This window comes from Knoellia flava TL1 (assembly GCF_000768675.1).
Classification (GTDB): Bacteria; Actinomycetota; Actinomycetes; order Actinomycetales; family Dermatophilaceae; genus Knoellia; species Knoellia flava.
Genome location: NZ_AVPI01000023.1, coordinates 1 through 56,999, shown reverse-complemented (window position 1 = coordinate 56,999; position 56,999 = coordinate 1). Strand labels below are relative to the sequence as shown.

The following is a 56,999-nucleotide window of genomic DNA, read 5'->3' as shown; positions in this document are numbered from 1 at the left end:
ATGGACTCTCGTGCCGAGGGCGTCGTCATGGAGGGCCTCGCGCGGCTCGAGTACCGGGGCTACGACTCGGCCGGCATCGCCCTCGTCACCGAGGACGGCGTCGAGTCGCAGAAGCGGGCAGGCAAGCTCGAGAACCTGCGCGGCGCGCTCGAGGCACAGCCGCTCGCGACGTCGCGGACGGCGATCGGCCACACGCGCTGGGCGACCCACGGCGGCCCGACCGACGGCAACGCGCACCCGCACCGCGGTGGCGACGACGACAAGCTCGCCCTCATCCACAACGGCATCATCGAGAACTTCCACTCGCTCAAGAAGGAGCTCCTCGCGGAGGGCGTGACCTTCGAGAGCGAGACCGACACCGAGGTCGCGGCCAAGCTCGTCGGCCGCGCCTTCGACGAGACCGGTGACCTCACGGCCGCCATGCGTCAGGTCGTGAGCCGGCTCGAGGGTGCGTTCACCCTGCTCGCGGTCCACGCGGACCAGCCCGGAGTCGTCGTCGGTGCCCGCCGCAACAGCCCGCTCGTCGTCGGGCTCGGCGAGGGCGAGAACTTCCTCGGCTCGGACGTCGCCGCCTTCATCGGCTACACCCGCCAAGCGCTGGAGCTCGGCCAGGACCAGATCGTCACGATCACGCCCGACGGTCACGAGGTCATCAACTTCGACGGCACGCCGGCCGAGGGCAAGGCCTACGAGGTGACGTGGGACGCCGCGGCCGCCGAGAAGGGCGGCTACGCGACCTTCATGGAGAAGGAGATCTTCGACCAGCCGCACGCGGTCGGCGACACCCTGCTCGGGCGCACCGACGACAGCGGTCGACTCGTCCTCGACGAGCTGCGCATCAGCGAGGAGCAGCTCAAGAACGTCGACCGCATCACCGTCGTCGCCTGCGGCACCGCCGCCTACGCCGGCATGGTCGCGAAGTACGCCATCGAGCACTGGACCCGCATCCCCGTCGAGGTCTCGCTCGCCCACGAGTTCCGCTACAGCGACCCGATCGTCAACGAGCGCTCCCTCGTCGTGAGCATCAGCCAGTCCGGCGAGACGATGGACACCCTTATGGCCGTCAAGCACGCCCGTGAGCTCGGCGCCCTGACGATCTCGGTGTGCAACACGCACGGCTCGACGATCCCGCGCGAGTCCGACGCCGTCCTCTACACCCATGCCGGCCCCGAGATCGCCGTCGCCTCGACCAAGGCCTTCCTCGCCCAGATCACCGCGTGCTACGTGCTCGGCCTCTACCTCGCGCAACTGCGCGGCGGCACCTACGCCGACGACGCGCAGGCCGTGATGAAGGAGCTGCACGAGGTCCCGGCCAAGATCGAGGAGCTCCTCGGCACGATGGGGCGGGTCAAGGAGATCGCCCGCTTCATGGCCGACACCCGCTCGGTGCTCTTCCTCGGCCGCAACGTCGGCTTCCCCATCGCGATGGAGGGCGCGCTCAAGCTCAAGGAGCTCGCCTACATCCACGCCGAGGGCTTCGCCGCCGGCGAGCTCAAGCACGGCCCGATCGCGCTCATCGATGCCGGCCAGCCCGTCTTCATCGTCGTCCCCGGGCCCGACACCCCGCACGAGCTCCACAAGAAGGTCGTCTCCAACATCCAGGAGATCCGCGCCCGCGGCGCCCGCACCATCGTCATCGCGCAGGAGGGTGACGAGGACGTCGTGCCCTTCGCCGACGAGGTCATCCGCGTGCCCCAGACCTCGCCGCTGCTCCAGCCGCTGCTCACCGTCGTGCCGCTCCAGGTCTTCGCCCTGCACCTCTCGACCGCCAAGGGCCTCGACGTGGACCAGCCGAGGAACCTCGCCAAGAGCGTCACGGTCGAGTGATCGGGTGCCGGTGACGGGCGGGACGCAGCGATGATCGTCGGCACCGGGATCGACGTCGTCGACATCCCGCGCTTCGCCGAGACGCTCGAGCGCACGCCCGGCCTGCGCACCCGCCTCTTCACCGAGGCCGAGCGCGGCCTGCCGATGCGCTCGCTCGCCGCCCGCTTCGCCGCCAAGGAGGCCCTCGCCAAGGCGCTGGGCGCCCCGGTCGGACTGGCGTGGACCGACGTCACGGTCCAGCGTGGTGAGGACGGGCGCCCGCACATCGTCATGCAGGGCACCGTGCAGGCACGCGCTGACGAGCTCGGCGTCACCTCCATGCACGTCTCCCTCTCCCACGACGCCGGGATCGCCTCGGCCGTCGTCATCGCGGAAGGCTGAGCCGTGATCGAGGCGTGGAGCCCTCAGGACGTGTATGCCGCGGAGGCGGCCCTCGATGAGGAGCTCGCCTCGGGCGAGCTCATGGCCCGTGCGGTCGAGGGGCTCGTCGAGGTCGTCGCGGCGCGCATCTCGCAGCTCGACGCCGAGACCGTCATCGCCCTCGTCGGCCCCGGCAACAACGGCGCGGACGCCCTGTATGCCGTGGCGCACCTCGCCGAGGCCGGCGTCGCCTGCGCCGCCGCGCTCGACCGGGGGAGGGCCCACGAGGGGGCGCTCGAGGCCGCCCGCGCGGCGGGAGTCGTCCTCGTCTCGGGTGCCGAGGCCATCGAGGACATCGCCGAGGCCGACATCGTCCTCGACGGCGTCCTCGGGCTGGGCGGCCGTCCCGGACTTCCCGGTGAGGCGGCGGACTGGGTTCGCGCCATCCCCGACGACGCCCACGTCATCGCTGTCGACCTGCCCTCCGGACAGGCCGCCGACGGCAGTGCGTTCGACCCCGACGGTGTGCTCGCCGACGAGACCGTGACCTTCTCGGTCGCCAAGCCGGTCCACCTCCTGCCGCCCACCGAGCAGGCCTGCGGCACGCTCACCGTCGTCGACATCGGACTCACCTTCGAGACCGAGCCGGCCGTCGTCCGCCTCGGCCACGACGACGTCGCCGACCTCTGGCCGGTGCCCGGACCCGACGACGACAAGTACTCGCGCGGCGTCCTCGGCGTCGTCGCCGGGGGCGAGGACTACTCCGGCGCCGCCGTGCTCGCCGTCACCGCGGCGGTCGAGGCCGGGGCGGGGATGGTCCGCTACGTCGGCACCCCGACACCCGAGGGTCTCGTCCGCGCGGCGGTCCCCGAGGCCGTGCACGGCGAAGGCCGCGTGCAGGCATGGGTCGTCGGACCCGGGCTCGACGTCCGTGCGAGCCGTCGCGAGGCGGTCGCCCAGCTCGCGGTCGCCCGCCGCGCCCTCGCCGGTGAGGAGCCCGTGCTCGTCGACGCCGGCGGTCTCGACCTCGTCGACGACGAGGTCATCGAGGCCCGCCGTGAGCTGCCGACCCTGCTCACCCCGCACGCGGGCGAGCTGGCGCGGCTGCTCACGCGGTTGGGCTCGGGCCCGCGGGCGCGCTCGCGCACCGAGGTCGAGCGCAGCGCCGTCGAGGCCGAGCCCGTTCGCCACGCCCGTGCCCTCGCCGAGCGCACCGGCATGACCGTGCTCCTCAAGGGCTCGACGACGCTCGTCGTGCCCGCCGACCCGGGGTCGCCGGTGCGTTCGCAGGCCGACGCGCCGGCGTGGCTCGCCACCGCCGGTGCCGGTGACGTCCTCTCCGGGCTCGTCGGCACCCTCCTCGCCGCCGGGCTCGACCCGGCCGACGCCGGGGCCCTCGGCGCCCTCGTACACGGGGTCGCCGCCGACCGGGTGGGAGCGGGAGGCCCGGTGCGGGCGCTCGCGGTCGCACACGGCATACCGCATGCCGTGGCGCACCTTCTCGCCCGCCACTGACGGCCCGCGCAACCGCCTGTCGGCACGCGGAGATGGTTGAGGGAGTGACCACATCGGCCGACGCCGGGGGCGCCCACCTAGACTGGGACGTCCCATGACTTCGTCAGCCGCCCCCGTCTCCGCCGTGCCGCCCGAGGGCGTCTCGGCGTGGGTGACGGTCGACCTCGACGCGATCCGCGACAACGTGCGCGAGCTCGCTCGTCGGGCCGCCGGTGCCGAGGTCATGGCGGTGGTCAAGGCCGACGCCTACGGCCACGGGCTGGTGCACAGCGCTCGCGCCGCCGTCGCCGGTGGCGCCACGTGGCTCGGTGTCGCCCAGCTGACCGAAGCGCTTCAGCTGCGCGCCGCCGGGGTGACCACGCGGGCGCTCACGTGGCTCTATGCCCCCGGCGCCGACTTCGGCGCGGCGATCGACGCCGACCTCGACATCTCGGTCTCGGCGCCGTGGGCGCTCGACGCCGTCGTCGCCGCCGCGCGGGAGCGCGGTCGCGCGGCACGCATCCACGTCAAGGTCGACACCGGTCTCGGTCGCAACGGCGCCCTCGGGCAGGGCTGGACCGACCTCGTGGCGGCGCTCGGGTCGGTCGTGGCCGAGGGTGCCGTCGAGGTCGTGGGCGTCTGGTCCCACTTCGCCCTCGCCGACGCCCCGCAGCACCCGACGGTGCTCGCCCAGCGCGACCGCTTCGTCGAGGCGGCCGCTGAGCTGGAGCGGGCCGGCATACGACCGCAGCTGCGGCACCTCGCGAACTCCGCGGCGACGCTCACCAACCCCGACGCGCACTTCGACCTCGTGCGTCCCGGGCTCGCCGTCTACGGCCTGTCGCCGGTGCCCGACCTCGGCGCGCCCGCGGACTTCGGCCTGCGCGAGGCGATGCGGGTCACCGCGCGGCTCGCGCTCGTCAAGCAGGCACCCGCGGGCCAGGGCGTGAGCTACGGCCACGCCTACACGACGACCGAGGACACCGTGCTCGGCCTCGTCCCGCTCGGCTACGCCGACGGGATCCCGCGCCACGCCGGGTCGCTCGGTCCGGTGCAGGTCGACGGGCGCCGCCTCACCGTGGCCGGCCGCGTCTGCATGGACCAGTTCGTCCTCGACCTCGGACCCTCGTATGCCGGTGCCGCCGGTGACGAGGTCGTCATCCTCGGTCGTGGGGCCGACGGCGAGCCGACGGCGCAGGACTGGGCGGCTGCGATCGGCACCATCAACTACGAGATCGTCACGAGGATGAGCAGCCGGCTGCCCCGGGTGCTCGTCGGGGAAGGAGCCTGATGGCGGGCGTCGGCAAGGCGATCGGACTCGGAGCGGCGGCGGCTGCCGCCGCCGGGGCCGCAGCGGCGGGCGTCGCGGCGGACCGCGCTGCCGCGGAGCGTCGCAGGCTCAACGAGCTCGACCCCGCCGACGGGTTCGCCCACGTCGCCGACGAGGAGCTCAAGGTCATCGCGACCGACGGCCTCAACCTCCACGTCGAGATCGACACGCCCCGCGACCTCGACCCGGACCTGCCGACGATCGTCATGTCGCACGGCTTCTGCCTCAGCCTGCGCAGCTGGGTGCTCCAGCGCCGGGCCTTCGTCCAGGCGGGCTACCGCGTCGTGCTCTGGGACCAGCGCAGCCACGGCGAGTCCGAGGTCTCCGACCTCTCGAGCTGCACGATCGAGCAGCTCGCCCACGATCTGCGCGCGGTCATCGACGCGACCTGTCCCGAAGGACCGATCGCGCTCGTCGGGCACTCGATGGGCGGCATGACGACGATGGCGTTCGCCCGCCACAGCCCCGAGCTCGTCCGCGACAGGGTCATGGCGGTGGCGTTCATCTCGACCGCGGCCGGCGGCGAGGGCCTCACCGACCTCGGCATGGGCCCGCTCGTCGGCCGCGCCATCGGTCAGGTCGGTCCGCGGCTGCTCTCGCGGCTCGCACCCCACCAGCGCTGGCTCGCGCCGGTGCGCCGCTTCGGCCGCAACGTCGAGAGCTCGATCGTCGACCGGTTCTCCTACGACTCACCGGTGAGCGAGGGGCTCGTGCGCTTCACCGCCGACCTCATCCTCGCCACGCGGTTCGAGGTCATGGCCGCGTTCATCCCGGCGATCCAGGGCCACGACGAGCTCGACACGCTGACGACGCTCGTCGACAAGGAGGTGCTCGTCGTCAACGGCGAGGGCGACCTGCTCACCCCGCCGGCGCACAGCGAGAAGATCGTCGAGCGCCTCCCCGGCTCCGAGCACGTCGTCGTCCGCGACGCCGGGCACCTCATCATGCTCGAGCACCCCGAGATCATCACGGGGCAAGTCCTCTCGCTGCTGCACCGCGCCGAGGTCGACGCCGCGACCGCGGTTGCCGTCGCCGACAAGCCGCGGGTGCGCCGGACGATCATCGACATCGCCAAGGGCCGTCGGGTCCGCAAGGCGCGCGAGAGCCGTGAGGGTCGGGAGGGCCGTGAGAGTCGGGAGGGCCGCGAGACGGGCCGCACGCGCACGAGGGCGTCGTCGTGAGCCCCCGCGTCCTCGCCACCGCCGACGACACCCGCGAGTTCGGCCGCAGCCTCGCGCAGTCGCTGCGCGCCGGTGACCTCGTCATCCTCACGGGCGGTCTCGGCGCCGGCAAGACGACCCTCACCCAGGGCCTCGCCGAGGGGCTCGGCGTGCGCGGACCGATCACGTCGCCGACGTTCGTCATCGCCCGCGTCCACCCGTCGCTCGTCGACGGCCCGCCGCTCGTCCACGTCGACGCCTACCGGCTCGGTGGGTTCGCCGAGCTCGACGACCTCGACCTCGACGCCGACCTCGAGCAGAGCGTGACCATCGTCGAGTGGGGCCACGGCCTCGCCGAGGATCTCTCCGACGACCGGCTCGAGGTCGTCCTCGAGGCCGACCCCGAGACCGAGCGCCGCACCGTCGCCGTCTCCGGCCACGGCGAGCGCTGGAAGGATGGTGTCCCGTGCTGATCCTCGCCATCGACACCTCGACGTCCGCGATCACCGTCGCGATCCACGACGACGAGCGCGTGCGCGCCCAGGCCTCGCACCTCGACCCGCGTGCCCACACCGAGTGGGTCGCGCCGCTCGTCGAGACGTGCCTCACGTCGGCCGCGGTCACGGCATCAGACCTCACCGGCATCGTCGTCGGCAACGGCCCCGGCCCGTTCACCGGGCTGCGGGTCGGCATCGTCACCGGGCTCACCATGGGCCACGCCCTCGGCATCCCGGTCCACGGCATCTGCAGCCTCGACGTCCTCGCTGCGCAGTCGGCGCCACTCGTCGACGGCGAGCTCCTCGTCGCCTCCGACGCCCGGCGCAAGGAGGTCTACTGGGCCCGGTATGCCGTCCGGTCCGGTGCCGTGGAGACCCTCACCGCTCCGGCGGTGGACCGTCCCGCGGACCTGCCCGACGAGGTCCGCGCCCTGCCGACCGCGGGTCGCGGCCCCGGTCTCTTCCCAGAGCTCTTCGCCAACGCGCTGCCCGTGCTCGACGTCGACGCCACGGTGCTCGCGCGGCTGGCCGTGGAGCGGCTGCGCGACGGCGTGGACATGCCGGTCGAGCCGCTCTACCTGCGCCGGCCCGACGCGCTGACGACCGCCGAGCGGGCGAAGCGGTGACGGCCGTGTCGACGACGGGCGTTGCGGCGGAGACGGTTGGTGGCAGGGTGCGTCCGCTCGCGTGGACCGACATCCCCGACCTCGTCCGGCTCGAGGGCGAGGCCTTCCCCGACGACGCGTGGTCCGAGGCGTCGTGGTGGGGCGAGCTGGCCGGACGCCCGCGCCGCGACTACCTGGCCGTGGAGCGCGACGGCGAGATCACGGCATACGGAGGCATCGACCACGGCGGGCAGGTCGCTGACCTCATGACCATAGCCGTCGCACCCGGACACCGCGGGAGCGGTGTCGGGGGCGAGCTGCTCACCGACCTCGAGGAGCGGGCGGCGGCCGGTGGCGCGGAGGCCCTCATGCTCGAGGTGCGCGCCGACAACGAGGCCGCGCGTTCGCTCTATGACCGTCGCGGCTATGCCGTGCTCACCGTGCGCCGCGGCTACTACCAGCCCGGGAACGTCGACGCCCTCGTCATGCGAAAGATGCTGGGGGAGAGGGGAACTCAGTCATGAGCGCAGAGCAGCCACTGGTCCTCGGGATCGAGACGTCCTGCGACGAGACCGGTGTCGGCATCGTGCGGGGCGAGACCCTGCTCGTCGACGCGGTCGCGAGCAGCGTCGACGACCACGCCCGCTTCGGTGGCGTCGTGCCGGAGGTGGCGAGCCGGGCGCACCTCGAGGAGATGGTGCCGACGATCGAGCGGGCCTGCCGCGAGGCGGGGGTCACGCTGCGCGAGCTCGACGCCATCTCCGTGACGTCGGGACCGGGGCTCGCGGGCTCGCTCATGGTGGGCGTCGCCTCGGCGAAGGCCTTGGCCCTCTCGCTCGGCGTGCCGCTCTACGGCGTCAACCACCTCGCCTCCCACGTCGCCGTCGACATCGTCGAGCACGGCCCGCTGCCGGAGCCGACGATGGCGCTGCTCGTCTCGGGTGGCCACTCGTCGCTGCTGCTCGTGCCCGATGTCACGAGCGACATCCGCAGCCTCGGCTCGACGATCGACGACGCCGCCGGCGAGGCCTTCGACAAGGTGGCGCGCGTGCTCGGGCTGCCCTTCCCGGGTGGGCCGCACATCGACCGCGCCGCCCGCGACGGCGAGATCAGCATCGACTTCCCTCGCGGCCTCACGACCGGGCGTGACATGGAGCGCCACCGCTTCGACTTCTCCTTCTCGGGGCTCAAGACCGCGGTCTCCCGGTGGGTGCAGGCCAAGGAGGCTGCGGGGGAGGCCGTGCCGGTCGCCGACGTCGCCGCCTCGTTCCAGGAGGCCGTCGTCGACGTGCTCACCCGCAAGGCCGTCCTCGCGTGCAAGGAGCAGGGCGCCCAGCACCTCCAGATCGGTGGCGGTGTCGCGGCGAACTCCCGGTTGCGCGCGATGGCGCTGTCCCGCTGCGAGGACGCCGGCATCGAGCTGCGCGTGCCCCGGCCCGGCCTGTGCACCGACAACGGCGCCATGGTCGCCGCTCTCGGTGCACAGATGGTGCTCAAGGGCCGGGAGGCGTCGCGGCTCGACCTGCCGGCCGACTCGTCGATGCCGGTCACCCAGATCTCCGCCTGAGGTTTGCCGGAGCGGTGGCTCGGTGCTGCGGTTCAGCGGAAGGCGGGGACGGCCTGCCGGTCGGGGCTGGTCGGTGACTCTGCGCTGCGAGGCCAGGTCACGGCATACCTCACGATGAGGGCGAGGACGACGAGCTCGAGGACGACGCCGAAGCCGTAGTAGTAGAGGTAGAACCCGCCGGCGACGTTGAACACCGTGGCGGGGACATAGAGGGCGGCGACCACGAGGTTCGTGATGCGGTTGATCCGGGCGGGCAGCGCCATCGACAGGACGATCATGAAGATCGGGACCGATACGAGGGTCAGCGCGCTGATCGAGAAGGTTTGGGAGAGGTCGAACTCGAAGACCCTGCCGTCGAGGATCTCCTCGATCGTGCCGGGAGTGTAGAAGCCGAGGATGTCGACGTAGGCGTAGAGCAGCACGAAACTCGTCCAGGCGGCGGCGAGCTTGGCCTTCACCGGCATTGGCTGGTCGTCGAGGGCTGTGGTGGGGTGACGGGTGCTCATCGCGGGGCTCCTTGGGTCGTGGATGAGGATCGATGCCTCCACGGTCGCCGGGATCGGGTGGTCGGCGCCTCGGCCCGGAGGCTGGGGTTCGGCGGCCGATGGCACGGTTCGCCTCTCGTCCTTTCGGTGGAGACGTCGTCGCGGCGCGATCCCTAGGCTTGGGCCGTGGTCACCGTCCGCCGCTCCCTCTGGCCCGAGCGCTCCCTCTGGCAGGAGCCGCGGCCCGTCGGCGTGCCGCCCGTGGGCCGGCTCGACCGCACGCTCGTGGGGGTGTTCGCGGTGGCGGTGGTGGTCGAGGGCATGGTGCGACCGGACCTGACCTGGCGGCTGCTCGTGGCGGTGCTCGCCCTGGCGCTGGCGCCCGCCCTTCTCTGGCGGCGGGACCGCCCTCTCGTGGCCGCGCTGCTCGGCTTTGGCGTCGTGCTGGTGCTGTCGGTTCTCCAGCTGGTCACCGGGACTCGCGACGCCGGGCTGTTCTGCATGATGGCGGTGCTCGTCCTGCTGTATTCGCTGGTGCGGTGGGGGTCGGGGCGAGAGATGCTCGTCGGGTTGGCGTTCGTGACGGTCGTCGTCGCGCTGGGGATGCTTGTCGGTGCGGCGGGTGTGGCCGACGTCTTCGGCGGGATCGTGTTGCTCCTGCTCGTCGTCGCCCTCGCGGCGGTGTTCCGCTACCGCGCGGACCTCGTGCGTCGTCAACTGTCCGAGATACGTAACGAGGAGCGGGTGGCGCTGGCGCGGGAGCTGCACGACACCGTGGCCCACCACGTCTCGGCGATCGCGGTGCAGGCGCAGGCCGGTGGGGTCGTCGCGAGTGCGCAGCCCGAGAAGGCCGTCGAGGTGCTCGCCGCGATCGAGTCGGAGGCGTCACGCACGCTGGCGGAGATGAGGGCGATGGTGCGGGTGCTGCGCGAGGAGGACGCCGTCGACTACGCACCGCAGCCGGGGGTGGCGGACCTGCCTGCGCTGGCGCGGGCCGACGTTGTGCCAACCGTCGTGGTCTCGCTCGAGGGGTCGTTGTCCCGACTGTCGCGACCCGTGGACGCAGCGCTCTACCGGCTCGCGCAGGAGTCGCTCACCAACGCGGTGCGTCACGCGCGTGGCGCGTCCCTCATCGCGATCGACGTATGCCGTGAAGGCGACGTCGTGAGGCTGCGCGTCACCGACGACGGCCGGACCGAGGTGCACGCTGCGATCGAGCCAGGGTTCGGCCTGCTGGGCATGGCCGAGCGCGCGCAGCTCCTCGGTGGGTCGTTTTCGGCAGGGCCGGGGCCGCAGGGCGGCTGGGTGGTCGAGGCCGTGCTGCCGGTGGAGGCGGGCGCATGAGCGTCCGTGTCGTCGTGGCCGACGACCAGGACCTCGTCCGGACCGGGCTGGTCATGATCCTCGGCGCGCAGCCCGGCATCGAGGTCGTCGGGGAGGCAGCGAACGGACTGGCGGCTGTGGAGGTGGCGCAACGGCTGCGTCCCGACGTCCTCCTCGTCGACATCCGGATGCCCGGGCTCGACGGTGTCGAGGTGACGCGCCGGCTCGCGGGGCCAGACGCGGCGGACCCGATGGCGGTCGTCGTCATCACGACCTTCGACCTCGATGAGTACGTGCTCGGTGCGCTGCGGGCCGGGGCGCGCGGCTTCCTGCTCAAGGACGCCGGGCCGGAGCTGCTCGTGCAGGCCATCCACGCGGCCGCGAACGGGGACGCGTTGATCGCACCCAACGTCACGCGCCGGCTGCTCGCGACGTTCGCCGACAGTGCGCCGGTTGCGCCCGTGCAGCCCATCGAGCCGATTACCGACCGCGAGGAGGAGGTGCTCGCGTTGGTGGCGCGCGGGCGGACCAACGCCGAGATCGCCGCGGAGCTCTATGTCGGGCTGAGCACGGTCAAGACCCACGTCGCTTCGCTCATGACCAAGCTCGGCGCCCGCAACCGCGTCGAGATCGCGATGTGGGCCCATGACACCCGACGCGTGAAGGCCGACCAGTAGCAGGGGGCAACACAGGTCGAGACGGACAGCTCCGGGCGCGAGGGGCGCTCAAGCCTGACGCGTGGGTTGCGAGCAGGTCTCCAGCAGTGTCTCCGGCGCGGCGTAGTTGAAGGGACCCAGGGCGACGATGGCGGCGGTGTCCGCGACCGAGCTGCAGTTCCCGTCCTCGAAGTCGCCGCGTTGGAACGCTGCGACAGCTCCCACGAGGAGCCACAGGACGACCAGCGTCGCCATCACCGTCTTCATCCGCTCTTGCCCTCCGTGCCGCCCGTCGACCTCATCGTCTCTGAGACGTCGAGTTGGTGGCCGTGGTTCCACCCGACCGACGTCTTGACCAATGGTCGCCGGTAGTGCGGACACGAGCCGGTCGGCGTGGTGGGCTTCCCGGCTGCGATGATCGGCCGATGCGCCCGGAGAGCGAGCCCGAAGACCCGGCGGCGGTCCGTCGCCGCGAGGCTCGGGAGAACGCCGAGTACCACGCCGCGGCTGCGGCGCGGGTCGCGGAGGCCGAGGCCCGCAGGGCAGCGGAGATGGTGTCCGCGTTCGCCGGGCAGATGCGGTCGGCGGGTGTCGAACCGACCCGTCTGCGGGCGCGTCCCTACAGCGGGAGCGGGAGCCTGCGCACCGACGTCGTCGGCTGGTACGTGCGCCGGGACCGCAGTGCGGCGGTCGGCACGGACGGCCGCTGGTACGTCCTCGTCGTGCCGCCCAGCCTGCGCGGACGGTTGACCGGCGTCCACCTCGAGCCCACCGACGCCCCGCTCCAAGTCGGAGCCGGCGGCCGGGACGGTGACTCGATCGCTCTCGACATCCTGCTCCAGCTGCGCCTGGACGCCGGTCACGACTTCCCTTCGTGACGAGGAGACCCGAGGGGAGGTGCGTCGCTCTGGGCTGGACTGAGTAGCTTTTCGACTAGCGACCACAACGCGGCTACATGAGCGGATTCTTTGGTGCGGGCCCTCCAGCAGCAAATGACGACGAATGACAGACGCCGCGACGTGGCACGTCCGCAGCGGCGTCAGCTGCAGCGCACGAGACCCATGCGCTCCTTGAGGGCGACGACCCGCAGCACAGACGTCTCGAGCAGCGTCGCGAACTCCTCGTCCGCCCGTGCCTTCGACGACAGGGCCTCGATCATGCCCGGCACCGACTCGGGGTCGCCCGTGAGCAGGATGTCGCCGCCGGCCTCGATGTAGCGAGTGGCCCTCTCCGCAGCCGGGATCGAGCGCACCGCCTTGGCGTTGATGTCGTCGGTGATGACGACGCCCTCGTAGCCGAGTCGCCCCCGCAACAGATCGGTGATGATCGGCCTGCTGAACATCGCCTGCGTCTTCGTCGCGTCGAGCCCGGGGTAGCGCGCCGACGACACCATGACGAGCCCGGCGCCCGCCTTGACCCCTGCCGTGAAGGGCGCGAGGAACGGATCGCTCGGCGTCGCAACGGAATCCGTGATGCCGGTCGTGTTGAAGTCGGTGTTGTTCTCGACGCGACCCAGCCCCGGGAAGTGCTTGACCGTGCCCATGACGCCACCCTCGATCATGCCCTTGAGGAACGCCGTCGACGCCTTCGTCACCGTCGCCGGCTCCGAGCCGTACTGCCGCGCGTACTTGCCGATCGGCTCGTTGGCCCGACCGATGTCCGCAGGCACGGTGTCGGTCACCGGGGCGAGGTTGACGTTGATGCCGACCGCCTTGAGCTCACCGGCCCAGCCCTTCGCGGCGGCGGTGAGCTCGCTCGACGACATCTGCGCCTGCACCTTGGCCGACGGCACCTTCGTGAAGCCCTCACCCCGGAGCTGGCGGACCTCGCCACCCTCCTGGTCCGCAGCGAGAAGCAGCGGTATGCCGCCCGTGGCAGTCTCCGTGGCCTGGTCCTGAAGGTGCCCGCTCGTCTCCTTGACCCGGGCGGCGCCGTCCCAGCCGCCGAGGTAGATGACGTTGCCGACGTGCTGCTCCGCGATGAGGTCGTCGAGCGCCGTGCGCGGCGCCGCGGTGTCGAAGGCCACCATGAGGAGCTGCCCGATGGCCTGCTCCTCGCTGAGGGAGTCCGCCTTCTGCCGCACGCACGCGCTCACGTCGAGTGGCTCGCCGCTCTCCGACGAGGAGGGCGTCGCACTCGAGGACGGCGTGGCCGACCCGGCCGTGGACGACTCGGACCTACCCGTCGGTGAGGCGCTCTCGGACGGCGTCGAGCCGCTTCCGCAGGCCGCCGTGAGTGCGCCCACGAGGGCGAGGGCGGCGGCAGCAGTGAGCCGGCGGCGGGGCAGGGCGGTGGAGCGAGAGGTCACGCCCCGACGCTAACTGACACACGGCATACCCTCTGAATCATGTCCCTGCCCGTGCTCCTCGACGTCGACACCGGTGTCGACGACGCCTGCGCCCTCCTGCTCGCCGCCCTGCACCCCGGGATCGACCTGCGGGCCGTCACCTGCGTGGGTGGCAACGCACCCCTGCCCGACGTCGTGCGCAACACCCTCACCGTGCTCGAGGTGTGCGGGCGCGCGGACGTGCCGGTCGGCGCTGGCGCCTCGCACCCGCTGCTGGAGCGGCCCGTCGACGCCCGCCACGTGCACGGCGACGACGGCATGGCCGACCTCGGCTGGGCGCCCCCGACGAGCAAGCCCGACCAGAGGCACGCCGTCGACCTCCTGCGGCAGACCGTCGACGAGGCCCACGCCCACGGCACCCCGCTGACCGTCGTCCCGCTCGCACCGATGACGAACATCGCCCTGCTCGCCCGCATGTATCCCGAGTCGTTCGCCCGCATCGGACGGATCGTCTTCATGGGCGGAGGCGCGATGGTGAGCAACGCCACGGCGGCGGCCGAGTTCAACGTCTTCCACGACCCGGAGGCCACCGCCGTCGTCCTCGACGCGAGCGCCGACCACGGGGTGCCGGTGACGATGTATGGCCTCGACGTCTTCTACGAGCCCCGCATCACCCTGTCGCAGTGCGACGAGCTCGCTGCCCTCGACGAGCGCGGCCCGGCAGCACTCGCGGCAGGCCTCATGCGCTTCATGAGCCACCGCTTCGAGAGCGACAGCGCGACGATCGGCGACGCCGGCGCGGTCGCGATCCTCCTCGACCCCGACGCCGTGCAGACCCAGCGGCTCCCGGTGCGGGTCGAGCTCTCGGGCACGTGGACGCGGGGCCGGACGATCGTCGACACCCGCGACTGGTCCGGCGACATGGACCACGACCCGCACGGCCTCGCCGAGGCACAGGTCGACGTCGCGCTCGAGATCGACGGCCCGCGCGTCGCCGCGCTGTGGCTCGACACCGTGACGAAGGCGGCAGGCTGATGGGCCGCGTCATGGTGCTCGGCTCGCTCAACGTCGACCTCGTCACCCGCGTCGAACGGCACCCGCGGCCGGGGGAGACCCTGCTCGGCGAGGGGCTCGAGCAGCTCGCCGGCGGCAAGGGCGCCAACCAGGCCATCGCCGCGGCGCGCGCCGGCGCACAGGTCGCCATGGTCGGGTGCGTCGGCGACGACGCCGGTGGCTCGGCCTACGTCGAGCGGCTCCGCGGCCACGGCGTCGACGTCTCGCGCGTCCGTGTCGTCGAGGGCGAGGCGAGCGGCCACGCACTCATCGCCGTCGACGACGGCGGCGAGAACACGATCATCGTCGTCCCCGGCGCCAACGCCCGCCTCGACGACACCGAGGTCGACGCCGTCGACGACCTCGGCCCCGGCGACGTCCTCCTCGTCCAGCTCGAGGTGCCGCTGCCGGTCGTCTGCTCGGCCGTCCGCCGCGCGTCGCACCGTGGTGCCCGGGTCGTCGTCAACACCGCCCCGTATGCCGCCCTCCCGGACGACGTCGTTGCCCTCGCCGACCCGGTGGTCGCCAACGAGCACGAGATGGTCGCGCTCGCGGAGTCGGGTGCCGTGGCGAGCTCGCTGCTCGTCACCTTCGGCGCCAACGGAGCCTCGTGGGACGGCGAGACCGCCCCGGCGCACGCCGTCCACCCCGAGGACGTCGTGGACACCACCGGCGCCGGTGACGCGTTCTGCGGCGCGCTCGCAGCGGCCCTCGCGGCCGGTGCCGACCGGTCGACGGCGCTCGACCGGGCGCTCGCCGCCGGTGCGGCCGCCGTGCGTCACGCCGGAGCGCAGCCCGACCCGCACCTCTGACCCCTCGACGGCCTCAGGCGGGGGAGACGACCAGCGCGACGGGCGACCCGCCGACGCGGGTGAGCACGACCGTCGCCTGCTCACCGTCGCCCGCCTTGGCGCCGATCCTGAGGTCACGCCTCAGCTGCTCGTCGTCGAGCCGGACGCCGCGCTTCTTGATCGTCAGGCCGGTGACGCCGTTCGTGCGAAGCCAGGAGCGCAGGGTCTTGACGGTGAACGGCATCGCCTCGTGGACGGCATACCGGCGGGTGTAGGGGAGCGAGACGTCGCGGGAGGCGAGGACGTAGCCGGTGCCCTCGTCGGACTCCATGCCGCCGGTCGCGCGGGTGACGGCGCCGACGAGCCCGGCCCGGATGACCGCCTTGTCGACGTCGTGCAGCCACGGGCCGACGTCGTCGAGCGAGCCGGCGAGCCGCGGCACGGGCTCGGCCATCGACTCGTCGACGACGACGGGGGCGGTGTCCGGTCCCATGACGCGTGCGGTGCGGCCGCGGCGCATGACGAGCGGACCCCACCAGAGGGCGCACTCGACGACGTCGCCGGCCCACGAGGTCCACTGCGCCTCGGTCCCGGCGGGGATCGCGGCGTGGTCGAAGCCGGGACTGAGCTTGACCCCGGTCGCGGGCACGGCGGCGGCGACCTCCTGGACGAAGGCCCACGACGGCGAAATGTCGTCGAGGCGGAAGGTGCGGCGGGTGCGGCCGTTGACGTCGGCGACGCCACGGGTCCGGCGGGCGGGGTCGAGCCACGCGCCCACGCGGTTGCGTCCCGGGTCGACACCGAAGCGCACGTCCTCCGCGCGCCCGAGGCGGGCGCGGGAGTCCGGCCACGGGCGCAGGTTGGCGTCGGCGACGGCGGCGGTCACGGGGTCCGAGTCGACGCCGCGGACGGTGACGCCGAGCGAGGAGAGGGTCACGGAGTCGGCGCCGATGCCGCAGCCGAGGTCGTGGACGGTGGCGAGGCTGGCCCGGCTGAAGCGGTGGGCGTGCGCGACGGCCACCTCGAGTCGGGTGGCCTGCTCGAGGCCGTCGGGGGTGAAGAGCATGTCGGCGGCGAACTCACCGAACTTCGCGGTCGCGCGGGCGCGGAGGCGCTGCTGGGTGAGGGCGGCGGCGGCGAGCTCGGGCGCGTGCCCGGCGCTGCGCAGCCGGTTCTGCAGGGTGAGAACGGACGAGTCGTCGTAGGGAGGGAGGGACCTCAGCAGCTCCTGCCCCTCGGGGGCTGCCAGTGCCCTCACCACGCTCACGTCCACTGGCCAACCTTCTCATTTCCGGGGCAGTGCTCGTGCCCCTGCCCTGACCGGACCCGCTCCTTGTCGGCAGCGGGCCGCGCTCCCACGAGGGGAGCGCGGCCCGGGTCTGCGGGGGAGGGCCGGCTCAGCTGCCGAACGTCAGGGTGTTCCAGCCCGAGCCGATCGCCAGGCGCGTGGTGAAGGTGCCCGTTCCGGTGCCGCGGTAGGCCCACAGCTTGCCCGTGGAGTCGCGGGTCACGAGGTCGACCGCACCGTCGCCGTCGACGTCACCCATGCCGGTGAACCCGGAGAACGAGCCGAATCCGGCGCCGATGGCCTTGTTGCCGAGGTAGGCGCCGGTGGCCGAGAAGCGCAGCAGGTAGAGAGTGCCGGCGGAGTTCTTGGCCATGAGGTCGGTGCCGCCGTCGCCGTCGAAGTCACCGACGGCCTCGAGCTCCTGCAGGCTGCCCCAGCCCGCTCCCTTGCTCACGCGGGCCTTCCACGAACCCGCTCCGTTGCCCGGGTAGAGCCACATCACCCCGGCAGCGTCGCGGCCGAGGATGTCGACCGCTCCGTCCCCGTCGAGGTCACCCGGTGCGACGACCGCGGTGAAGCTGTGCCACCCGGAGCCGACCTGGCTCGCCGACGCGATCGTGCCGGTGGCCGTGCCGCGGTGCAGCGTGAGCGCTCCGGTCGACGTCGACCGGGTCATGAGGTCGGGTATGCCGTCACCCGAGAAGTCTCCCGGCGCCAGGATCTCGGGGGCTGCGGGGAAGGCCGCCGCCGCTTCGGTGCGGCCGAGCCAGCTGCCGCGCCCGTCGCCGCGGTAGGACCACAGCCGCCCGGTGGCGTCGCGGGCGACGAGGTCGGAGAAGGCGTTGCCGGAGAAGTCGCTGCCGACGGACGAGCCGACGGGGATGAACCAGGTCGAGCGCAGGTTGAGGCGGCTCCGGAACGTCTCCGGAGCGACCCCGACCGAACCAGCCGAGCCGTAGAGGGTGATCCACGTGACCCGGCCCCCGAACCACGCTCCCTTGTTGTCCCGCGTGAGCTCCGCGGACCTGAAGGTGCCGATGGCGGGCCAGGCGTTCTCGATCGCCGTGACGGGCATCGTGAGGTAGGCCCACGTGTCGGGGGCATCGGCGTAGATGCCGTCGTAGGGGTCCGCCTTGGCGACCTGGTATGCCAGGTTGCTGCCGACGGTGAACCCGCCGTTCGTCGAGCTGAACTCCGTGAGCGCGACGGACGAGCCGTACTTCCTCACGTGGCCCGACGTGGCGGTGATGGCCGCGTCGGAGTTCGGGTGCTCGGGGTTGCTGCTCGTGAGCCCGGGATAGACCTGGCAGGCGGTCGTGTCGCACACGTCCCAGCCGTCGGGGCTGCCGAGCCGGGCGGCGGCGTAGGAGCGCGCGGCCACGGCCTGTGCCTTGACGGCCTCGAGGGCCCAGGAGGCCGGCATCTCGGCCGGGACCACCGAGCGCAGGTAGGTGTTCATCGGCAGCACGTTGACCAACGAGTGGAAGCTCGACTGGCCCCCCGTGTAGCGGGTGGTGACTCGGGCGTAGCGCAGTGCGCCGCGGTACTCACGCTGGGTGCTGCCGTTGAGGGTCTTGAGCACCGAGCTCTCGACGGAGCCGTCGCCGACGAAGGTGAGGCTCGTCGCGGTCGAGAAGCCTGGGCAGGTCGAGGGGTACTGGTACCAGCTCTCGAACCCGGTGGACGACGTGAAGTAGCCCTCCACCTTGTAGCCACCGGTGGTCGGACTGACGCGCCACCACTTGGCGTTGTCGGCGGTGAGCTCGGCCGTGCACGTCCCGTCCGTGAGGGTGAGTCCGGGCTCCGCGGCGACGACCGGAATCCGACTGTCGAAGGCGGTGAGCCGGACCCGCACCTCCGGGTTGCCGATGTCGGTCTTGACCGTGTTCGGGTAGTAGAAGGCGAGGATCTGGTCGGCCGTGAGCCCCTGGCTCGCCGCACCGCGGGCGCCCCACTGCGACATCCCCCGCCCGTGGCCGAAGCCGCGACCACGCAGCCCCACCACGGTCGCCGACCCGGCGACGCCGACCTTCGCGTCGGCTCCTGCCTCGGGCTCGCCGGGGGTTTGCGTGGCGAGGGTGTCCGCCGCCGGTGTCGCGCGTCGGGTCGCGTCCTCGACGGCCGGGGCCGTCGTCGGGGCGGAGGCGGCGAGGGTCGAGGCTGGCGCGGGCACGGCAGACGCAACGGTGGCCGCGCACAGTGCCGGTGCGGCGAGCGTCACGGCGGCAGCGAGAAGAGGGAACTTTTTCACGCGCACAGCATGCCCGGTCCCGGTGGCGAACGCGCCGAAGCGGCAAAACGAGATCAGGTTGTGTCCTGCGGGTCGCGTCAGGCCTCTCTGCTCCAGACCCACGGCGTCGTCGTCGTGACCTTGAGCAGCCCCGAGCGCTCGAGGATCGGCCGGGAGAACTCTGTCGAGTCGCTGTTGATCCACCGCTTGCCGTGGGCGATGGCCGAGCGCGCCCGGGCGGCAGTGAGGGCGCGGTAGATGCCGCGCCCCCGGTGCTCCGGTCGGGTCGCACCACCCCAGATGCCCGCGAAGTCGGTGCCGTCGACCGGCTCGAGGCGCCCGGCGCTCACGACCTCCCCGTCGACCTCGGCGACCCACATCTCCATGTCGTCGCGTGTCGCGAGCCGGTGCAGCACCTGCGCGTCGTGGGCCGCCGCCTCGTCGGGGTCGTCGCCGAAGACCTCGGCCTGCATGGCGAGCATCGCCCGCACGTCCGCCTCGTCGGTGACCTGCCGGACCCGCACGCCCTCGGGGAGGTCGATGTCGACCGCGAGCATCCGGGCGTCGCCGATCATGACCGACTCGGTCTCGTCGGGCTCGAATCGCGCGGCCTCCAGCGCCTCGTGGAGGCCCGGCGCGTGGTCGTGGCCGCGGCTCTTCCACTCGACCTTGCGGATCTCCGGCAGTTCCCGGAAGTGGGCCACCGCCGCGGTCACGAGCGCCCGCACGGAGTCCTCCGTCGCGGGCCCCTCCTCGGTGTCCAGGCTGCGGTAGGTGATGAACCCCCGGCCGCCGAGGTAGGTGGCGAGGAGCAGCGGTCCGCACGGCGTGACGGTGAGCGCCGACGGGAGCTCGGCCTCCCGGCGCAGCTGGGCGTCGTAGGCGGCGAGGAGGGTGGCGGGGTCGGGTGCGTCCATGCCCGAACCCTCGCGCTCACCCTCGCGCCGCCGCAACCGCCTTTGGCCGCGCCGTCCGCGGCCCGCGTCTGCCCTCGGCGAACACGGTCCTCGAGTTCTGGCACTCGAGTTGACCGAGTGCCAGCGCAGACCTAGATTTGGCTCATTGGCACTCGCCCCCGGTGAGTGCCAGCGCACGGCGGACCGACTCGACCCCCGCGACGGCGAAGCGGACCACCAAGCCGGCAGCGCACGAACTGCATTTGTCCACCTTCGACTCATCCCAAAGGGGAGGTCACACAGTGTCGGTTTCCATCAAGCCGCTCGAGGACCGCATCGTCATCAAGTCGCTCGAGGCCGAGCAGACCACGGCGTCCGGTCTCGTCATCCCGGACACCGCGAAGGAGAAGCCCCAGGAGGGCGAGGTCCTCGCGGTCGGCCCCGGTCGCATCGACGACAACGGCAACCGCGTCCCGCTCGACGTCACCGTCGGCGACCGCGTCATCTACAGCAAGTACGGCGGCACCGAGGTCAAGCACGGCGGCCAGGAGTACCTCATCCTGAGCGCCCGCGACATCCTCGCCATCGTTGGCTGAGTGAGCCCACGGCTCACCACCTGAACCACCACGTATGCCGTGGGCTCACCTCCCACGGTGCGCCCACGGCATACGCGCATCACCACCACGGCACCGCGGCGGCACGCCTGCTGCCCTGACGGTCCACTGACTAGCGAAGGACATCCATGGCCAAGGAACTGGAGTTCAACGACTCCGCCCGCAAGGCGCTCGAGCGGGGCGTCGACGCCCTCGCCAACGCCGTCAAGGTGACGCTCGGCCCCAAGGGCCGCAACGTCGTCATCGACAAGAAGTGGGGCGCCCCCACCATCACGAACGACGGCGTCACCATCGCCCGCGAGGTCGAGCTCGAGGACGCCTACGAGAACCTCGGCGCCCAGCTCGCCAAGGAGGTCGCCACCAAGACCAACGACGTCGCCGGTGACGGCACGACGACCGCGACCGTCCTCGCCCAGGCGATGGTCCGCGAGGGTCTGCGCAACGTCACCGCGGGTGCCGCCCCGGCCGGCCTCAAGCGCGGCATGGACAAGGCCGTGGAGGCCGTCTCCGAGCGTCTCCTCGAGACCGCCCGCGACGTCGACGGCAAGGACGAGATCGCCTCCGTCGCCTCGCTGTCCGCCCAGGACCAGGAGATCGGCGCGACGATCGCCGACGCGTTCGACAAGGTCGGCAAGGACGGCGTCATCACCGTCGAGGAGTCCTCGACCGCCGCCACCGAGCTCGAGTTCACCGAGGGCATGCAGTTCGACAAGGGCTACATCTCCCCGTACTTCATCAGCGACGCCGAGCGCATGGAGGCCGTCCTCGAGGACGCCTACGTCCTCATCAACCAGGGCAAGATCTCGGCCATCGCCGACGTCCTCCCGGTCCTCGAGAAGGTCGTCCAGGCCGGCAAGCCGCTCGTCATCATCGCCGAGGACGTCGACGGCGAGGCCCTCTCGACACTCGTCGTCAACAAGATCCGCGGCACCTTCAACGTCGTCGCCGTCAAGGCGCCCGGCTTCGGCGACCGCCGCAAGGCGATGCTGCAGGACATGGCCGTCCTCACCGGTGGTCAGGTCATCGCCGAGGAGGTCGGGCTCAAGCTCGACCAGGCCGACCTCACCGTGCTCGGCCAGGCCCGCCGCGTCGTCGTCACCAAGGACAACACGACGATCATCGACGGTGCCGGCGACGCCTCCGAGGTCGAGGGCCGGGTCAACCAGATCAAGGCCGAGATCGAGCGCACCGACTCCGACTGGGACCGCGAGAAGCTCCAGGAGCGCCTCGCCAAGCTCGCCGGTGGCGTCTGCGTCATCAAGGTCGGCGCCCACACCGAGGTCGAGCTCAAGGAGAAGAAGCACCGCATCGAGGACGCCATCTCGGCGACCCGCGCGGCCATCGAGGAGGGCATCGTCGCCGGTGGCGGCTCGGCCCTCATCCAGGCCGTCAAGGTCATCGACACGCTCGGCCTCGAGGGTGACGAGAAGGTCGGTGCCGCCATCGTGCAGAAGGCCGCCGCCGAGCCGCTGCGCTGGATCGCCGAGAACGCCGGCCTCCAGGGCTACGTCGCCGTCGCCAAGGTCTCCGAGCTCGAGCCGGGCATGGGCCTCAACGCCGCCACGGGCGACTACGAGGACCTCGTCAAGGCCGGCGTCATCGACCCGGTCAAGGTCACCCGCTCCGCCCTGCGCAACGCCGCCTCGATCGCGTCGATGGTCCTCACCACCGACACGCTCGTCGTCGAGAAGAAGGAGGAGGAGCACGACGCCGCCGGGCACAGCCACGGCGGTCACGGCCACTCGCACTGAGCCGGTCGCTCCTCCCGCACCAACGCGTATGCCGCGTGCTCCCGTACAGGGGGAGCACGCGGCATACGCGTTTTTCAGGCTGCTCCGGTGTCGGGGATCCGGGCCCACCCGCGAGGGTTTCGGCCCGGATCCCCGACACTCGGCGTAACCGGCTTCAGGTGACCGTGACGGTCACCGTGGCGAGGGTGTCGCTGCGGCTGTCGCCGACGAGCACCCGCACCGTGTAGGTCCCGGCCGAGGCCCACGTGTGGGAGCCGCTCAGGGTGGCGGTCCCGTCGGCCGCGACGGTGACGACTCCGTCGGTCGTGGCGCTGCCGTCACCCCACGCGACGCGTGCGGTGTAGCCGCCCTCGGCGGGCACGCCGCCCGAGACCGTCCCGAGCGTCACCGTGGACGCGGTGCCGGCCTTGGCCGTCGCGCCGGTCGCGGGGGCGACCGTGAGCGGCGTGCCGTTGTCGGCGACCGAGAACACGTGGATCCGTCCGGCGGTGCGCGGGTCACCCGTCTGCGTCGGCAGGGTCACCGACTGGACGGTCTTGCCCGCCGGGATCGTCAGCGGCGCGGTCGCGAACAGCTTGAGGTGGCAGCCGTCCGTGCTCGTGCCGTTGAGCCGGGAGGTCATCTCGACCGCGATCGTGTTGCCGAACTTCGCCGAGCCGCACCAGTCACCGAACTGGATCCTGTATGCCGTGCTCGTCCCGTCCGTGAACGTCACCGTCCCGGTCGTGTCCTGGTCCTTCTGCGTCGCCGTGCCGATGAGGCTCAGCTTGGTCGCGCCCGGGGCCAGCGTCACGGGGAGGGTCTGGCCCGCACCCGTGGCGTTGTCCTTCTGCCCGGCCGGGATCGCCGGCATCGAGAACCGGAGGTCGCTGCCCGGGACCGTGAGGAGCCGGCCCGGGGACGCGCCCGCCTCGGCGAGGGCCGGACGCGAGACGCCGGCCTGGCCGCCGTCGCAGGGGATCTCCTGGCCCGGGTCGCCGATGCAGACCAGGTTGAACCCGGAGGCGTAGGACGGCACGACGGCCTGGTGGATCGTCACCCCGCCCCTGCCGCTCGCGCTGCCCTTGGCGTCCTTGACCGTCACGACGGTCTCGTAGTAGCCGGGCTCGGCGTAGGTGTGCTCGCCGCGCACGGTGTAGGAGCCGAGCTCGCCGGCGGTGATGGTGCCGGTCGAGGTCGTGCCGTCACCCCACGCGATGGTGGCGGTGTAGGCGTCCGCGCTCGTGCCCTTGCCGCCGGAGAAGGTGGCGACGGGGCCGCTCACGGCCTGTCCCTCGACGGCCTCGAGCTCGGTCGACGGGCTCACCTTGATGCGTGTGTTCTCCGCGAACGAGCCGTCGGTGAGGAACTCGACCTCCGACAGGGTCGGCGTCCCGTTGCTCGCCGTGACGACGAGCCGGTATGCCGTGTAAGTCCCCGGAGCGGCGACCTTGAACGGCCGCGTCTGCGTCCGCCAGGTGAAGGCCTGGTTGCTCCGGGTGTCGATGGTCTCCCAGTTGCCGTTGCGCTGGCCCTCGACCCGCCACGCGGTGGGCTCGCCGGCGGCGGCCCCGTTGGTGAGGGTGTAGAAGGTGGCGCGCTGGCCGATGCCCGAGAGGGTGTAGGTGACGGTGGGCGTCGCCGAGGCGAACGTCGTCGACGTCGTCGAGCTGTTGTCGAAGAGCGCCGCGGCGTTGGCCGCACCCGGTGCCGTCGCCGTGCCGCGACCCGGACCCGTGGCGTCACGCAGGGGAGCCGGCTTGGCGTCCCCCTTGGTGAGCGACGGGGGAGCGGCGTTGGGCTTGCTGCCGTAGTCCGACGGCGTGGAGCCCATGGCGAAGTCGATCGTCGTCGCGCCCGCGATCTTGCTGTGCGGGATCGAGACGTCCTTGTGGCCCTCGCCGTTGATGGTGACCTTCTGGACGTAGATGTTCTCGTCCGAGTTGTTCGGCGCGTTGACGACGAGGTCGCCCTGCGTGCGGTGGACGGTCATCTTCGTGAACTTCGGCGAACCCACGGCCCACTGGGCCGAGCCGACCTGGAGCGGGTAGATGCCGAGCGAGGAGAGGGTGTTCCAGGCCGACTGCTCGCCGTTGTCCTCGTCGCCGGGGTAGCCCTGGCCGATCTCGCTGCCGACGTAGAGGCGGCGCAGGATCTCGCGCACCTTCTCGGCCGTGCGGTACTGCTTGCCCGTGTAGTTGTACATGTACGGGATGTGGTGCGAGACCTGGTTGCTCATCCCGAACATGCCCATCCGGACGTCGCGCGCCTCGATGATCTCGTGGATGATGCCGCCGTAGCTGCCCGGCTTCGTGCCGGTCTCGGGGGTGGTGAAGAAGGTGTCGAGCTTCTTCGCCATCGCCTCCCTGCCACCGAGGAGGTTGGCCAGGCCGTTGCCGTCCTGCGGTGCGTGGAAGGCGAAGTTCCAGCCGTTGGTCTCGGTGTAGCCACCGCCCCAGACCTCGGGGTCGAAGTTCGGTGCGAACTCACCGTTGGCCTGACGCACCCGCAGGAAGCCGGTCTTGGGGTCGAAGTGGTTGGTGTAGTCGGTGGCCCGCTTGAGGAAGTACTCGGACTCCTCCTGGAGCGTGGCCCTTCGCGCGGCCGGCACCGAGGGGTCGGTCGCGAGCTTCGCGGCCTGGTTGCCGATGCCGAAGTCGTTGATCATGCCCTCGAGGCCCCACGACACGCTCTCGTGCGTGCTGTCCGGGGTGAACCCGAGGAACTGCGACGTGGCGAGGCCCTTGCGGCCCACGCCCGAGCTCGGCGGGAGCACGGTCGCATTGCGCAGGCCCGCGTCGTAGGTGCCGAGCTTGTCCGGCAGGGCGACGCCCTTGACGAACGCGTCGGCGAACGAGACGTCCGAGCTCGTGCCCGTCATGAGGTCGGCGTAGCCCGGCGAGGACCAGCGGGCCACCCAGCCGCCGTCGCGGTACTGCTGGACGAAGCCGTCGGCGATCTCGGCCGCGATCTCCGGGTAGAGCAGGGAGTAGGCCGGCCACACGGTCCGGTAGGTGTCCCAGAAGCCGTTGTTGACGTAGATCTTGCCGTCCTTGATGGCGGCGTTGGTCGTCGTCGCCGTGGCGCTGCCGGACTTCGGCGACACCGGGCTGGCGTACTGGTAGCGCGGCGCCGAGGCGGTGCCGGTGTTCTCGAACTGGCTGTTCGGGTAGAGGTTGAGCCGGTAGAGGTTCGAGTAGAGCGTGCGGATCTCGTCGTCCTTGGCGCCCTCGACCTCGACGACGCTCAGGCGCTCGTCCCACTTGGCCTTCGCGTCACCCTGGACGTCGTTGAACGAGCGGCCGGTGAGCTCGAGGTCGGCGTTGCGCTTGGCCTGGTCGAGCGAGATGAACGACGTGGCGATGCGCAGCTCGACGTCACGGTCGCTCGTCGTGTCGAACGTCGCGTAGCGCGTGCCCGTGTGGCCGTTGGGCGCGGTGCCGGCGGCCTTCGCCGGTCGGTCGAACGTGCCGTGGACGAACATCCGGCTGCGGCCGACGGACAGGCCGCTGCCGTTGTCGACCCAGCCCGTCATCGTGCCGGTGGCGGGGTCGACCGTGAACGAGCCGTTGTTGTCGACGGTGTCGACGACGAGGCTGCCGGTCGGGGCGCTCTCGGGGAAGGTGAAACGCCACACGCCACCGTGGTCGGCGGGGGCCGTCTCGGCGATGATGCCGCCGTCGAGGTGGACCCGGTAGTGGTCCGGACGGGCGACCTCGTCGTCGTGGTCGAAGGGGATGGCCCGGCCGCTCGCGCTGCCGGTGGGGACGCCCTGCGTGATCGAGGGCATGACCGACATCTGGTTGCGGTCACCCATCCACGGCGACGGCTCGTGCGAGATGCCGAGGCCCTGGAGCGTCGGGCGGTTCTGCGCGTTGTTGCCGGCCTGCCAGTAGTACTGCCACGTCTGGCTGTTCGCGTTCGTCAGCGGGGTGAAGAACGTGAAGCCGTTGGGGACGGCGCTGATCGGCAGGTTGTTGCCGCGCGAGAACGAGCCTGAGGAGTTGGTCCCACGACGCACGTCGACGGCATACGTGGGGCTGGAGCGGTCGAGGGCGGCGGGGGAGGGGTCGACCTCGATGTCGTCGACGAAGCCGCCGAAGATGGTCTCCTTCGTCGGGTTCGCGGTGTTGTCGTATCCGAGGAGGATTGCGTCGATCGTCTTGCCGGCGGCCTTGGGGCCGAGGTCGATCTGCACCGAGTTCCACTGGTTGGCGTAGAGGATCTTGCCGACGCCCTGACCGTTCGGCGAGGCCGCGGTGCTGTGCATGTCCTTGGCGCCGAGGCTCGAGAGGAACGTCCCGTCGGTGAACCGCAGGTCGACGGCGGTGTAGGTCGACGGGTAGGTGAGGTCGCCCGCGACCATGTCGGGGAAGATCTTGTAGGTCAGGCGCGAGCGGTCACCCACCGGCACGTCGACGTCGAAGAGGCGGTTCCAGGCGAACCCGCGGCCCGCGGCGGTGTGCGAGCCGCCGTAGCGCAGCGACTTCACGCCCGTCCACCCGACGAGCGACTTGATGTTGAAGCCCGAGCGCGGTCCGGAGCCGACGGTGGAGACCATGGGCGCGATCTCGGGCTCGGAGGAGTCGACGTCGCCGAAGAGGCCCCAGTCGGCGAGCTGGACGATCGGGCCGCCGTTGTTGGCGGTGACGTCGAGCCGGTAGTACGACCAGTCACCCGGCGTCGTCACGGTGAAGGTCTGCTTCTGCCCGCGCGAGGCGAAGGCGAGGCCGGTGCGACGGTCGATGTCGGTCCACGTCGTCCCGTCGGTCGAGCCGCGCAGCGTGACGTCCTTGGGGTCACGCTCTGGGGCGTCGTTGCCGGAGGTGAGCGACCAGGTGAGGGCGCGCTTGGGCGCGGACAGCTGGTAGCGGACCCAGCCGGTCGTCGCGAACGCGAGCCACTTGGTGTCGGCGTTGGAGTCGGTGAGGTTGGACGCCACCTCCCCCGGCGGGTTCTCGGCGCTCGCGGTGATGCCGGTGACCGAGCCGAGCAGGCTGCCGTCGGCGGGGACGCCACCGGTGACGTTCTGCTGGCGCGGGCCCGACTCGTCGACCTCGACGGTCGACACGAGCGGCTGGGGCTGGCCGTTCTCGAAGGACGTCGACCAGGCGGCACCCTCGGGTGCTGCTGCGGCGGCGGCCTGGTCGGCGGTCGGGGGTGTGGCGGCCACGGCTCCCGCGGCGGTCGCGGTGCCGACCGCGAGGGCCAGGGCCCCGGCTGTCAGCCCTCGTGGGATGGCGTTCGTCAGGCGCATGTTTCCTCCGGGCTCGTCGCCCACGCAGGGTCGGTCACCCTTGACCGACGTCCTCCCGACCCTCTCCGTATGCCGTCTACCCCGCAATCCGAGACCTCACCTTTGTCCGGTGGCGACAGTCGATCGGACAAGGAGGTGCTGCGCCGGCGTGGTGTGCTCGGTCCACGTTGCCTCGGCCCACGTCTTTTGGTGTGATCGACCTTGTGACAGCGTTGTCAGGCAAGCGGACATCGGCGAGACCGACGATGGCGGACGTCGCGGCCGAGGCCCACGTCTCCGTGAAGACGGTCTCGCGTGTCGTCAACCGTGAGCCGGGGGTGCGACGCGACACCGAGCTGCGCGTTCGCGGGGTCATCGACCGCATCGGCTTCATGCGCCACGACGGCGCCCGCATCCTGCGCCAGGGGCGCACCCAGACCATCGCGCTCGTCGTCGAGGACCTCGCCAACCCCTTCTACTCGCAGATCGGCGCCGCGGTCGAGCGTGAGGCCCGCGTCCGCCAGCACCAGCTCATCACCGCGTCGGCCGAGGGGTCACCGACGCGCGAGCGGGTCGTCCTCGAGGGGCTCATCAACCGTCGCGTCGACGGCCTCGTCGTCGTGCCCGCGGGCGAGCGGCCTGCGACCGACCCGACCGTCTCGGCGAGCGGCACCCCGATCGTCTACGTCGACCGACCGGTCCGCGGCGAGCCGTGCGACACCGTCATCAGTGACAACCCGGGCGGTGTCCGCAGCGCCGTCGAGCACCTCGTCGCCAACGGCCACCGCCGCATCGCCTTCCTCGGCGACGACGCCGAGTTCTGGACCGCGCGCCAGCGGCGCGAGGCCTTCGTCGCGATCCACGACGCCCTCGGGCTCCCGGGCGACACCCGCATCGCGATGGGACCGCACACGGTCGAGTCGCTCGGCGCCCGCTTCGAGGCGTGGTCGCGCGAGCGCACGCCGATCACCGCCGTCATCACCGGCAACAACCGGGTGACCCTCGCCGCGCTCCACGCGATGCGCCAGGTCGGCGTCGAGCTCGGCCTCGTCGGCTACGACGACTTCGAGCTCGCCGACCTCATCGTCCCCTCGGTGACCGTCATCCACCAGGACCCCGCCTCGATCGGGCAGAAGGCCGTGCTCCAGCTCTTCGCACGGCTCCTCGGCGACGAGTCGCCCGCCCAGACGGTGGTCATGCCCACCCGACTCCTCGTGAGGGAGTCCGGACGGCTCCCCGCATCCATCCGTGCACGGAAGGCACTCCCATGACCGACACCTCGACGAGCGCGGCGCACGCCACGACGGCGGCTCTCGCAGTCAACACCCCGCGCCGCTTCTACCGCGGCGGCGAGCGCATCCTCGCCTTCCGCGGGCTCGACGTCCCCGCCGACTTCGACGGCTACCGGCCCGAGGACTGGGTCGGGTCCACGGCCCGGCTCTTCGCCGAGGGTGGCGGGGGAGTGACGACCCTCGAGGACGGCACCGAGCTGCCCGAGGCGCTCGCGGCAGACGCAGAGGGCTGGTTCGGCGAGGCGCACGTCGCCCGCTTCGGGGGCGACCCCAACCTGCTCACCAAGCTGCTCGACAGCGGCGAGCGGCTCCCGGTGCACTCGCACCCGAGCCGCGAGTTCGCCACCGCCCACCTCGACTGCGACCACGGCAAGACGGAGGCGTGGATCGTCCTCGTCGCCGAGCCCGGTGCGACGGTGTGGGTCGGCTTCCGCGACGCGCTGTCCGACGACGACCTCGCCGGCCTCGTCGACGCGCAGGACGAGCGGCTCCTCGCCGCGCTCAACCCGATCGAGGTCAGCGCCGGCGACGCCGTCCTCGTGCCCGCCGGCCAGCCCCATGCGATCGGCGAGGGCGTCCTCATCCTCGAGCTCCAGGAGCCGACCGACTTCTCGGTCATGCTCGAGCACGAGCGCTTCGGCCTCGAGCTCGACCACGCCTTCCTCGGCCTCGACCGCCCGCTCGCCCTGCGCAGCGTCGACCACGGCCCTGTCGACCAGGAGCGGCTGGCGTCGCTGCGTCGACGGTGGAGCGACGTCGAGGGCTCCGGGCCCGCCCTCCCCGACGAGGCCAGCCCCTACTTCTGCGCCGAGGTCGTGCGGCCGGTGAGCGGCGACGTCACGGTCGACGCGGCATACGCGGCCACCGTTGTCGTGAGCGGGGCGGGCACCCTGACGACGAGGCAGGGGACGCGCGAGGTGGCCGCGGGTGACGTGCTGCTCGTGCCGCACAGCGCGGGAGACGTCACCGTGTCCGGCGGCGTCACGCTCATCCGCTGCATGCCGCCGCGCGTCGACGGCTAGGCCGTCCTCCCAGCCGCCATCTCAGCGGATGCCAGGCGCGGCAGCAGGTGCTCGAGCTGCCCCACCTCCTCGATGTTGTGGCGGACCCAGGCGCGCGCCATGTCGTCGGGGAAGCGCCGCCGCAGGAGGGCGTTGACCGGTCGCATGACCGCACTGCGGGCGCCGAGGTCCATGACCGAGACGTAGTGCGTGCCCTCGTCGCACGCCGACCACGTGTGCTCGAGCATGACGACGACGACACCGGCGATCCGCGTGACGAGCCGGATGCCGGTCTCATCGAGCTTCTCGACGCGGTCGACGATGTCGATCCGGTATGCCGGGTTGCCACCGAACGCCTCGACGATCCGGAAGCGAGCGCCCTCGGCCGCCCCTCCGCCGGGTGCGGGCCGGGCGAGCTCCCAGCGGATGTGGTCGAGTGGGTGCCACGCGAGGTAGCGCGGGACGGTCTGCCCGCCGTAGGTGAGGGTGCCGTCGAGGTGGGTGAACCAGTCGAGCAGCATCGCGGGGGTCACGCCGGCGAGGGGGCGGTGGTCGATGGTGACCCGACGGCGACCGTGCGGGGCGTTGGTGAAGCGCACCGTCGCCGAGCTCGTGGACCGGAGCGGGTAGAGCACGGGGAGGGTCATGACGTCTCCATAGGGTACGGTGGCGTTTCTCGTTCTTCGACGGTAGAGGCGACGGGCAAGAAACGCAAGCGTTTCTTCGGATGTGTGGGTGGCTGGGAGGTGGCATGGCGACACGACGACGTGGGGCCGAGCTCGACGACGCCATCCGCGCGGCCGCTCTCGACCTGCTCGCCTCCGGCGGCCCGTCGGCGGTGACGATGGAGGCGGTGGCCGGAGCGGCGCGGACGAGCAAGGCCGTGCTCTACCGGCGGTGGCCGGACAGCCGAGCGCTGCTGCGCGACACCCTCGTCGGCATGGCGCGTGCGGCGATCCCCCACGAGGACACCGGCAGCTACCGCGGCGACATGCTCGCGGTCCTGCGCGGCTGGGCGGCACTCTTCACCGGACCGCAGGCGGGCATGCTGCGCGGGGTCGTTGCCGCCGCGGTGCAGGACGAGCAGCTCGCGGAGACCTTGGCCCGTGACCTCATCGGCCACCGGAAGGCTCAGATGGCCGAGCTGCTCGAGCGTGGTGTCGAGCGTGGCGACGTGCGCGCGGACGTGCCGGTGCACATCGCCCGCGAGCTGGGCCAGAGCGTGCTGTGGCACCGGCTCCTCGTGAGCGGCGACCCCATCGACGACGACCTCGTGGTCGAGCTCGTCGACGAGGTCCTCGTCCCCTTCGTCGCGCCCCGCGCCTGACGGGCCGCTACGCCTCGGCGACGACGGCGAACGTCTCGCCGGCGTAGGTCACCGTGTCGCCCGGGCGCACCTGGCGGCCGCGCCGGGTGTCGACCTCGCCGTTGACCTCGACCTCGCCCGCCTCGATGACGGCCCGGGCGTCGGCGCCGTCCTCGACGACGGAGGCGAACTTGAGGAGCTGGCCGAGGCGGATGCTCTCGCCGGCGATGGGGATCTCGGTGGTGCTCACGCGCCAAGGATAGGCGTGCTCGCTCGTGGCCTAGGGTGCGAGACATGCGCATGCTGGGTGTCCTCGGCGGGATGAGCTGGACGAGCACGGAGAGCTACTACCGGATGCTCAACCGCGGTGTCGCGGAGCGGCTGGGCGGCCTGCACTCCGCGCGGCTGCTCGTCCACAGCGTCGACTTCGCACCCGTCGCGCAGGCCCAGCACGACGGTGACTGGGACGCGACCCTCGCGACCCTCGCCGAGGCGGCCCGAGGCCTCGAGGCCGGCGGGGCCGAGGCGCTGCTCCTCGCGACCAACACGATGCACAAGGTGGCCGGCGAGCTCGAGCAGGCCTGCGGCATACCGCTCCTCCACATCGCCGACGCGACCGCAAACGCCATCGCCGCCGACGGCCTGGAGCGGGTCGGTCTGCTGGCCACGGCGTTCACGATGGAGCAGGACTTCTACACCGGCCGGCTCGAGGAGCGGGGGCTCGATGTGCTCGTGCCTGACGAGCGGCAGCGCGCAGAGGTGCACCGGATCATCTACGACGAGCTCTGCCTCGACGTCGTGCGCGACGAGTCGCGCGAGACCTACCGCGAGGTCATCGCCGCGCTCGTCGAGCGCGGGGCACAGGCTGTCGTCCTCGGCTGCACCGAGATCTCCCTGCTCGTCTCGGATGAGGACAGCACGGTCCCGCTCTATGACACGACCGCGATCCACGCCGCCGCGGGCGTGGACTTCATGCTCTCCTGACGCTCGCCTGCTCGCGCCCCGAGGCCCCGTCCGCACGGACGGGGCCTCGGGCTCGGGCTGGACGAGTGGCTGGGACATCACACCCTGATCCGTCCCAGCCACCCGGCCCGTGTGCCGGATGGTTGGGAGTGTCCCTGGTCACTCCCAGCCACCCGGCGGTTCGATCACTCGCGGCGAGGGCGGTCAGCTCGCGAGCTCACGTTGGTTGAGGACGCGGATGCGCTCGTCCTCGGTCATGCCGCCCCAGACCCCGTAGGGCTCGCGCGAGGCGAGAGCGTGCTCGCGGCACCGGCGCAGCACCGGGCACGAGTCGCACACCGCCTTGGCGCGGTCGTCACGGCTGCGCCGCTGGTTGCCGCGCTCGCCCTCGGGGTGGAAGAAGACCTCAGGGCTCACCTGGCGGCAGTGACCCTGGAACTGCCACTCCCACACATCGAGAGTCGGCTTGGGAAGTCGTGCGATGTCGGTCATGTCCCCTCCTGTCCACCGTGGCCGCCGAGTCGGCGACCTGGTCGTCTCCACACCCCTCGTGGGCAGTGTCAGGCTAGGAACGACAAGGCAAGACGGGGGTCTGGCCCGAGTAAGAACTTGGCAAAGACCGACACCCGGACGTGACTTCGCAGGTCAGTCGTCTCCGACACGGGGCCGTCCTTACCCCGTGCCCTGAGCGCCGGCGCCCGCGGTCCGGCGCCGGTTCGGAGCCTCGCCTCCCCTGCCCTAGACTTGATGAATGAGCCTTGGTGTCGACCGCCCCACCCACCTCGAGGCCGAGCCCGCCCCTCCGGCGCCGGCGCCCACCCCTTCCCCGTCGCCCTCGGTGACGCCTCCCGCGGAGGCCGCGCAGCCGGCGCTTCCGGCCCCCTTCGCCCAGCTGGGACTCACCTACGACGACGTGCTGCTCCAGCCCGGCGAGACCGACGTCATCCCGAGCGAGGTCGACACGACCTCGCGCCTCACCCGCGAGATCAGCCTCCGCGTCCCGCTCGTGTCGGCCGCCATGGACACCGTCACCGAGGCGCGGATGGCCATCGCGATGGCCCGCCAGGGCGGCCTCGGGATCCTGCACCGCAACCTCTCGATCGAGGACCAGGCCTACCAGGTCGACCTCGTCAAGCGGACCCAGACCGGTCGCATCTCCAACCCCGTGACGATCGGCCCCGACGCCACCCTCGAGGAGCTCGACGAGCGGTGCGGTCGCTACCGCGTCTCCGGCCTCCCGGTCGTCGACCCCGAGATGCACCTCCTCGGCATCGTCACCAACCGCGACCTCCGCTTCACGCCGGTGGCCGAGTGGGCCACGACGCTCGTGCGCGACGTCATGACCCACCAGCCGCTCATCACCGGCTCCGAGGACATCAGCTCCGAGGAGGCCACGAGCCTGCTGCGCCAGCACAAGCGCGAGCGGCTGCCGCTCGTCGACGCGCAGGGCCGCCTCACCGGCCTCATCACCGTCAAGGACTTCGTCAAGTCCGAGCAGTACCCCCACGCGAGCAAGGACGCCTCCGGCCGCCTGCTCGTCGGTGCCGCCATCGGCTACTTCGGCGACGCGTGGGAGCGCGCCACCACCCTCGTCGACGCGGGCGTCGACGTGCTCGTCCCCGACGTCGCCAACGGCCACGCCCGTCTCATGCTCGACATGATCCGCCGGCTCAAGAGCGACCCGGCGACCCGCCACGTGCAGGTCCTCGCCGGCAACGTCGCCACCCGCGAGGGCGCGCAGGCGCTCGTCGACGCGGGCGCCGACGGCGTCAAGGTCGGCGTCGGCCCGGGCTCGATCTGCACGACCCGCGTCGTGGCCGGCGTCGGTGTCCCGCAGGTCACCGCGATCTACGAGGCCTCCCTCGCCTGCCGTCCTGCCGGTGTCCCGATCGTGGGGGACGGCGGCCTCCAGCACTCCGGTGACATCGCCAAGGCCCTCGTCGCCGGCGCCGACACCGTGATGATCGGGTCGCTCTTCGGAGGCTGCGAGGAGTCCCCGGGCGAGCTCGTCTTCGTCGGCGGCAAGCAGTTCAAGGTCTACCGCGGCATGGGCTCGCTCGGAGCGATGGCCTCGCGCGGCAAGAAGTCCTACTCCAAGGACCGCTACTTCCAGGCCGACGTCGTGAGCGACGACGAGCTCGTGCCCGAGGGCATCGAGGGACGCGTGCCGTTCCGCGGCCCGCTCGGCGCCGTCGTCCACCAGCTCACCGGCGGTCTGCACCAGTCGATGTTCTATGTCGGCGCGCGCACCATCCCCGAGCTCAAGGAGCGCGGTCGCTTCGTGCGCATCACGACGGCGGGCCTCAAGGAGAGCCACCCGCACGACATCGCCGGCATCGTCGAGGCACCGAACTACTCCTCCCGCTGACGATCCTGCGTCACACTGGTGCGACCAGCGGACGCAGGGAGGGCGCGATGACCGACAGCCAGAAGGACCTCGAGCAGCGGGTGCACGTCGACCTGCCGCGCGTCCGTCCCGAGGAGATGGTGGTCTCGGTCGAGACGACGCTCCCGCCGGACCCCACGGGCGGCAAGGACGTCGACACCGAGTTCATGATCCGCCACTTCGGCTGACCAAAACCTCCGCGCGCCGCCTCAGGTGAGGCGGTCCCGCCACGAGGGGAGCGCCACCCCACCGTCCTCGGTGCGGTCCACCGACGTCGCGGCGAGCATGGCGTGCCCGATCGCGCGCGTGACGCAGTCGGCCGCCACGGCCTGCACCCGGACGAGGTCGAGCTCGTCGGGCGCCTCGCCGTCACCGGTCGCCAGGGCGAAGACCGCATCCCCGTCGTATGCCGTGTGCGCCGGTGAGAGCGCCCGCGCCAGTCCGTCGTGGCTCACCTCGGCGAGCTTGCGGCACTGCACCTTGGTGAGGGAGGCGTCGGTCGCGACGACGGCGAGGGTCGTCGCGGTCCCGGCGCGCAGCTCATCCAGCGCGGCGGCCTGCTCCTCCCAGTAGGCCTGTGCCGCAGCAGGATTGGGAGCGGGCGCGTCGGAGAACTCGTCCGCGAGACCGGAGCGGACGGCATACAGGCTTGCGTCGGGAGCGCAGGGTGAGCCCATCGCGTTGACGACGACGAGCGCTCCCACGGTGACGCCGTCGACGACGGCGCTCGCCGTGCCGACGCCGCCGCGCAGGCCACCGGACCGCGCACCGGTCGCGGCCCCGACCGCGCCCTGCTCGACGGCCCCGTCGGTGGCCTCGCGCCAGGCCTGAGCACCGTCCTCGGCCGTCGGCGCGTTCTCGAAGACGCCGCCGCGGCCGAGGTCGAAGACGACGGCCGCGGGCACGATGGGGACCACCTGCGTGGGTTCGCCGACCGGCCAGCCCAGCCCGGCGGCATACGCCTCCTTCATGACGCCGTCGGCGGTCGCGAGGCCGAAGGCGCTGCCGCCGGAGAGGACGACGGCGTCGACGCGGTCCACCATGCACGTGGGGGAGAGGAGGTCGGTCTCGCGCGTGCCCGGGGCGCCGCCGCGGACGTCGACGCCGCCGACCGTGCCCTCGGGTGGGACGACGACCGTCACGCCGGTGAGCCAGCCCGGCTCGTCGCGGGTGACCTGACCGACCCTCAGGCCGGCGACGTCGGTGATGGCGTTGAGCGGTCCGGGGCGGGGTGCGTCCATGCGCCCAGCATGCCGACCCCAGAACAACTTATTGCCAGTTGTGGCGTCTGAGCCGGCGGCGAGCCGACCCGAGATGGGCCACAACTGGCAATAAGTCGGGGGTGGTGGTGACGGTCAGTGCAGGACGACCGGGGGAGCGACCTCGGCCGCATCCTCGTCGTCGAGCAGGTGGCTCTCCTCGTGCTTGCGCGGCAGGAAGGCCGCGGAGACGAGGGTGAAGGCGACCATGATCGCGGCGACGAGGAAGGTGTCACCGAAGACCTCGCCCATCGCGTTCTGGACGGCGCTCTGCAGGGCTGCCTGACCGGCTGCCACGTCGTTGCCGAAGCGGCCGAGGATCTCGCCGACGAGCGGGAACTGCTGGAGCAGCGACGGGTCGTTCGGGTTGGCCTTCGACGCCTCACCGAAGGCCGTGGCCTGCGAGACGAGGGCGTCGTTCTTGAGGCCGTTGGTGAGGACGACCGAGATGATCGCGACACCGATGGAGCTGGCGACCTGCTGGGTGATGTTGAGCAGCGTCGAGCCGCGGGCCACCTGATGCGCCGTGAGGGTCCTGAGCGCGGAGGTCATGAGCGGCATCATCGTCGCACCCATGCCGAGTCCCATGACGAACAGGACGGGGATGAGGTAGCCCCAGTAGGACGTGTCGCCGTCGACCCGGGTGAGGGCGAACATGCCCGCCGTGATCGTCGCGAGCCCGACGGGGACGATGCGACCGACCGGGAACTTGTCGGCGAGAGCACCGGCGATCGGCATCGTCAGCATGGCGCCGATGCCCTGCGGGGCGACGAGCAGGCCGGCGTCGAGCGCACCCTCGCCGCGCACCGTCTGCAGGTAGGTCGGCACGAGGAGCAGGCCGCCGAAGAAGGCGCCCGCGAAGATGAACATCGTGATGACCGACCACGTGAGGTTCTTGTTCTTGAACAGGCGCAGGTCGAGCAGCGGGTGCTCGGGCCTGAAGCTGTAGAAGACGAACGCGATGATCAGCGCGGTGCCGAGGCCGGCGAAGCCGATGACCTTGGGGGCGAAGAAGGACCCCTCGTCCGGGATCGAGGAGATGCCGTAGAGGAACGCGGCGAGACCCGGGCTCATGAGGAGCATGCCGACGAAGTCGAACGACTCGCTGGGCTCGGGGGCGTCCTTGGGCAGGGCCCACCAGGCGTAGGCGAGCGCGCCGAGGCCGAGCGGCAGGTTGATGAGGAAGATCCAGTGCCACGACACCGTGTCGATGAGCCAGCCGCCGAGGATCGGGCCACCGATGGGGCCGAGCAGCATCGGGATGCCGAGGATCGCCATGAGGCGGCCCATACGGGCCGGACCCGCGGCCTTCGTCATGATCGTCATGCCGAGCGGCATGAGCAGACCGCCGCCGAGGCCCTGGATGACGCGGAAGAGGATGAGCAGGTTGATGCTCGTCGCCGCGGCGCAGAGGACGGAGCCGATGGTGAAGAGGCCGAGGGCGAGCATGTAGAGGCGCTTGGTGCCGAAGCGGTCGGCCGCCCACCCGGTGAGCGGGATGACGGTGGCGAGAGCCAGCGTGTAGGCGGTGACGGTCCAGGCGACGGTGGAGTACGGCAGCGGGTCGTCGACGCCGGTGAACGTCGTCTGCAGCTCCGGCAGCGCGACGTTGACGACGGTGATGTCGAGGATCGACATGATGGCGCCGAGGACGACGACACCCGCGATCTTGAGGACGGCACCGTCGATCTTGTCGGGGTACTCGGTGTGGGCAGGGCTTGACACAGGCGTGTCTCCTCGAGGGCAAAGGGCAAAAATGTGGAAAGTCGGCTCCATTGCCGGCATGCGGGACGATCCGCACCCGTCATTGTGCTCCTCGCCCAACCATCGGCGCCAATCTGTTATTCCTGCCGACGTGGCTAGGCTGCGGGCGTGAACGAGATCGAGATCGGACGTGGCAAGCGGGCCAGGCGCGCATACTCCTTCGACGACATCGCCGTGGTGCCCTCGCGCCGCACGCGCGACCCCGAGGAGGTCTCCGTGGGGTGGCAGATCGACGCCTACCACTTCGACCTCCCGGTCATCGGCGCCCCGATGGACTCGGTGATGTCGCCCGAGACCGCGATCGCGTTCGGCAAGCACGGCGGCCTGCCCGTCCTCGACCTCGAGGGCCTGTGGACCCGCTACGAGGACCCGGCGCCGCTGCTCGCCGAGATCGCCACGCTCGAGCCGGCGCTCGCGACCGCGCGGATGCAGGAGATCTACCGCGCCGACATCGTCCCCGAGCTCATCGTCGAGCGTCTGCGCACGATCCGTGACGCGGGGGTGACGGTCGCCGGCGCGCTCACCCCGCAGCGCACCCAGCAGCTCTGGAAGACCGTCGTCGACGCCGGGGTGGACCTCTTCGTCATCCGCGGCACGACCGTCTCGGCCGAGCACGTCTCGGGCCGCGCCGAGCCGCTCAACCTCAAGCGCTTCATCTACGAGCTCGACGTGCCCGTCATCGTCGGCGGGGCCGCGTCCTACTCGGCCGCCCTGCACCTCATGCGCACCGGCGCGGCCGGCGTGCTCGTCGGCTTCGGCGGGGGAGCGGCGCACACGACCCGCCGCACCCTCGGCATCCACGCGCCGATGGCGTCGGCGATCGCCGACGTCGCCGCCGCCCGGCGCGACTACCTCGACGAGAGCGGCGGCCGCTACGTCCACGTCATCGCCGACGGAGGCGTCGGCACGAGCGGCGACATCGTCAAGGCCGTCGCGTGCGGTGCCGATGCCGTCATGCTCGGCGCGGCGCTCGCCCGCACGACCGAGGCGCCCGGGCGCGGGTACCACTGGGGCCCGGAGGCGCACCACCCCGAGCTGCCGCGTGGCGGGCGCGTCGAGGTCGGGGCCGTGGCCTCGCTCGAGGAGGTCCTCTTCGGGCCGAGCAGGGTCGCGGACGGCACGACCAACCTCGTCGGTGCGCTGCGCCGCGCGATGGCGACGACCGGCTACACCGAGCTCAAGGACTTCCAGCGGGTCGAGGTCGTCATCGCCCCCTACGAGGGCGGCTGACCGAGGGCCGAGACCCTCGGCGGTGGGGCGCAGGTCTCACCGTCGTCCCCTGTCCTGCGCGGCGCCGGGAGGTTACTCTCAGGTAATGGCCGACGTCATCGCAGACCCGGAGCTCGACCCCACCGCCACGTATGCCGTGGACCCGAGCCGTGCGCGCCGGCTCGCCTCCCACGTCGTCGCCGGTCCGGGTGCCGAGCAGCACGTGAGCTCGACCCCGATGACGGGCGCGCCGCTCGCGTCGCTGCCGGTGTCGACGGCACAGGACGTCGCGGTCGCGGTCGCGACCGCCCGGACCGCCCAGCGGGGGTGGGAGCGCACGCCGCTCTCGCACCGAGCGGGGATCCTGCTGCGGTTCCACGACCTCGTGCTCGACCGGCAGGTCGAGCTCCTCGACCTCATCCAGCTCGAGAGCGGCAAGACCCGCCACGACGCGTTCGCCGAGATCGCCGACACCGCCAACACGGCGCGGCACTATGCCCGGCGGGCCGCGTCCTACCTGCGCGACGAGCGCCCGATGGGTGTCTTCCCGGTGCTCACGCAGACCGTCGTGAGCCACCTGCCCAAGGGCGTCGTCGGCATCGTCTCGCCGTGGAACTTCCCGCTCATCCTCGCCATCACCGACGCCCTGCCGGCGCTCATGGCCGGCAATGCCGTCGTCCTGCGCCCGGACCAGCAGACCTCGCTCACGGCACTCGCCGCCCACGAGCTGCTCGTCGAGGCTGGACTGCCCGAGGGCGTGCTCCAGGTCGTGCTCGGCCCGGGCTCGTCGACCGGACAGGCGGTCGTCGACCAGACCGACTACGTCTGCTACACCGGCTCGACCCCGACCGGCCGCACCGTCGGCGTCGCGGCGGCACAGCGGCTCGTCGGCTTCAGCCTCGAGCTCGGCGGCAAGAACTCGATGTACGTCGCGGCCGACGCCGACGTGCCCAAGGCGGTCGCGGGGGCTCTGCGTGCGTGCTTCAGCGGCAGTGGCCAGGTCTGCATCAGCGCCGAGCGGCTCCTCGTGCACCGCGACGTCCACGCCGAGTTCGTCACCTCGTTCGTCGAGGCGGTCGAGTCACTGCGGCTCGGCACCGAGCTCGAATACGGCCCCGAGATGGGCTCGCTCGTCAACCAGGCGCAGCTCGACACCGTCACTCGCCACGTCGAGGACGCGCGCGCCAAGGGAGCGGTCGTCCTCACCGGGGGTCGCGCCCGCCCGGACGTCGGCCCGTTCGTCTACGAGCCGACCGTCCTCACCGGCGTCACGCCCGACATGGAGTGCCGCGACGGCGAGACCTTCGGACCGGTCGTGTCCGTCTACGAGGTCGGCTCCGACGAGGAGGCCGTCGCGCTCGCCAACGACACCGAGTACGGGCTCAATGCGTCGGTGTGGAGCCGCGACGTGCGGCGCGCCCGTCGCATCGCCTCGCGCATCCGCACGGGCACGGTCAACATCAACGACGCCTACATCCCTGCCTGGGCCAGCACCGGCGCGCCGATGGGCGGCATGAAGGCGTCGGGCGTCGGGCGGCGTCACGGCCGCGAGGGCATCCTCAAGTACACCGAGAGCCAGAACGTCACCGCGCAGCACGTCACCGGCCCGATGGCCGGACTGCCCGGCGTCTCGCAGGAGACCTACACCAAGGGCCTCACCCTCTGCCTGCGCGCGTTCAAGGCGCTGGGACTGCGTTGAGCCGCAACGGATACGACGACGGTCACGCCATGAGCACGCCGGAGACCGACGTCGACGTCGTGGTCATCGGGACCGGCTTCGGCGGGTCGGTCGCCGCGTTGCGCGCGGCCGAGAAGGGCTACTCGGTCCTCATGCTCGAGGCGGGTCGGCGCTTCGAGGACGAGGACTTCGCGACGACGTCGTGGGACGTGCGCAACTACCTCTGGGCGCCGAGGCTCGGCTGCTTCGGGGTCCAGCGCATCCACCGGCTGCCCGACGTCATGATCCTTGCGGGCGCGGGCGTCGGCGGTGGGTCGCTCAACTACGCGAACACGCTCTACGTCCCGCCGGAGGCGTTCTTCCGCGACCAGCAGTGGGGCCACATCACGGACTGGTCGTCCGAGCTGGCGTCGCACTACGAGACGGCGTCGGCGATGCTCGGCGTCGTCGAGAACCCGTGCGACGGACCGGTCGAGCAGATCTGGCGCGACACCGCCGCCGACATGGGCGTCCCCGAGACCTTCCGCAAGACACCCGTCGGCGTCTTCTTCGGCGAGCCCGGCGTCGAGGTCGACGACCCCTACTTCGGAGGCGCCGGCCCGCGCCGCACGGGCTGCACCCGGTGCGGCAACTGCATGGTGGGCTGCCGGCACGGTGCCAAGAACACCCTGCGCAAGAACTACCTCCACCTCGCCGAGGGCCGCGGTGTCGTCATCGAGCCGATGCGCACGGTGACCCGGCTGGGAGTCGTGCCGGGCACGGGCGGCGAGGGGACGGCATACGGGCAGGAGGTCTATCGCGTCCTCCACGAACGCACCGGTCCGACGCACGGACGCGACGAGCAGGTCGTCACGGCACGGCATGTCGTCGTCGCCGCAGGGACGTGGGGGACCCAGACCCTGCTCCATGCGATGCGCGACGAGGGCGAGCTGCCCCGGATCTCCGACCGGCTCGGGCACCTCACCCGCACCAACAGCGAGGCCCTGCTCGGAGCGATGACCGAGCACCCGCACCCCGAGGCGGGTCTCGCCGAGGGCATCGCGATCACGGCGTCGTTCCACCCCACCGAGGACACGCACGTCGAGAACGTCCGCTACGGCCCCGGCTCCAACGCGATGGGGCTGCTCACGACCCTCATGGTGCCCGGCGACACCCGGTGGCCCCGACCGGTCCAGTTCCTCATCGAGCTCGCGAAGCAGCCACAGGCGCTGCTCAGGCAGTTCCCGATGGCCAGGCGATGGAGCGAGCGCACCGTCATCGGCCTCGTCATGCAGACGCACGACAACTCGCTGCGCGTGTCCGGGCGCCGAGGCCTCCTCGGCCGGCGCCGGCTCACCTCCCAGCAGGGGCACGGCGAGCCGAACCCGAGCTTCATCAAGGAGGGGCACGACGCGATGCACGTCGTCGCCCGGCGGCTGCAGGACGTGACCGGCGACTACACCGTCGCCGGCGGCACGTGGGGCGAGGTCTTCGACGTCCCTCTCACAGCCCACTTCCTCGGCGGCGTCGCCATCGGCGAGAGCCCGACGAGCGGCGTCATCGACCCCTACCACCGCCTGTGGGGGCACCCCGGCATCTCCGTCGTCGACGGGTCCGCGGTCTCGGCGAACCTCGGCGTCAACCCTTCGCTGACGATTACGGCACAGGCCGAGCGCGCGATGTCGTTGTGGCCCAACCGCGGTGACCTCGACCCGCGTCCACAGCAGGGCGCCGACTACGAGCGGCTCGAGCCCGTGCCTGCCCGCAACCCCGCGGTGCACGAGGTGCGCGGAGTGCGGGCGGTCGACGGCACCGGGGTCGACCTCGGCATGCCGGTCCTGCGCACCGTCTGACGGCTGCCACCCGGTCGTCCGTGCAGCGGGTGGCACCCGTCGCCCTACCCTTCGTCGCGCCAGGCGCGCCAGAGCGCGGCATAGGCGCCGTCGCGCGCGATGAGCTCGTCGTGGGTGCCGAGCTCGGTGATCCGTCCGTTGTCGACGACGCAGACCCGGTCGGCGTCGTATGCCGTGTGCAGCCGGTGCGCGATCGCGACCACCGTGCGCCCCCGGGTCACCGCCGCGAGCGAGCGCTCGAGGTGGCGCGCGGCGCGCGGATCGAGAAGCGAGGTCGCCTCGTCGAGGACGAGGGTGTGAGGGTCGGCGAGGACGAGCCGGGCGAGCGCCAGCTGCTGGGCCTGGGCCTCACTCAGCTCGTGACCGCCGGAGCCGACCGTGGTGTCGAGGCCGTCGGGCAGGGCACGCACCCAGCCGGCAGCGTCGACCGCCGCGAGCGCGGCATACATGTCGTCCTCGGTGGCCTCCGGTCGCGGGAGGCGCAGGTTGTCACCGACGGTGCCGACGAAGACGTGGTGCTCCTGGGTGACGAGGGCGACCTCGCCGCGCAGTGCCGACAGCGGGAGGTCGACGAGCGGAACGCCGCCGACGGTGACCCGGCCGGTGCGCGGCCCGTCGATGCCCGCCATGAGCCGGCCGAGCGTCGACTTGCCCGCGCCGGACGGCCCCACGATGGCCAGGCGCTCGCCCGGGCGCAGGGTCAGCGAGACGCCGTGCAGGACGTCGCGGCCCTCGCGGTAGGAGTAGCGGACGTCCTCGACCTCGATGGTCTCGCCCCGCGGCTCCTCGCCCGTGGCGATGCGGTCGGGCGGCACCTCGCCGACGCCGAGCACGCGGGCGAGGGACGTCGCAGCGAACTGGATCTCGTCGAGCCAGCTGATGAGGTCTCCGAGCGGGTCGAGCATCTGCTGGATGTAGAGCGTGACGGCGGTGGCGGCGCCGATCGAGATGTGACCGTTCCACGCGAGCCACCCGCCCCAGAGCACCGAGACGGCGACGGGGAGGAAGAAGCCGATCTCGAGCCACGGGAACCACCGCAGGCGCAGGCCGACGCCGACCCGCTCGGCGCGGCCGGCCTCGTCGAGGGCCTCGTCGAACCGTGCGGCGCGCTCGGCCGAGAGCCCGAGGTTGTCCATCGTCCGGAGGCCGTCGATCGTCTCGGCGCCGACTGAGTTGAGCCGCGCGTAGCTCGCGTGCTCCCAGAGGTAGACCCGTCCCGCGCGCTTGAGGTACCACCGGGTCGAGGGGACGTGGAGCACGAGCGGGGTGAGCAGCGCCAGCGCCGCCAGCGGCGAGGTGAGCACGGCCGCGACGACCGTCGCCGTCACCGACATGACCGACACGACGATCGCCGGGATGCCGAACCTGATGACGTGCGTCATCGCGTCGATGTCGTTCGTCGTGCGTGCGACGAGGTCACCGGTGCCGGCGCGCTCGAGCGTCGAGAGCGGCAGGCGCACGGCGTCGCGGACGAAGTCCTCGCGCAGCCGGGCGAACACGTGCTCGGAGAGGATGAACGCCGCCCGCCGCGCGAACCAGGTGAGCACCGTTTGGGCGAGGATCGCGGCGACGAGGACCGCGATGAGCACGTCGATCCGCTGCAGGCTCGCCGCACGCGGACCGGAGCGGGTCACCTCCTCGACGACCTGCCCGACGACCCACGGGCCGACGAGCCCCACGAGCGCGGCCAGGCCGTGCAGCGCGAGGACGACGAGCAGCGGACGGCGGTGGTCGCGCAGCAGCACGCGCGTGTGTGCGACCACCATCTGCCGGCTCGCGATGGGCAGCGACCGCTTGGCGTGGTCGGTCTCGCCGAGCTGCTGGAGGATCGGGGTCATCGGTCGCTCCTCCTCATCACTCTTCCTCCACTTCGCGCAGCACGACGCGTCTGTATGCCGGTGAGCCGTGCACGAGGTCGCGGTGCGTCCCGATCGTGGTCACCTGTCCGTCCTCGACGAGGAGGACCCGGTCGGCGCGGTCGAGCAGGAGTGGGCTGGCCGTGACGACGACGGTCGTGGAACCGCTGCGGTGCTTGGGGATGCGCTCGGCGATGCGCGCCTCGGTGTGCGCGTCCACGGCGCTCGTCGGCTCGACGAGGACGAGGACCTCGGGGTCGCGCAGCAGCGCGCGGACGAGGGCGAGCCGCTGGCGCTGGCCGCCCGACAGCGAGCGTCCGCGCTCCTCGAGCTCACCGTCGAGGCCGCCGTCGATCGACTCCACCGCGTCCATCGCGTCGGCGGTGTGCAGCGCGGCGAGCAGCGCGTCGTCGTCGGGCTGGTCAAGCGCGCCGAGTTCGCGGCGGACCGGGCCGCTGAAGAGGTGCGGGTCGGCCTGCGACACGACGATCGTGCGCCGCACGTCCTCGATGGGCACGTCGTCGAGGACGACGCCGGCCCAGGTGACGCCGTGCCGCCCGGGCACGGTGCGGCCGAGGCGCGCGGCGATCGCCGCCGACTCCTCCGGCCGGGCTGAGACGATGGCGGTGAGCTCGCCCGGCACGATCCGCACCCCGGACTCAGGGTCGACGAGCTCACCCGTGCGCAACTCGCCGATTCCCCTCGTGCGGTCCGGCGCCCCCGTGCACAACGAGGGAATTGGCGAGTTGTGCACGGGGTGGTCGGGCTCGGCGGCGAGGATCGAGACGAGCCGCCGGGCCATGACCCGCGACGTGATGAGCTTGTTGACGAACTCGGTCGCTGTGCGCAGCGGCATCGTGAGGAACGCCGTGTAGCCGTAGAACGCGACGAGCTGCCCGGGCGAGATGTCGCCGGCCACCGCGAGGTGGGCCCCCAGTCCTGTCACGACGACGACGAAGACGCCCGGCAGCAGCACCTGCGACGCGTCGAGCAACGCCTGCACACCCGAGAGCCGCACACCGGCGGCGCGCACGCGACCGGACTGGCCGGCATACCGGCTGAGGAAGGTCTCCTCACCTCCGACGCCGCGCAGGACGCGGAGACCCGTGACGGTGTCGGCGCCGAGCGCGGTGAGCTCGCCGGACTCGGTGCGCTGCGCCTCCTGCCGCTTCTGGAGCGGCCGCATGACGAAGGCGAGCGAGGCAAGGAGCAGGGGGCCGCCGACGAGCATGACGAGCCCGAGCAGCACCGAGCCGCTGAGCAGGATGACGGACACGACGACGAAGCTCGCGATCGCACCGGCGAACCGCGCCGACACGTCGAAGACGTTGCCGACCTTCCAGAAGTCATTGGCGAAGGCGGTGAGCACCTCGCCGGCCGGCTTCTCGCGGGTCAGCGCCGGACCGGCGCGACGGACCGCGCGCTCGGTGACGATCGCCGACCGGAAGGCGGCGAAGAGCCAGTTGCGCACCGCGAACCAGTGCCGCAGGTTGGTCGTCGCCGCGCTGACGAGCCCCATGCCGAGGATGACCGCCGACCAGAGCACGAGCGCCCGGCCGTCGCGCGCGACGAGCCCGTCGTCGATGGCCTTGCCGATCGCGGCCGGCACGAGGGCGATCGAGAGCATCCACGGGATGCCGAACGCCGCGCCTCCGACGATGGTGCGCCACTGTCGCCGGACGAGCCAGAGGAGGAGGCGGTCGGCGTCGTGTGGGGGAGTGGCCTCGTCGGGGAGCGCGTAGGGCCAGGGTGTCGTCGGCATGTCCCCTCCACGGTAGGAGCCGGCACCGACGCCGAGCCACCGAGTTTCCGGCGCGCGGCGTTTGTCCTTGGCGGCGCCGGGTAGGTGCGAGCGACGAGTCGCGAGGTGTCAGGAGACGTGGTGTCGGCAGCGGACGGTCGGGCGCGACCCGGCGACTGGCCGGGAGCGTCGGAGTGGGTGCCGCGGGGACGGTCGGTCGCCGCCCTGGCCGACGCGGCCCAGCGGTGCCGCGGGTGCGACCTCTTCCGCGACACGACGCAGGCCGTCATGGGATCAGGTCCGGCTGACGCGGAGCTCGTCCTCGTCGGTGAGCAGCCGGGGGACCGGGAGGACGTCGAGGGCGAGCCGTTCGTCGGCCCCGCCGGCAGGCTGCTCGACGCGGCACTGACGGAGGCCGGGCTGGACCCCTCGGCGGTCTACCGGACCAACGTCGTCAAGCACTTCCGTCACACCGACCGGGGTGGCAAGCGCATCCACAAGTCCCCTGCCCGTTGGCAGGTGGCGAAGTGCGAGCCGTGGCTGCTCGCCGAGCTCGACCGGGTGCGGCCACGGGGGGCCGTGCTGCTGGGCGCGACCGCCGGCCAGGAGGCCTTCGGCGCGACCTTCCGCGTTGGGGAGAGTCGGGGTCGGTGGTTGCCGTGGCCGCAGGCGTGGCCCGCGCACCGCGGGGAGTTCACTCTCGCGACGCCGCATCCGGCGTCGGTGCTGCGCTCGCGTCGGCGGGACGAGGACCTCGCCGCGCTCGTCGCCGACCTGCGCGTGGCAGCCGAGCTGCTGACCTGACCAGCACGACTCTCAGGACCCTTGTCTACGCTCGTCGGGTGCTCCGGACCGCGACCAAGCCCCGCAACCTCGCGCTGCTCGCGGTCGCCGTCCTCGTCGTCATCGCCTTCGTCCAGCTCGGCCGGTGGCAGCTGGGGGTCGCCGAGGACGAGGCGCTGCGCGAGTCGCTCGAACGGGCCCGCTCCCAGCAGCCGGTCGCCGTCGAGACCGTCCTGCGTCCCCACTCCGACTTCCCCGGGGAGCTGAGCACCCGCCCGGTCACCGCGACCGGGGAGTTCGGGACCGACCAGGTCGTCGTCGCCAACCGGCGGCTGGACGGGCGCACAGGCTTCTGGGTCGTCGCGCCGCTGCGGGTCGCGTCCACGGGCGCGACCCTGCCGGTGCTGCGCGGCTTCGTCACCTCGCCGTCGGACCTGCCGCCGGTCCCGTCGGGCTCCGTCACCGTCACGGGTGGGCTGGCTCCGCCCGAGTCCCCGTATGCCGGCCAGGCACCTCCCGAGGGCCAGCTCGGCTCGGTCGACACCTCGGTGCTCGTGGGGCGCTGGCCGGGCGACCTCTACAACGCGTTCGTCTTCCAGCAGGAGGAGTCGCCGGCCGCGCCGCCGACCACGCTCGGCTCGATGGAACGGGTGCCGACCCCGTCGGGTGAGACGGGCTTCAAGTGGCGCAACGCGGCATACGCGTTCCAGTGGTGGGCCTTCGCGCTCTTCGCGCTCTACATGTGGTGGCGGATCGTGCGTGACGAGAAGCGCGACGACGACGAGGCCGCTGCCGAGGTGCTCGAGGCGAGCGGCGACAATGGTGCGCGTGAGTGACGTGAGCCAGACCAGCACGCAGCGCGAGATCCGGGACGAGACGGCGGCGCGCAAGGCGCTGACCTTCTTCAAGGTCATGGCGTTCATCGTCGGCGTCGGCCTGCTCGTGCTCGTCGTCGAGATGGTGCTCGAGTACGCGACGTCGATGAGCGGCGACCAGAACCCGCTCAAGTGGTGGCCGCAGCCCCACGGCTTCATCTACATGGTCTATCTCGTCGCCACCGCCAACCTGGGTTTCAAGGTGGGCTGGTCGCTGCCGAGGATGGTCGGCGTCATGCTCGCCGGTTGCGTGCCCTTCCTCTCGTTCTGGGTCGAGCGCCGCGTCGCCGCCGAGGTCGAGGGCCGCCTGGCCGCCCACTGACCGACGGCCCGACCGTGGCGTCCGGCGCCGCCGGTAGCCTGTCTGCGTGAGCGAGACCCCCCACCTGTCCGACCGCCCGGTGCTCGTCGTCGACTTCGGCGCCCAGTACGCCCAGCTCATCGCGCGCCGCGTGCGCGAGGCCAACGTCTTCAGCGAGGTCGTCCCCTCGACGATGGCGGCGAGCGAGATGCTCGCCAAGGAGCCGGCGGCGATCATCCTCTCCGGCGGGCCGAGCTCGGTCTACGAGGAGGGAGCGCCGAGCCTCGACCCGTCGCTGCTCGAGGCCGGGGTGCCGGTCTTCGGCATGTGCTACGGCTTCCAGGCGATGGTCCAGGCGCTGGGCGGCACCGTCGAGCGGACCGGTCTGGGTGAGTACGGCTCGACCCCCGCGCAGGTCTCCGACACCGAGTCGACCCTCTTCAACGGCCAGCCCTCAGACCAGTCGGTGTGGATGAGCCACGGTGACGCCGCGACGGCCGCGCCCGAGGGCATGCGGGTCACGGCGACGACGTCCGGCGCGCCGGTCGCCGCCTTCGAGGACGACGAGCGCCGGCTCTACGGCGTGCAGTGGCACCCCGAGGTCATGCACTCGACCTTCGGCCAGCGGGTGCTCGAGAACTTCCTCCTGCGCGGAGCGGGCCTCTCCGGCGACTGGACGGCGCACAACGTCGTCGAGTCGCTCGTCGAGCAGGTCAAGGAGACCGTCGGCGACAAGCACGTGCTGTGCGCGCTGTCGGGCGGCGTCGACTCGTCGGTCGCCGCGGCGCTCGTGCAGCGGGCCGTGGGTGACCAGCTCACCTGCGTCTTCGTCGACCACGGGCTTCTGCGCTCCGGCGAGGCCGAGCAGGTCGAGAAGGAGTTCGTCGAGGCGACCGGGGTCGACCTCGTCGTCGTCGACGCCAAGGAGCAGTTCCTGAACGCCCTCGCCGGGGTCTCGGACCCCGAGGAGAAGCGCAAGATCATCGGGCGCGAGTTCATCCGCGTCTTCGAGCAGGCGGCCCGCGACGTCGTCGGCTCGGCCGAGCGCGACGGCCACCCGGTCGAGTTCCTCGTGCAGGGCACCCTCTATCCCGACGTCGTCGAGTCCGGCGGGGGCACGGGCACGGCCAACATCAAGTCCCACCACAACGTCGGCGGCCTGCCCGACGACCTCCAGTTCACGCTCATCGAGCCGCTGCGCCTCCTCTTCAAGGACGAGGTGCGCCAGGTCGGCCTCGAGCTCGGTGTGCCCGAGGGCATCGTCTGGCGCCAGCCCTTCCCGGGCCCCGGCCTCGGCATCCGCATCGTCGGCGAGGTGACGGCGGAGCGGCTCGACATCCTGCGCGCCGCCGACCAGATCGCCCGCCACGAGCTCACCGCGGCCGGGCTCGACCGAGAGATCTGGCAGTGCCCGGTCGTGCTGCTCGCCGACGTCCGCTCTGTCGGCGTCCAGGGCGACGGCCGCACCTACGGCCACCCCGTCGTGCTGCGGCCCGTGTCGTCCGAGGACGCGATGACGGCGGACTGGACGCGCGTCCCCTATGACGTGCTCGCCAAGATCTCGACCCGCATCACCAACGAGGTGCGCGAGGTCAACCGGGTCGTGCTCGACGTCACGAGCAAGCCGCCGGGCACCATCGAGTGGGAGTGACCGCGACGCCACCTCGCGCCGTGTCGTGCGGGTGAGCGGACGGCATACCCTTGACCGGATCCCCTGACGAGAACTGAGGACCCCTGACACATGTGCGGCATCGCGGGCTACTACGGACTTCCGGCGGACGAGGCTCTCCTCGCCACGATGAACGACTGCCAGCAGCACCGAGGTCCCGACGGCGACGGGCTCTTCGTCGAGGGACCGTGCGGACTCGCGCACCGGCGGCTGTCGATCATCGACGTCGCGCACGGGCAGCAGCCCATGGCGACGGCCGACGGGCGCTACACGATCGCCTACAACGGCGAGGTCTACAACTACCTCGACCTGCGGGCCGAGCTCGAGGGCCTCGGCCGCACGTTCGAGACCGACAGCGACACCGAGGTCGTCCTCCAGGCGTTCGCGCAGTGGGGCGGCGAGGCGTTCGACCGCTTCAACGGCATGTTCGGCCTCGCCATCTGGGACCGCGACGAGCAGCGGCTCACCCTCGCGCGCGACCACTTCGGCATCAAGCCCGTCTACGTATGCCGGGTGCCCGCCTCCGACGGCGACGTCACCGGAGAGGCCCTGCTCTTCTCCAGCGAGATCCGCCCGATCCTCGCCAGCGGGCTCTACGAGAAGAAGCCCAACGAGCGCTCGATCTACCGCTACCTGCGCTTCCGCGCCCACGAGGACGGCACGGAGACGTTCTTCGACGGCATCGAGCGGCTCCAGCCCGGCGAGATGCTCGAGGCCGACGCCGACGGCATCCGGCGCTCGATGTTCACCCGCCTGCGCGAGGAGCTCGCCGAGCTCGCGCTCGAGCAGCGCCCCTACGACGACGCCGCCGCGGCCGAGTACAAGGAGCGCTTCGTCGAGGCCGTGCGGCTCCGTCTCCAGTCCGAGGTCCCCGTCGGCACGTCGCTCTCGGGCGGCCTCGACAGCTCGGCCGTCGCCGTCGTCATCAACCAGCTCATCAACGAGGGCGACGAGCGCACCCGGTCGGTCGGCGTGCAGCAGAACACCTTCAGCGCCGTCTTCCCGAACTCGATCAACGACGAGGAGCAGTACGTCGACGCCGTCCTCGACATCTGCAAGGGGCACGTCGACGGCCACAAGATCCTCCCGACCGCCGACGAGTTCAAGGCCGACCTGCGCGACTTCGTGCGCACCCAGGAGGAGCCGCTCATCTCCAGCGGCCCCTACGCGCAGTACCAGGTGATGCGCGAGGCCACCAAGCACGTCACGGTCCTCCTCGACGGTCAGGGCGCCGACGAGATGATGGCCGGCTACATCCCCTACTACGCCGTCTACCTCCGCCAGCTGCGGGCGCAGGGCGCCAAGGTCGCCGCCGCCGAGCTGAGCAAGAGCCTCGACGTCCTCTTCCGCCTCGGCCGCTTCCGCGTCAAGGCCAAGCTCAAGGGCCGCAAGGACGTGCCGGTGACCTCGCTGCTCAAGCGCGACTTCACCTCGCAGTTCACCGACGAGCGCTTCCCCGTGGAGCAGTCGAACCTCAAGAAGCGGCTCATCGAGGACCTCTTCCACAACAGCCTGCCGAGCCTGCTGCGCTACGAGGACAAGAACACGATGCGGTTCTCGCTCGAGGGGCGCGTGCCGTTCCTCGACAAGGAGGTCGTGAAGTTCATCTTCAGCCTCACCGACGAGGCGATCATCAAGGACGGCTGGAACAAGCGCATCCTGCGCGACGCGACCCGCGGCCTGCTGCCCGAGTCAATCAACCGCCGCCGCAACAAGATCGGCTTCACGACGCCGCAGTCCGAGTGGTTCATGCGGCTCAAGAACCACTTCTACTCGATCTTCCTCAGCGAGTCCTTCGCCAACCGTCCGTACTTCGAGCAGACCGAGGTGCTCCACGCCTTCGAGGGCTGGATCAAGGGCAGCAACAACGCCGACACGATGATGTTCTGGCGCTTCCTCAACCTCGAGCTGTGGCTCCAGGAGTTCTTCGACGAGGCCCCGCAGGAGGAGAAGGCGCAGGTCCAGGCGGCGCCGAAGTCCGACCTCGAGCCCAACGCCGGCAAGGCCCTCGACATCACGACCGAGCGCGGCGAGACCGTGCGCCGCTACCCGCTGCGCACCGATCTCTTCGCCGCCGACGACGACCTCGACGCCAAGGTGCTGCCGCGCATCGAGGAGTTCTTCGCGACCCTGCCCCAGGGCGGGCCCGAGCACGACGCCGCGACGAAGGGCCGCTGGTACCTCTTCATCTCCGAGAAGATCATCGCCATCACGCAGGGGCGGTCGTACTTCATCTGGGACATCAAGGTCGGCAAGCCGGCGCGCATCCTGTCGAAGTACGTCACCCGCACCCCGGCCGGCATCGGCCTCGGCTCACCGTTCACGATGCAGCTCGCCATCGAGGAGGCAGGCCTCCCGCGCGTCCTCTACGCCGCCGCCGGCGGTGCCGTGGGCAAGGCGATCGGGCGCAAGGGCCTCTTCTACGAGCTCGTTGGCAACGACATCCGCGCCATCGACGGCCCGACCGAGTACAGCGCCTACCCGTCGAACGTCTCGGCCAAGCTGGCGCCCAAGGACCCCGACCGGGTGGCCGCGCGGCTGTCGCGCGCGATCCGCGACCGGGTGCCGACGGCATACCAGGACCAGTTCGCCGGGACGATCGTCATGGACGCCAACGACATCGGCCGCAACGTCCTCGGCAGCGACGTCCCCGGCGACAAGACCCGGTTCGAGGAGATGTTCGCCGACAACCCGCTGGGCCAGGGCAGCGAGCAGACCCCGATGGCGCTCGTCTTCGTCCAGGACTGAGCTCGACCCCGGCAACGTCGGCTCAGGGGGTGACGGCCCGGGCGGGCTCGTCCTCGTCCTCGCCGGAGGCGCCCTTGACCCGCGGGCTCATCGACCACGCGAGCCACCCGAGCGCGCCGAGGGGCACCTCCATGAGGTGCGTGAAGATCGAGAAGAGGAAGATGCCGGCGGCCGCGGCCTCCGGTGGGGCGCCCCAGCCGACGAGCGCCGCGACCGAGGCGATCTCGGTGACGCCGACACCACCCGGCGTGACTCCCACCGCCGTGAGCAGGCGCCCGATGGCGAACGCCGCGAAGAGGATCCCCAGCGGCAGCATGTCGACGCCGACGGTCCGCATGATGAGGACGAAGAGCAGGTAGTAGAAGCCGAAGAACCCGATCATCCCGAGCGTCATCTGCACCCAGCCGGTGCGGACGACCTCGTTGATCCGGCCGCGCATGTCGTGGACGAGCTCGCTCACGCTCATCGTGCGCTTGCGCCGGCGGAAGAGCGGGCCCAGCACCCGGTCGAGCCCGCGCCCGATGCTCTGGGCCGCCCGTTCGCTCGCGAGGATCGCGACGAACGCGGCGAAGATGGCCAACCCCGAGATCGTGGCTGCCCAGGCCGCGCTCGTGAGCGACCTCGGCAGGCCGTCGTTGCCGAACCAGAGCATGACGATGGCGACGATCGGCAGCGCGATCCGGGCGAGGGTGTTCCACACGCCGGTGACGATGGCGGAGGTCGACACGTCGCGGTTCCTGAAGCCCCACGACCGGAGGATCGTGTAGGTCGCCGCGAGCCCCACCGCCCCGCCACCGGGGAGGAGGTTGCTCACCGACGAGCCGCAGATGTTGACGATGAAGGCGCGCCACTGGCTCAGGCCGGGCAGCGACCCGGTGAAGGTGAACGTGTAGCAACCGAGGCCGAGCAGGACGAGCCCGAGGAACCCGAGGGACTCCACGACGGTCACCCGCTGGAGCTGGTCGAAGACCTCACCCCACGTCGTCTTGGCGACCTTGGGGAAGCCCCAGCCCAGCAGGGCGGCGGCGAGACCCAGCCCGATGACGGCACGCAGGAGCTGCTTCGCGCGCGGACTCATGCCAGCCCCTCGAAGACGTCGGTCCGTATGCCGTCCGCACCCGTCCCGTTGCCGCCGCGCCCCACGCTCGGGTCGCGGAACCACTCGCGCCCGAAGACGAGGTCGAAGAGCGGGCGCGGGATCCTCAGGAACGCGGCGAGAGTCCTGTCCCCGCTCTGCGAGCCGTCGTTGGAGGCCTGAGAGGCGTGGGCGCGCATCGACGCGCGCTTGGCGGCGATGTGACGGCGGACGTCGACGCGGTGGGTGATGTCGGCCCGTGCGGTGAAGGCCCGCTCGAAGCTCGTCGGGTCGAACTCCTTCGGGAAGGGATAGACCTTGGCCGCGAGCCGCACGGCCCGGGCGATGGTGTCCCGCGGGACGGTGGCCTCGAGCACCCGCTGGGTGCCGGCGATCTCGGCGGCCCGGGCGCCGACCTCGTGCACGCGCACGTGGTCGCGGTGCCCGTAGCCACCGGCGGCGTCGTAGGTGAGGAGGACGTCGGCGCGCTCGGTCGTGAGGACGGCGGCGAGGCGCTCGGCGGCCTCCTCGACCGGGGCCCGGCAGAAGCGCACCCGCCCGGGCGGGTTCTCGGGCACCGGGCCGTCGTGCCCGGAGTCGGCGTAGCCCAGCCACTCGACGCGGTCGACCCCGAGGACCTCGGCGGAGGCGCGGGTCTCGTCGAGCCGGGTCGCGGCGAGGTCGCCGTCGGTGCGGAAGTCGTCGGACGCGAGGCCCAGGGCGCCGTCGGTCGCGACCACGAGGACGACGCGGTGCCCCTGCGCTGCAGCCTTGGCCATGGTGCCGGAGGTGAGGAGGGCCTCGTCGTCGGGATGGGCGTGGAAGGCCACGAGCGTGCGAGTCATCGCGTCCATCCTGACGCATGGCAGGCTGGTCTCTCGTGAGGATCGCCCTTTTGTCGGACTGCTACCTGCCGCGCGTCGGCGGGATCGAGGTCCAGGTGCACGACCTCGCGCACCGGCTCGCCGCGGCCGGGCACGAGGTCGAGGTCGTCACCGCGACCGCAGGCGACACCCGAGAGCACTCGACGACCTCGTCCGGGGGCGTCACCGTCCACCGCCTCCCGCTGCGCGTGCCGGGGGCGCCGCCGGTGAACCCGTTCGTCAAGGACGAGGTCGCCGCCCTCCTCCGCCACGGCCGCTTCGACGTCGCGCACGCGCACATGGGCGTCGTGAGCCCCTTCGCCACGGACATGGTCGGCGTCGCGCTCGGCGCCGGTCTGCCGACGGCGACGACCTGGCACTGCGTCCTCGACCGCAGCATCCCGGTCTTCCGGCTGCTCGGCCACGCGCGCCGTTGGCACGACGCCGGGGTCGCCCTGTCGGCGGTGTCGGCGATGGCCGCCGAGCGGGTGGGCGAGGTCGCCGGCACGACGGACGTGCACGTCCTCGGCAACGGCATCGACGTCGACCACTGGCGGCCACCGCAGGACCTCGGCACGCAGCGACCCGACGACGGCGTCGTGCGCGTCGTCAGCGCGCTGCGCTTCGTCCGGCGCAAGCGACCCGGCGCCCTCGTCCACGTGCTGCGCGGGGCCCGCGAGCGGCTCCACACCCTGGCGCCCGGCGCGCGCCTCGAGGCCCACCTCATCGGTGACGGACCTCAGCGGCGGCTCGTGCGGGCGGAGCTCGACCGCCACGGCGTCGACTGGGTGCACACGCCGGGACGCCTCGACCGCGACGCCCTGCGTGACCTGCACTGGCGCAGCGACGCCTACCTCACGACCGCACGGCTCGAGGCCTTCGGCATCGCGGCCCTCGAGGCGCGCACCGCGGGTCTCGCGGTCCTGGCCCGGAAGGGCACAGGGGTCGACGACTTCGTCGAGGACGGGCGCGACGGCATACTCCGCTCGTCCGACGCGGGTCTCGCGACGGCCCTCGCGGAGCTCGCTGCCCACCCCGAGGAGCTGGCGCGGCTGCGGGCCCACAACCTCGGGACGTCGCCCGCGCAGTCCTGGGAGCGCGTCGTCGACGCGACGCTCGACGAGTACGCCCGGGCACGGTCCCTCCACGAGGCCGCCCGGTGATCGCCGTCGTCGCACTCCACGCGGGGGAGGAGGTGGCCCGCTTCGAGCTCGGGCACGGCACGGACCCCGCGACGGAGCTCGCCGCGCTCGGCTGGGCCGGCTCACCGCTGTCCGCCGTCCGCAGCACGTCCGACGACCTCGAGATCCGGTATGCCGTCCAACGCCTCCGCGACGACGTCACCGCCGCCACCGGTCCGAGTGTGCCGCGCGACGACGGGCTCACGGAGGTCGACGTCGCGAACGCCGTTCCCTACCAACGCATCGCGGCATATGCCGTCGTGCGCAGCAGCCGGGGTGTGCTCCTCACCGAGCTCTCCGAACGGACCAACGCGGCCGGTCTGTGGAACCTGCCCGGCGGGGGTCTCGACCCGGGTGAGCAGCCAGTCGACGCCGTCGTCCGCGAGGTCCACGAGGAGACCGGCCAGCGGGTGACCGACGTGCGGCTCCTCACGGTGCTCACGCGGCACTGGGTCGGCCGGGCGCCGAGCGGACGGGTCGAGGACTTCCACGCGGTGCGGCTCTTCCACACCGCGGCCTGTCACGAGCCGACCGACCCCGTCGTGCTCGACGTGGGTGGCTCGACCTCGGCGGCCCGGTGGGTGACGGAGACCGAGCTCGCGAGCCTGCCGCTCGCGAGCTCGGTCCCCGATGCGCTCGCCGTCGCCGGCGAACCCGCGTGAGTCCTCAGCCCCTGTACCGCTGACCACGCAGGCCCGCCAGCCCGAGGACGACGAGCAGGACGCCGGCGCCCACCACGGCGACGGGTCCGACGACACCCCAGGGGATGTCGAGATCGGTGGCCTGCGCGACGAGCACCGCGATGACGGTGAGCAGGCCGAGGAGGCCGACGACGGAGGTCGTCGGGGCCGGGCCCGACTTGAACTCGGGCGTGGACCGGTGCACCTCGTAGGGCGACCACGGTGCGTTCGTCGACGCCGACGCCGACGCCGCCGGCGTCGAGGTGGCGGAGGCGTCCTCGGTGGTGCGGGAGTCCTCGTTGGTGCCGGAGTCCTTGTCGGCGCCGGACTCGTCGAGGAGGGTCTCGATGCGGGTCGTGTCGTCGTGCCGGCTCATGGGTCAGCCCTCCTGGATGGTGATCTGGCCGACGGTGATGTCGGCGCGGATGATGACGTCGGGCGCGCCGGTGCCGAGGTCGAGGCTCAGCGTCTCGCTCGGTCCGTCGTTGCGCCCGTCGTCGCGGTTCGAGAAGCCCTCGGGCAGGTTGCCGACGACACGGACCTCGCCGAACTCGGCCTTGGCCCGGATCTGGGCGTTGGCGCCGGCGGGGACGAGGATCGTCATCTCACCCGCGCCCTGCTCGATGTCGAGGTCCTGCGGCGCGACCGCGGGGTCCGGCACGGGCACCGAGCCCCCGGACGAGGTGGGCCGGGCCGCGATCGAGGCGAAGAGCGGACGGAGGTCGACCGTCGTGCGCCCGACGCTGTGGTCGAACTCCTGCGGGGTCGTCGAGGCTGACGGGGTCCAGGTCCGGACGCCGCGGTCGCCCTCCCACGAGCTCTCGACGATGCCGGCCGTGCCGACACCGAGGCCGAGGATCGCGACGAGCGTGGCCGAGAGGAGGCTGCGTCGTCCGGTGAGGCCGATGATCATCGTCGCGAGGGAGGCCGCGCCGAGGGCGAGGACGCCGCCGAAGAGCTCCTGCGAGCCGGGGAAGCCGACCGGGCCGTCGAGCATGAGCCCGGCGCCGTAGCCGACGGCCGCGAGGCCCAGGACGAGGGCGAACCCGGCGAAGCCGGCGGTGCGGCGACGCGGACGCGGCGGGGGCGGGGGTGCGAGCGGCACGTG

At 71.9% G+C, this 56,999-nt stretch carries 50 protein-coding genes (1 of these 50 running past the window's edge); 32 read left to right on the top strand and 18 right to left on the bottom strand.

The genetic code is table 11. The features are described 5' to 3' along the window. The 9 genes from glmS to tsaD all read left to right on the top strand — a co-directional run. Positions 1-1,827, top strand: partial view of a glutamine--fructose-6-phosphate transaminase (isomerizing) gene (gene glmS, locus N798_RS09425; RefSeq protein WP_035947988.1) — the 3' portion only. 33 nt of this gene lie to the left of the window's left edge; the window shows 1,827 of its 1,860 coding nt (coding positions 34-1,860); its start codon lies off the left edge, out of view; it ends in the stop codon at positions 1,825-1,827. A gap of 30 nt (positions 1,828-1,857) precedes the next feature. Beyond that, positions 1,858-2,208, top strand: coding sequence for a holo-ACP synthase (locus N798_RS09420; protein ID WP_035947987.1), 351 nt, complete (start codon positions 1,858-1,860; stop codon positions 2,206-2,208). A 3-nt stretch (positions 2,209-2,211) separates the two neighbouring features. Then, complete coding sequence (locus N798_RS09415) at positions 2,212-3,702, top strand: bifunctional ADP-dependent NAD(P)H-hydrate dehydratase/NAD(P)H-hydrate epimerase (RefSeq protein ID WP_035947986.1); 1,491 nt, start codon at positions 2,212-2,214, stop codon at positions 3,700-3,702. A 94-nt stretch (positions 3,703-3,796) separates the two neighbouring features. Next, positions 3,797-4,972, top strand: a complete 1,176-nt coding sequence (gene alr, locus N798_RS09410) for an alanine racemase (protein ID WP_035947985.1) — start codon at positions 3,797-3,799, stop codon at positions 4,970-4,972. Further along, positions 4,972-6,192 carry an alpha/beta fold hydrolase gene (locus N798_RS09405; RefSeq protein ID WP_035947984.1) on the top strand — a complete coding sequence of 407 codons (1,221 nt, stop codon included), beginning with the start codon at positions 4,972-4,974 and terminating at the stop codon, positions 6,190-6,192. The genes alr and N798_RS09405 overlap by 1 nt, the downstream gene beginning before the upstream one ends. Continuing rightward, on the top strand, positions 6,189-6,644 hold the full coding sequence (gene tsaE / locus N798_RS09400; protein ID WP_035947983.1) for a tRNA (adenosine(37)-N6)-threonylcarbamoyltransferase complex ATPase subunit type 1 TsaE: 456 nt from the start codon (positions 6,189-6,191) through the stop codon (positions 6,642-6,644). The genes N798_RS09405 and tsaE overlap by 4 nt, the downstream gene beginning before the upstream one ends. Next, complete coding sequence (tsaB, locus tag N798_RS18110) at positions 6,638-7,294, top strand: tRNA (adenosine(37)-N6)-threonylcarbamoyltransferase complex dimerization subunit type 1 TsaB (protein ID WP_035947982.1); 657 nt, start codon at positions 6,638-6,640, stop codon at positions 7,292-7,294. The genes tsaE and tsaB overlap by 7 nt, the downstream gene beginning before the upstream one ends. A 47-nt stretch (positions 7,295-7,341) precedes the next feature. Next, positions 7,342-7,797, top strand: a complete 456-nt coding sequence (rimI, locus tag N798_RS18105; protein ID WP_035948023.1) for a ribosomal protein S18-alanine N-acetyltransferase — start codon at positions 7,342-7,344, stop codon at positions 7,795-7,797. Continuing rightward, positions 7,794-8,840, top strand: coding sequence for a tRNA (adenosine(37)-N6)-threonylcarbamoyltransferase complex transferase subunit TsaD (gene tsaD / locus N798_RS09385; protein ID WP_035947981.1), 1,047 nt, complete (start codon positions 7,794-7,796; stop codon positions 8,838-8,840). The genes rimI and tsaD overlap by 4 nt, the downstream gene beginning before the upstream one ends. A gap of 32 nt (positions 8,841-8,872) precedes the next feature. On the opposite strand, the gene N798_RS09380 is transcribed toward tsaD, so the two are convergent. Then, entirely contained in the window at positions 8,873-9,346 is a 474-nt protein-coding gene (locus N798_RS09380) for a DUF6326 family protein (RefSeq protein WP_035947980.1), read from the bottom strand. Between the two features lie 165 nt (positions 9,347-9,511). Between N798_RS09380 and N798_RS09375 the strand changes: the two genes are divergently transcribed. Together N798_RS09375 and N798_RS09370 are read left to right on the top strand one after the other, a co-directional pair. Continuing rightward, positions 9,512-10,669, top strand: a complete 1,158-nt coding sequence (locus tag N798_RS09375; RefSeq protein WP_035947979.1) for a sensor histidine kinase — start codon at positions 9,512-9,514, stop codon at positions 10,667-10,669. Beyond that, complete coding sequence (locus N798_RS09370) at positions 10,666-11,325, top strand: response regulator (protein ID WP_035947978.1); 660 nt, start codon at positions 10,666-10,668, stop codon at positions 11,323-11,325. The genes N798_RS09375 and N798_RS09370 overlap by 4 nt, the downstream gene beginning before the upstream one ends. Before the next feature lie 48 nt (positions 11,326-11,373). On the opposite strand, the gene N798_RS09365 is transcribed toward N798_RS09370, so the two are convergent. After that, positions 11,374-11,571, bottom strand: a complete 198-nt coding sequence (locus tag N798_RS09365; RefSeq protein ID WP_035947977.1) for a hypothetical protein — start codon at positions 11,569-11,571, stop codon at positions 11,374-11,376. A gap of 158 nt (positions 11,572-11,729) precedes the next feature. On the opposite strand from N798_RS09365, the gene N798_RS09360 reads away from it, so the two are divergent. After that, the gene (locus N798_RS09360; protein ID WP_035947976.1) at positions 11,730-12,182 is read left to right on the top strand and encodes a hypothetical protein; all 453 of its coding nucleotides are present in this window, start codon (positions 11,730-11,732) and stop codon (positions 12,180-12,182) included. 161 nt (positions 12,183-12,343) lie between these two features. Here the strand turns inward: N798_RS09360 and N798_RS09355 are convergent, their stop codons facing one another. Beyond that, positions 12,344-13,612, bottom strand: a complete 1,269-nt coding sequence (locus N798_RS09355) for a glycoside hydrolase family 3 N-terminal domain-containing protein (protein WP_035947975.1) — start codon at positions 13,610-13,612, stop codon at positions 12,344-12,346. 39 nt (positions 13,613-13,651) lie between these two features. Here N798_RS09355 and N798_RS09350 point away from each other — a divergent pair, with 39 nt between their 5' ends. Together N798_RS09350 and N798_RS09345 are read left to right on the top strand one after the other, a co-directional pair. Continuing rightward, positions 13,652-14,626 carry a nucleoside hydrolase gene (locus N798_RS09350; RefSeq protein ID WP_035947974.1) on the top strand — a complete coding sequence of 325 codons (975 nt, stop codon included), beginning with the start codon at positions 13,652-13,654 and terminating at the stop codon, positions 14,624-14,626. After that, positions 14,626-15,456, top strand: coding sequence for a ribokinase (locus N798_RS09345; protein WP_035947973.1), 831 nt, complete (start codon positions 14,626-14,628; stop codon positions 15,454-15,456). Before N798_RS09350 ends, N798_RS09345 begins: the two co-directional genes overlap by 1 nt. 13 nt (positions 15,457-15,469) lie before the next feature. Here the strand turns inward: N798_RS09345 and N798_RS09340 are convergent, their stop codons facing one another. From N798_RS09340 to N798_RS09330, 3 genes are all read right to left on the bottom strand, one after another. Further along, positions 15,470-16,702 (bottom strand): class I SAM-dependent methyltransferase, encoded by a 1,233-nt coding sequence (locus N798_RS09340; protein WP_229708568.1) that lies wholly within the window; start codon positions 16,700-16,702, stop codon positions 15,470-15,472. Between the two features lie 130 nt (positions 16,703-16,832). Continuing rightward, entirely contained in the window at positions 16,833-18,974 is a 2,142-nt protein-coding gene (locus N798_RS17360; protein ID WP_156971684.1) for a SpoIID/LytB domain-containing protein, read from the bottom strand. Positions 18,975-19,051: 77 nt separating this feature from the next. After that, a complete protein-coding gene (locus tag N798_RS09330; RefSeq protein WP_035947971.1) occupies positions 19,052-19,870 on the bottom strand; it encodes a GNAT family N-acetyltransferase in 819 nt (272 codons plus the stop codon). 281 nt (positions 19,871-20,151) lie between these two features. Here N798_RS09330 and groES point away from each other — a divergent pair, with 281 nt between their 5' ends. Next, positions 20,152-20,445, top strand: a complete 294-nt coding sequence (gene groES, locus N798_RS09325) for a co-chaperone GroES (RefSeq protein ID WP_035947970.1) — start codon at positions 20,152-20,154, stop codon at positions 20,443-20,445. A 146-nt stretch (positions 20,446-20,591) separates the two neighbouring features. Next, on the top strand, positions 20,592-22,214 hold the full coding sequence (gene groL, locus N798_RS09320; RefSeq protein ID WP_035947969.1) for a chaperonin GroEL: 1,623 nt from the start codon (positions 20,592-20,594) through the stop codon (positions 22,212-22,214). A 154-nt stretch (positions 22,215-22,368) separates the two neighbouring features. On the opposite strand, the gene N798_RS09315 is transcribed toward groL, so the two are convergent. Continuing rightward, the gene (locus N798_RS09315) at positions 22,369-27,450 is read right to left on the bottom strand and encodes a GH92 family glycosyl hydrolase (protein ID WP_035947968.1); all 5,082 of its coding nucleotides are present in this window, start codon (positions 27,448-27,450) and stop codon (positions 22,369-22,371) included. 245 nt (positions 27,451-27,695) lie between these two features. Here N798_RS09315 and N798_RS09310 point away from each other — a divergent pair, with 245 nt between their 5' ends. Both N798_RS09310 and N798_RS09305 read left to right on the top strand, forming a co-directional pair. Beyond that, positions 27,696-28,700 (top strand): LacI family DNA-binding transcriptional regulator, encoded by a 1,005-nt coding sequence (locus tag N798_RS09310; protein ID WP_052117110.1) that lies wholly within the window; start codon positions 27,696-27,698, stop codon positions 28,698-28,700. Further along, on the top strand, positions 28,697-29,743 hold the full coding sequence (locus N798_RS09305) for a class I mannose-6-phosphate isomerase (RefSeq protein ID WP_035947967.1): 1,047 nt from the start codon (positions 28,697-28,699) through the stop codon (positions 29,741-29,743). Before N798_RS09310 ends, N798_RS09305 begins: the two co-directional genes overlap by 4 nt. Here the strand turns inward: N798_RS09305 and N798_RS09300 are convergent. Continuing rightward, on the bottom strand, positions 29,740-30,369 hold the full coding sequence (locus tag N798_RS09300) for a hypothetical protein (protein WP_035947966.1): 630 nt from the start codon (positions 30,367-30,369) through the stop codon (positions 29,740-29,742). The two genes, N798_RS09305 and N798_RS09300, sit on opposite strands and share 4 nt — an antisense overlap. Positions 30,370-30,473: 104 nt before the next feature. Between N798_RS09300 and N798_RS09295 the strand changes: the two genes are divergently transcribed. Beyond that, a complete protein-coding gene (locus tag N798_RS09295) occupies positions 30,474-31,049 on the top strand; it encodes a TetR/AcrR family transcriptional regulator (protein WP_035947965.1) in 576 nt (191 codons plus the stop codon). Positions 31,050-31,056: 7 nt separating this feature from the next. On the opposite strand, the gene N798_RS09290 is transcribed toward N798_RS09295, so the two are convergent. Further along, a complete protein-coding gene (locus N798_RS09290; protein WP_035947964.1) occupies positions 31,057-31,278 on the bottom strand; it encodes an RNA-binding S4 domain-containing protein in 222 nt (73 codons plus the stop codon). Positions 31,279-31,322: 44 nt separating this feature from the next. On the opposite strand from N798_RS09290, the gene N798_RS09285 reads away from it, so the two are divergent. Continuing rightward, positions 31,323-32,012: an aspartate/glutamate racemase family protein gene (locus tag N798_RS09285; RefSeq protein WP_035947963.1), complete on the top strand. Its 690-nt coding sequence runs from the start codon at positions 31,323-31,325 to the stop codon at positions 32,010-32,012. 183 nt (positions 32,013-32,195) lie between these two features. Here the strand turns inward: N798_RS09285 and N798_RS09280 are convergent, their stop codons facing one another. After that, positions 32,196-32,483 carry a WhiB family transcriptional regulator gene (locus N798_RS09280; RefSeq protein ID WP_035947962.1) on the bottom strand — a complete coding sequence of 96 codons (288 nt, stop codon included), beginning with the start codon at positions 32,481-32,483 and terminating at the stop codon, positions 32,196-32,198. Positions 32,484-32,742: 259 nt separating this feature from the next. Between N798_RS09280 and guaB the strand changes: the two genes are divergently transcribed. Together guaB and N798_RS18100 are read left to right on the top strand one after the other, a co-directional pair. Continuing rightward, the gene (guaB, locus tag N798_RS09275; protein WP_229708570.1) at positions 32,743-34,359 is read left to right on the top strand and encodes an IMP dehydrogenase; all 1,617 of its coding nucleotides are present in this window, start codon (positions 32,743-32,745) and stop codon (positions 34,357-34,359) included. Between the two features lie 47 nt (positions 34,360-34,406). After that, a complete protein-coding gene (locus N798_RS18100; RefSeq protein WP_156971683.1) occupies positions 34,407-34,565 on the top strand; it encodes a heme biosynthesis protein HemY in 159 nt (52 codons plus the stop codon). A gap of 21 nt (positions 34,566-34,586) precedes the next feature. Here N798_RS18100 and N798_RS09270 read toward each other — a convergent pair whose 3' ends face one another. Next, entirely contained in the window at positions 34,587-35,618 is a 1,032-nt protein-coding gene (locus N798_RS09270; protein ID WP_035947960.1) for a P1 family peptidase, read from the bottom strand. Between the two features lie 114 nt (positions 35,619-35,732). After that, positions 35,733-37,361: a DHA2 family efflux MFS transporter permease subunit gene (locus tag N798_RS09265; protein ID WP_035947959.1), complete on the bottom strand. Its 1,629-nt coding sequence runs from the start codon at positions 37,359-37,361 to the stop codon at positions 35,733-35,735. A 147-nt stretch (positions 37,362-37,508) separates the two neighbouring features. Here N798_RS09265 and N798_RS09260 point away from each other — a divergent pair, with 147 nt between their 5' ends. The 3 genes from N798_RS09260 (at position 37,509) to N798_RS09250 (ending at position 42,119) form a co-directional block, all read left to right on the top strand. Beyond that, positions 37,509-38,630: a GuaB3 family IMP dehydrogenase-related protein gene (locus N798_RS09260; RefSeq protein WP_035947957.1), complete on the top strand. Its 1,122-nt coding sequence runs from the start codon at positions 37,509-37,511 to the stop codon at positions 38,628-38,630. An 85-nt stretch (positions 38,631-38,715) separates the two neighbouring features. After that, positions 38,716-40,308, top strand: coding sequence for a succinic semialdehyde dehydrogenase (locus N798_RS09255; RefSeq protein WP_035947956.1), 1,593 nt, complete (start codon positions 38,716-38,718; stop codon positions 40,306-40,308). 29 nt (positions 40,309-40,337) lie between these two features. Next, positions 40,338-42,119, top strand: a complete 1,782-nt coding sequence (locus N798_RS09250) for a GMC oxidoreductase (RefSeq protein ID WP_035947955.1) — start codon at positions 40,338-40,340, stop codon at positions 42,117-42,119. 44 nt (positions 42,120-42,163) lie between these two features. Here N798_RS09250 and N798_RS09245 read toward each other — a convergent pair whose 3' ends face one another. Both N798_RS09245 and N798_RS09240 read right to left on the bottom strand, forming a co-directional pair. After that, positions 42,164-43,957, bottom strand: a complete 1,794-nt coding sequence (locus N798_RS09245; RefSeq protein ID WP_052117109.1) for an ABC transporter ATP-binding protein — start codon at positions 43,955-43,957, stop codon at positions 42,164-42,166. A gap of 16 nt (positions 43,958-43,973) precedes the next feature. Then, a complete protein-coding gene (locus N798_RS09240) occupies positions 43,974-45,737 on the bottom strand; it encodes an ABC transporter ATP-binding protein (RefSeq protein ID WP_035947954.1) in 1,764 nt (587 codons plus the stop codon). Positions 45,738-45,842: 105 nt separating this feature from the next. Here N798_RS09240 and N798_RS09235 point away from each other — a divergent pair, with 105 nt between their 5' ends. The 5 genes from N798_RS09235 to asnB all read left to right on the top strand — a co-directional run bounded on the left by N798_RS09235 (position 45,843) and on the right by asnB (position 52,092). After that, positions 45,843-46,520: a UdgX family uracil-DNA binding protein gene (locus N798_RS09235; protein ID WP_229708573.1), complete on the top strand. Its 678-nt coding sequence runs from the start codon at positions 45,843-45,845 to the stop codon at positions 46,518-46,520. Positions 46,521-46,558: 38 nt separating this feature from the next. Then, positions 46,559-47,335 (top strand): SURF1 family protein, encoded by a 777-nt coding sequence (locus N798_RS09230; RefSeq protein ID WP_035947953.1) that lies wholly within the window; start codon positions 46,559-46,561, stop codon positions 47,333-47,335. Position 47,336: 1 nt separating this feature from the next. After that, on the top strand, positions 47,337-47,696 hold the full coding sequence (locus N798_RS09225) for a DUF3817 domain-containing protein (RefSeq protein ID WP_052117115.1): 360 nt from the start codon (positions 47,337-47,339) through the stop codon (positions 47,694-47,696). A 46-nt stretch (positions 47,697-47,742) separates the two neighbouring features. Next, the gene (gene guaA, locus N798_RS09220) at positions 47,743-49,326 is read left to right on the top strand and encodes a glutamine-hydrolyzing GMP synthase (RefSeq protein WP_035947952.1); all 1,584 of its coding nucleotides are present in this window, start codon (positions 47,743-47,745) and stop codon (positions 49,324-49,326) included. 90 nt (positions 49,327-49,416) lie between these two features. Next, the gene (asnB, locus tag N798_RS09215; protein ID WP_035947951.1) at positions 49,417-52,092 is read left to right on the top strand and encodes an asparagine synthase (glutamine-hydrolyzing); all 2,676 of its coding nucleotides are present in this window, start codon (positions 49,417-49,419) and stop codon (positions 52,090-52,092) included. Between the two features lie 22 nt (positions 52,093-52,114). Here asnB and N798_RS09210 read toward each other — a convergent pair whose 3' ends face one another. Together N798_RS09210 and N798_RS09205 are read right to left on the bottom strand one after the other, a co-directional pair. Beyond that, on the bottom strand, positions 52,115-53,170 hold the full coding sequence (locus N798_RS09210) for a lysylphosphatidylglycerol synthase domain-containing protein (RefSeq protein WP_035947949.1): 1,056 nt from the start codon (positions 53,168-53,170) through the stop codon (positions 52,115-52,117). Continuing rightward, positions 53,167-54,021, bottom strand: coding sequence for a PIG-L deacetylase family protein (locus tag N798_RS09205; RefSeq protein ID WP_052117107.1), 855 nt, complete (start codon positions 54,019-54,021; stop codon positions 53,167-53,169). The genes N798_RS09210 and N798_RS09205 overlap by 4 nt, the downstream gene beginning before the upstream one ends. Positions 54,022-54,047: 26 nt before the next feature. Between N798_RS09205 and N798_RS09200 the strand changes: the two genes are divergently transcribed. Together N798_RS09200 and N798_RS09195 are read left to right on the top strand one after the other, a co-directional pair. Then, positions 54,048-55,193, top strand: coding sequence for a glycosyltransferase (locus N798_RS09200; RefSeq protein ID WP_035948014.1), 1,146 nt, complete (start codon positions 54,048-54,050; stop codon positions 55,191-55,193). Then, positions 55,190-55,873: an NUDIX hydrolase gene (locus N798_RS09195; protein ID WP_052117105.1), complete on the top strand. Its 684-nt coding sequence runs from the start codon at positions 55,190-55,192 to the stop codon at positions 55,871-55,873. Before N798_RS09200 ends, N798_RS09195 begins: the two co-directional genes overlap by 4 nt. A 4-nt stretch (positions 55,874-55,877) precedes the next feature. Here the strand turns inward: N798_RS09195 and N798_RS09190 are convergent, their stop codons facing one another. Then, complete coding sequence (locus tag N798_RS09190) at positions 55,878-56,267, bottom strand: hypothetical protein (RefSeq protein ID WP_035947948.1); 390 nt, start codon at positions 56,265-56,267, stop codon at positions 55,878-55,880. A 3-nt stretch (positions 56,268-56,270) separates the two neighbouring features. Next, a partial coding sequence (locus N798_RS18375) for a hypothetical protein (protein ID WP_035947947.1) occupies positions 56,271-56,999 on the bottom strand: 729 nt, incomplete at its 5' end.

Excerpts from the sequence above, each read along its gene's own strand:
- asnB (WP_035947951.1), top strand. The coding sequence starts at position 49,417 with ATGTGCGGCATCGCGGGCTACTACGGACTTCCGGCGGACGAGGCTCTC.
- N798_RS09280 (WP_035947962.1), bottom strand. The coding sequence starts at position 32,483 with ATGACCGACATCGCACGACTTCCCAAGCCGACTCTCGATGTGTGGGAG.
- N798_RS09310 (WP_052117110.1), top strand. The coding sequence starts at position 27,696 with ATGGCGGACGTCGCGGCCGAGGCCCACGTCTCCGTGAAGACGGTCTCG.
- N798_RS09420 (WP_035947987.1), top strand. The coding sequence starts at position 1,858 with ATGATCGTCGGCACCGGGATCGACGTCGTCGACATCCCGCGCTTCGCC.
- N798_RS18100 (WP_156971683.1), top strand. The coding sequence starts at position 34,407 with ATGACCGACAGCCAGAAGGACCTCGAGCAGCGGGTGCACGTCGACCTG.
- N798_RS09240 (WP_035947954.1), bottom strand. The coding sequence starts at position 45,737 with ATGCCGACGACACCCTGGCCCTACGCGCTCCCCGACGAGGCCACTCCC.
- N798_RS09295 (WP_035947965.1), top strand. The coding sequence starts at position 30,474 with ATGGCGACACGACGACGTGGGGCCGAGCTCGACGACGCCATCCGCGCG.
- N798_RS09350 (WP_035947974.1), top strand. The coding sequence starts at position 13,652 with ATGTCCCTGCCCGTGCTCCTCGACGTCGACACCGGTGTCGACGACGCC.
- N798_RS09245 (WP_052117109.1), bottom strand. The coding sequence starts at position 43,957 with ATGACCCCGATCCTCCAGCAGCTCGGCGAGACCGACCACGCCAAGCGG.
- groL (WP_035947969.1), top strand. The coding sequence starts at position 20,592 with ATGGCCAAGGAACTGGAGTTCAACGACTCCGCCCGCAAGGCGCTCGAG.
- N798_RS09285 (WP_035947963.1), top strand. The coding sequence starts at position 31,323 with ATGCGCATGCTGGGTGTCCTCGGCGGGATGAGCTGGACGAGCACGGAG.
- N798_RS09270 (WP_035947960.1), bottom strand. The coding sequence starts at position 35,618 with ATGGACGCACCCCGCCCCGGACCGCTCAACGCCATCACCGACGTCGCC.
- alr (WP_035947985.1), top strand. The coding sequence starts at position 3,797 with ATGACTTCGTCAGCCGCCCCCGTCTCCGCCGTGCCGCCCGAGGGCGTC.
- guaB (WP_229708570.1), top strand. The coding sequence starts at position 32,743 with ATGAGCCTTGGTGTCGACCGCCCCACCCACCTCGAGGCCGAGCCCGCC.
- N798_RS09405 (WP_035947984.1), top strand. The coding sequence starts at position 4,972 with ATGGCGGGCGTCGGCAAGGCGATCGGACTCGGAGCGGCGGCGGCTGCC.
- N798_RS09330 (WP_035947971.1), bottom strand. The coding sequence starts at position 19,870 with ATGGACGCACCCGACCCCGCCACCCTCCTCGCCGCCTACGACGCCCAG.
- N798_RS09250 (WP_035947955.1), top strand. The coding sequence starts at position 40,338 with ATGAGCACGCCGGAGACCGACGTCGACGTCGTGGTCATCGGGACCGGC.
- N798_RS09360 (WP_035947976.1), top strand. The coding sequence starts at position 11,730 with ATGCGCCCGGAGAGCGAGCCCGAAGACCCGGCGGCGGTCCGTCGCCGC.
- N798_RS09365 (WP_035947977.1), bottom strand. The coding sequence starts at position 11,571 with ATGAAGACGGTGATGGCGACGCTGGTCGTCCTGTGGCTCCTCGTGGGA.
- N798_RS09190 (WP_035947948.1), bottom strand. The coding sequence starts at position 56,267 with ATGAGCCGGCACGACGACACGACCCGCATCGAGACCCTCCTCGACGAG.
- tsaD (WP_035947981.1), top strand. The coding sequence starts at position 7,794 with ATGAGCGCAGAGCAGCCACTGGTCCTCGGGATCGAGACGTCCTGCGAC.
- N798_RS09380 (WP_035947980.1), bottom strand. The coding sequence starts at position 9,346 with ATGAGCACCCGTCACCCCACCACAGCCCTCGACGACCAGCCAATGCCG.
- N798_RS09255 (WP_035947956.1), top strand. The coding sequence starts at position 38,716 with ATGGCCGACGTCATCGCAGACCCGGAGCTCGACCCCACCGCCACGTAT.
- N798_RS09210 (WP_035947949.1), bottom strand. The coding sequence starts at position 53,170 with ATGAGTCCGCGCGCGAAGCAGCTCCTGCGTGCCGTCATCGGGCTGGGT.
- N798_RS09315 (WP_035947968.1), bottom strand. The coding sequence starts at position 27,450 with ATGCGCCTGACGAACGCCATCCCACGAGGGCTGACAGCCGGGGCCCTG.
- N798_RS09305 (WP_035947967.1), top strand. The coding sequence starts at position 28,697 with ATGACCGACACCTCGACGAGCGCGGCGCACGCCACGACGGCGGCTCTC.
- N798_RS09345 (WP_035947973.1), top strand. The coding sequence starts at position 14,626 with ATGGGCCGCGTCATGGTGCTCGGCTCGCTCAACGTCGACCTCGTCACC.
- N798_RS09205 (WP_052117107.1), bottom strand. The coding sequence starts at position 54,021 with ATGGACGCGATGACTCGCACGCTCGTGGCCTTCCACGCCCATCCCGAC.
- N798_RS09300 (WP_035947966.1), bottom strand. The coding sequence starts at position 30,369 with ATGACCCTCCCCGTGCTCTACCCGCTCCGGTCCACGAGCTCGGCGACG.
- N798_RS09370 (WP_035947978.1), top strand. The coding sequence starts at position 10,666 with ATGAGCGTCCGTGTCGTCGTGGCCGACGACCAGGACCTCGTCCGGACC.